Genomic DNA, 55,415 nt, shown 5'->3' with positions numbered 1-55,415 from the left:
AGGAGCTTATGGTAGTCACGCCCCAGGGCGTAGCGGCTGACGTAGCCCAGAGAGGGATTTTTTAGCGTGCGCGCAAAGGCCGCGTTGGCGGGCAGATAGTTCATGCGCACGCTAATGACGCGTAATGTGCCCGGCAAAAGCTCGTGAGGACGGGCGCGCATCATGCCGTGACGCGCCATCCACTCCATTTCGCCGTGATATTGTTTGTCCAGCCACGCCTGCAGTTTAGGCTCGCTGGCGGAAAGGTCGGTATCGGTAATACCCACCTTCTGGAAGCCAAGCTCAGCACCCCATTGTTTAATATTTTGCGCTAACTGATTGAGATCGAGGGGCTGTGACATGACGGACCATACTGTGAAGAAAAACCCCGCAAGTATACCACATTCCATCTGGCATGCGGATGACCTCCGGCGCGCCGAGAAAGAGGCCGCAGACAGCCTCGGCATTACCCTTTTTGAACTGATGCAGCGCGCGGGCGAAGCGGCGTTTAACGTGGTCCGTGCGGCCTATCCGGCTGCCTCACACTGGTTAATTTTGTGCGGGCACGGCAATAACGGCGGTGACGGCTATGTTGTCGCTCGTCTGGCCGTAGCGGCCGGGCTGCGTGTGACATTGCTGGCGCTGGAAAGCGATAGGCCGCTGCCGGAAGAAGCCGCCGCCGCGCGAGAAGCCTGGCTGAACGCGGGCGGGGTTATTCATGCGGCGGATATCGTCTGGCCGGATGATATCGATGTGATTGTGGATGGTCTGCTGGGTACGGGTTTGCGCAGTGCGCCGCGCGAGAACGTTGCCGCGTTGATTAAGCACGCCAACGCGCATATCGCACCGGTGGTGGCGCTAGATATTCCTTCTGGCCTGGTGGCGCAAACCGGCGCGATACCGGGAGTGGCGATCGAGGCCGACCATACCGTGACCTTTATCGCCCTGAAGCCCGGATTACTCACCGGCAAAGCGCGGGACGTGGTGGGAGTATTGCATCACAACGCGCTGGGGCTGGAGAGCTGGCTGGCAGGTCAGGAGACGCATGTTTCACGATGTGATGCTTCACAGCTATCAGGCTGGCTGCCTCCGCGACGCCCAACGTCCCATAAAGGCGATCACGGCAAGCTGGTGATTGTGGGAGGAGATCGCGGCACGGCGGGCGCTATCCGCATGACGGGAGAGGCGGCTCTGCGCAGCGGCGCGGGTCTGGTGCGCGTGCTGACGCGCAGCGAAAACATTCCCCCCATTATTACCGCGCGCCCGGAATTGATGGTACACGAGCTTACCCCGCAGACGCTTGAAGAGAGCCTTGAGTGGGCGGATGTAGTGGTGATTGGCCCCGGGCTGGGACAGCACTCCTGGGGCAAACAGGCGCTGCAAAAGGTTGAGAATTTTCGTAAACCGATGCTGTGGGACGCCGACGCGCTTAACCTTCTGGCAATAAACCCGGATACACGTCACAATCGCATTCTAACCCCGCACCCCGGCGAAGCCGCGCGCCTGCTTAACTGCAGCGTGGCAGAAATTGAAAGCGATCGCTTACTTTCTGCCCAGCGTCTGGTAAAACGTTATGGAGGTGTGGTTGTGTTGAAAGGGGCGGGAACCGTGGTTGCCAGCGAAAATGCACTCGGCATTATTGATGCCGGAAATGCAGGCATGGCGAGCGGCGGCATGGGCGATGTGCTTTCTGGCATTATCGGCGCATTGCTTGGACAGAAACTTCCCCTTTATGATGCAGCCTGCGCGGGCTGTGTGGCGCACGGTGCGGCCGCCGACAGGCTGGCTGCTCGCTATGGAACGCGCGGCATGCTGGCCACCGATCTTTTTGGCACGCTGAGGCGTGTTGTTAACCCGGATGTGATTGACGTAGAAAATGACTAACCGAGCGATTTCTTTACCTGATGAACAAGCCACTTTAGATCTCGGCAAGCGCGTCGCGCAGGCCTGCCAGGGGGCAACCGTCATTTATCTGTATGGTGATTTAGGCGCGGGTAAAACCACGTTCAGCCGGGGTTTCCTGCAGGCGTTAGGCCATAACGGGAACGTTAAAAGCCCGACCTATACGCTGGTAGAGCCGTACACCCTCGAAAATCTCATGGTGTACCACTTCGATTTATACCGTCTTGCGGACCCGGAGGAGCTGGAGTTTATGGGTATCCGCGATTATTTTGCCAACGACGCCATTTGCCTGGTGGAGTGGCCGCAGCAAGGTGCGGGTGTGCTGCCTGACCCGGATGTCGAAATTCACTTAGATTACCAGGCTCAAGGGCGTGAGGCGCGCATCAGTGCGGTTTCCTCATCAGGCAGTTCCTTACTGGCCCGACTGGCCGGTTAAGCGTAGGGATGACGGGATGATACATCGCGTTAAAGGTTGGTTGTTAGCTGCTACGGTGCTGCTGTGCGCGCAGGCCGGCGCGGCAAATCTTTCGGATATTCAGGTTTCGAATGGCGACAGCCAGGCCCGAATTACGTTCAGCTTTATGGGCGATCCTGAGTATGCTTTCTCACAAATCGACAGCCGCAGCGTGGCGCTGGATATCAAACAAACGGGCGTGATACAGGGGCTGCCGCTGCAGTTCAGCGGTAATAACCTGGTAAAAAGCATCCGGTCCGGTACGCCAAAAGATGCGCAGTCGCTGCGGCTGGTTGTTGATCTGACCGAAAAGGGGAAAACCCAGGCGGTGAAACAGCAAAACGGCGCGAATTATACCGTCGTCTTTACCATCAAAGCCGATGTACCGCCGCCTCCACCTCCGCCGCCTGCGCCTGTCGTCGCGAAGCGCGTGGAAGAACCGGTGTATACGCCGCGTCCTTCTGAACCTGCGCGTAATCCGTTTAAGTCGCAGAACGACCGCATCACTGCGGCAACCAGCAGCAACACGGTGACGCGTCCTGCGGCCAGCGCGCGCCGTACGGCGGTCAGCGGTGATAAAGTGATTATCGCCATTGATGCGGGGCACGGCGGGCAAGATCCGGGAGCCATCGGTCCTGGCGGCACGCGGGAGAAAAATGTCACCATCGCCATCGCGCGTAAGCTGCGTTCGCTGCTCAATGACGATCCTATGTTTAAAGGCGTGCTTACCCGCGACGGGGATTACTTTATCTCGGTAATGGGGCGCTCGGACGTGGCGCGTAAGCAGAACGCGAACTTCCTGGTCTCTATTCATGCGGATGCTGCGCCGAACCGTAACGCGACCGGCGCCTCGGTATGGGTGCTTTCCAACCGTCGCGCTAACAGCGAAATGGCAAACTGGCTGGAAGAGCATGAGAAGCAGTCTGAACTCCTGGGCGGCGCGGGCGATGTGCTGGCAAACAGCCAGTCCGATCCGTATCTCAGCCAGGCGGTCCTGGATTTACAGTTCGGTCATTCTCAGCGGGTCGGGTATGATGTCGCCACTAACGTATTGAGCCAGCTGCAAAGTATTGGCGTGCTGCACAAGCGCCGCCCGGAACATGCGAGCCTTGGCGTTCTGCGTTCGCCGGATATTCCGTCCATCCTCGTTGAGACGGGCTTTATCAGCAACACCGGTGAAGAGCGCCTGCTGGGAAGCGACAGCTACCAGCAGCAGATTGCCGAAGCGATTTATAACGGCCTGCGCAAATACTTTGATGCCCATCCGCTACAGTCCGCGCCGCAGGGCGGGGCGGGCCAGACGGCCAGTGCAGCGCTGCCGGGTGAGATGACCGCGACCAACTAAGGAGAATGCATGCCGATTCAGGTTCTACCGCCGCAGCTCGCGAACCAAATCGCCGCCGGTGAGGTGGTGGAACGCCCTGCATCGGTGGTGAAGGAGCTGGTGGAAAACAGCCTCGATGCGGGCGCAACCCGCATTGATATCGATATCGAACGCGGTGGCGCAAAGCTCATTCGCATTCGCGATAATGGCTGTGGCATCAAAAAGGACGAGCTGGCGCTGGCGCTGGCCCGTCACGCTACCAGTAAAATTACCTCTTTGGACGATCTTGAAGCGATTATCAGCCTCGGCTTTCGCGGCGAAGCGCTTGCCAGCATCAGCTCCGTTTCCCGCTTAACCTTGACCTCCCGTACCGCCGAACAGCAGGAAGCCTGGCAGGCCTACGCCGAAGGGCGCGATATGGACGTCACGGTAAAACCGGCGGCGCATCCTGTTGGCACCACGCTCGAAGTGCTGGATCTGTTCTATAACACCCCGGCCCGACGCAAGTTCATGCGGACCGAAAAGACCGAATTCGGACATATCGATGAGGTCATTCGCCGCATTGCGCTGGCGCGATTCGATGTCACCATCAACCTCAGCCATAACGGCAAGGTGATGCGTCAGTACCGTGCGGTTGCAGAAGGTGGGCAGAAGGAGCGCCGGTTAGGCGCTATCTGCGGCACGCCGTTCCTGGAGCAGGCGCTGGCGATTGAGTGGCAGCATGGCGATCTGGCCATGCGCGGCTGGGTTGCTGACCCAAACGCCAACAGCGCAGCGTTTGCCGAGATCCAGTACTGCTACGTAAACGGCCGCATGATGCGCGACCGCCTGATTAATCACGCCATTCGCCAGGCCTGTGAAGACAAGCTCGGCGCCGATCGGCAGCCTGCGTTTGTGCTTTATCTTGAGATCGACCCGCATCAGGTGGACGTAAACGTCCATCCTGCCAAGCATGAGGTGCGGTTCCACCAGTCGCGTCTGGTGCACGATTTTATCTACCAGGGCGTCGTTAGCGTCTTGCAGCAGCAGTCGGCACCTGCGTTGCCGCTGGATAGCGAGGAGCCCGCCGCGCGTGCGCTGCCGGAAAACCGCGTGGCGGCGGGACGCAATCATTTTGCTGAGCCTGCGGTCGCCCGTGAACCGGTCGCTCCGCGCTTTTCAACGGCGGGAAGTGCTCCTCGGCCAACCGGCGCTAACTATCCCAACGCCCAGCCGGGATATCAAAAGCAGCAGGGCGCGTTATACCGCAAGCTGCTCGATACGCCAGCCGTAGAGCGAAAAGAGCACATCGAGGTGTCATCCCCTTCGCTGGAAGGACACAGCCAGAGCTTTGGTCGGGTATTGACCATTATTGCACCGGATATGGCCTTGCTTGAACGTGAGGGTAAACTGATGCTGCTGGCGCTGCCGGTGGCGGAACGCTGGCTCAAGCAGGCGCAGCTCACGCCGGGGCAAAACGCGGCCTGCGCGCAGCCCCTGCTGATCCCGGTTCGCTTGAAAATATCCCCTGAAGAATCAAGGGTATTGCAGCAGGCTGAGGCGCAGCTGGCGAAAATGGGTATCGAAATGATACTGGAAGCGCAGCATGTGACAATTCGCGCAGTGCCTTTACCCTTACGCCAACAAAATTTACAAAACTTGATTCCTGAACTGATAGGCTACCTGGCGCAACAGACATCGTTTGATGCCGCCAATACCGCGCAGTGGATCGCCCGCCATCTGGCAAGCGAACACACGCCGTGGAGTATGGCGCAGGCGATTACCGTGCTGGCAGAGGTGGAACGCATTTGCCCGCATCTGGTGAAAACGCCGCCGGGTGGTTTATTACAACCTGTTGATTTACAAACGGCGATGACCGCCCTGAAACATGATTGACGTAAGCAAGGCGAGCCTGCCTAAGGCAATATTTTTAATGGGCCCAACGGCCTCGGGCAAAACGGCGTTAGCCATTGAGTTACGTAAAGTTTTGCCTGTAGAGTTGATTAGCGTTGATTCTGCCCTCATCTATCGAGGGATGGACATCGGCACGGCGAAGCCAGACGCAGACGAACTGCGCGCGGCACCGCATCGTTTGCTGGATATTCTCGACCCGGCACAGGCCTATTCCGCAGCGGATTTCCGTCGCGATGCCTTAGCCGAAATGGCCGAGATAACGGCGGCGGGACGTATACCGCTGTTGGTTGGCGGAACCATGCTCTACTTTAAGGCGCTGTTGGAGGGATTATCACCTCTGCCATCAGCCGATCCGGAAGTAAGAGCAAAGATTGAGCAGCAGGCGGCAGAGCAGGGATGGGACGTTTTGCACAAGCAACTGGCGGAGATTGACCCGGTTGCCGCAGCACGGATTCATCCAAATGATCCGCAAAGGCTTTCCCGGGCACTGGAAGTTTTTTTCATTTCGGGTAAAACTTTAACGGAACTGACGCAAACGTCAGGAGACGCTCTGCCGTATCAGGTGCATCAGTTCGCCATCGCCCCGGCGAGCCGTGAACTGCTCCATCAACGAATTGAGCAGCGTTTTCATCAGATGTTAGCTTCAGATTTTGAAGCAGAAGTGCGGGCGCTATTTGCCCGTGGAGATTTGCATACGGACATGCCTTCCATTCGTTGTGTGGGATACCGCCAGATGTGGTCGTATCTTGAAGGTGAAATTTCATACGATGAAATGGTTTATCGAGGTGTTTGCGCCACGAGACAGTTAGCGAAGCGCCAGATCACCTGGTTACGCGGTTGGGAGGGGGTTCACTGGTTAGACAGTGAAAAACCGCAACAGGCGTTAAACGAAGTGATTGAGGTTGTTGGTGATATCGCTCACTGAATGTGTACAATTGAGACGTATCGTGCGCAATTTTTCAGAATCGCAAGGTTCTAAGTACAAAACAAGCATATAAGGAAAAGATAGAATGGCTAAGGGGCAATCTTTACAAGATCCGTTCCTGAACGCATTGCGTCGGGAACGTGTTCCAGTTTCTATTTATTTGGTGAATGGTATTAAGCTGCAAGGTCAGATTGAGTCTTTCGATCAGTTCGTGATTCTGTTGAAAAACACGGTCAGTCAGATGGTCTATAAGCACGCTATTTCTACTGTTGTTCCGTCCCGTCCGGTATCTCATCACAGCAATAACGCTGGCGGCGGCACTGGTAGTAACTACCATCATGGCAGCAACGCGCAGGGTTCTTCAACGCCAGCGCAGGACAGCGAAGAAACCGAGTAAGGTTTCTGCTGTTATCCACACGGGGAGCCAGGGGTCCTGCGTTCCCCGCTGATCTTTTTAGAGAGGTTTACGCTTGTTTGACCGTTATGATGCCGGTGAGCAGGCGGTGCTGGTACACATCTATTTTTCGCAAGACAAAGATATGGAAGACCTCCAGGAGTTTGAATCTCTGGTCTCTTCCGCCGGTGTCGAAGCAATGCAGGTGATTACCGGTAGCCGTAAAGCGCCGCACCCAAAGTATTTTGTTGGTGAAGGTAAAGCAGTCGAAATTGCGGATGCCGTAAAAGCAACCGGCGCGTCAGTCGTGTTGTTCGATCATGCGCTGTCTCCAGCCCAGGAACGTAACCTGGAAGCCCTTTGCGAATGCCGTGTTATCGATCGCACGGGATTGATTTTAGATATTTTTGCTCAGCGTGCGCGTACCCATGAAGGGAAGCTGCAGGTTGAGCTGGCGCAGCTGCGCCATCTGGCGACGCGCCTTGTGCGTGGCTGGACCCACCTTGAAAGACAAAAAGGCGGGATTGGTTTGCGCGGTCCGGGTGAAACCCAGCTCGAAACCGACCGTCGTTTATTGCGTGGCCGTATTACCCAGATCCTCTCACGTCTGGAAAGAGTCGAGAAGCAGCGTGAGCAGGGACGTCGGGCGCGAACCAAAGCCGACATCCCGACGGTGTCGCTGGTGGGGTATACCAACGCCGGTAAATCCACCCTGTTTAACCAGATAACCGAGGCCCAGGTGTATGCCGCAGACCAGCTGTTTGCGACCCTGGACCCAACGCTGCGCCGCATTGACGTCGCCGACGTCGGTGAAACGGTGCTCGCGGATACCGTAGGGTTTATTCGCCACCTGCCGCATGACCTGGTGGCAGCGTTTAAGGCAACGCTGCAGGAGACGCGTCAGGCGACCCTGCTGCTGCACGTGATTGATGCTGCAGACGTGCGCGTGCAGGAGAACATCGACGCGGTGAACGTGGTGCTCGAAGAGATCGACGCCCACGAAATCCCAACGCTGTTGGTAATGAACAAAATCGATATGCTGGATGATTTCGAACCGCGTATCGACAGAGATGAAGAGAACAAACCGATTCGGGTCTGGCTTTCTGCTCAGACCGGAATTGGCGTGCCACTGCTTTTCCAGGCTTTGACAGAACGTCTTTCCGGTGAGGTAGCTCAGCACACGCTGCGACTGCCGCCACAGGAAGGCAGGCTGCGCAGCCGGTTTTATCAGCTTCAGGCGATAGAAAAAGAGTGGATGGAGGATGACGGCAGCGTGGGGATGCAGGTGCGTATGCCGATCGTTGACTGGCGTCGCCTCTGTAAACAAGAACCTGCGCTGACGGACTATATCGTCTGATCAGAAAGGGGAAGCCTGAATAATTCGCCCTTGCATAACAAATATGGAGCATATACATGGCGTGGAATCAGCCCGGTAATAACGGACAAGACCGCGACCCGTGGGGAAGCAGCAATAATCAAGGCGGCAACTCTGGGGGAAATGGCAACAAAGGTGGTCGCGAGCAGGGGCCGCCGGATCTGGATGATATCTTCCGCAAGCTGAGCAAAAAGCTTGGTGGCCTTGGCGGAGGTAAAGGTTCTGGCTCGGGTGGCAATTCTACTCAGAGTCCTCGCCCGCCAATGGGTGGCCGCGTAGTGGGCATTGTGGCCGCTGCGGTGGTAATCATCTGGGCAGCCAGCGGGTTCTACACCATTAAAGAAGCAGAACGCGGCGTGGTTACCCGTTTCGGCAAGTTCAGCCATCTGGTTGAGCCGGGCCTGAACTGGAAACCAACCTTCATTGACGACGTTACCGCGGTAAACGTGGAATCCGTGCGTGAACTGGCGGCGTCCGGCGTGATGCTGACCTCGGACGAGAACGTGGTGCGCGTTGAGATGAACGTGCAGTACCGCGTAACCGATCCTGAGCGTTATCTGTTTAGCGTGACCAGCGCTGACGACAGTCTGCGTCAGGCGACCGACAGCGCCCTGCGTGGCGTGATCGGCAAGTACACCATGGACCGTATTCTGACCGAAGGTCGTACCGTTATTCGTAGCGATACCCAGCGCGAGCTGGAAGAGACCATTCGTCCGTACAACATGGGTATCACCCTGCTGGACGTCAACTTCCAGGCTGCGCGTCCGCCGGAAGAGGTGAAAGCGGCGTTTGACGATGCGATTGCTGCACGTGAAAACGAACAGCAGTACATCCGTGAAGCAGAAGCGTACACCAACGAAGTACAGCCACGTGCTAACGGTCAGGCGCAGCGTATTCTGGAAGAAGCGCGCGCGTATAAGACGCAGACCATCCTGGAAGCGCAGGGTGAAGTGGCTCGCTTCGCGAAAATCCTGCCGGAATATAAAGCGGCTCCGGAAATTACCCGTGAGCGTCTCTATATCGAGACCATGGAAAAAGTGCTGAGCCACACTCGCAAAGTGTTGGTTAACGACAGCAAAGGTGGAAACCTGATGGTTCTGCCGCTGGATCAGATGCTGAAAGGCGGTTCTGCACCGGCTGCGAAAGACACCAGCGGGGCGAACAACCTGCTGCGCCTGCCGCCAGCTTCGTCAGGCAGCTCCAGCGCGAACACAACGCCTTCTTCGAACGATGGTGACATTATGGACCAACGCCGTGCTAACGCGCAGCGTAACGACTACCAGCGTCAGGGGGAATAAGGATGCGTAAGTCAGTTATTGCGATCATCATCATCGTACTGGTCGTGCTTTACACCTCGATCTTCGTGGTGAAAGAGGGCGAGCGTGGGATCAAGTTCCAGTTCAGCAGCGTCGTGCGTGATGGCGACAAGCGTCCGGTGATTTACGAGCCGGGCCTGCACTTCAAGGTACCGTTCATTCAGTCAGTGAAAACGCTTGATGCCCGTATCCAGACCATGGATAACCAGGCTGATCGTTTCGTGACCAAAGAGAAGAAAGACCTGATCGTTGATTCCTATATCAAATGGCGCATCAGTGATTTCAGCCGTTACTTCCTGGCAACGGGCGGCGGTGACGTTTCTCAGGCAGAAGTGCTGTTGAAACGTAAATTCTCTGACCGTCTGCGTTCTGAGATCGGTCGTTTGGACGTGAAAGACATCGTTACCGACTCTCGCGGTCGTCTGACGCTGGAAGTGCGCGATGCGCTGAACTCCGGTTCTGCAGGCACCGAAGACGAAGTAGAAACGCCAGCGGCGGATGATGCAATTGCTAAAGCGGCTGAACGCGTTCAGGCTGAAACCAACGGTAAAGTGCCGGTGATCAACCCGAACAGTATGGCCGCGCTGGGTATCGAAGTCGTTGACGTGCGTATCAAGCAAATCAACCTGCCGGCAGAAGTGTCCGAGGCGATCTACAACCGTATGCGCGCCGAGCGTGAAGCGGTAGCCCGTCGTCACCGTTCACAGGGTCAGGAAGAGGCCGAGAAGCTGCGTGCCGCTGCGGACTACGAAGTGACCAAGACGCTTGCAGAGTCTGAACGTCAGGGCCGTATCCTGCGCGGTGAAGGCGATGCCGAAGCGGCGAAGCTGTTTGCGGATGCCTTCAGCCAGGACCCGGACTTCTACGCCTTTATCCGTAGCCTGCGTGCGTACGAGAATAGCTTCCAGAGCAACCAGGATGTGATGGTGCTCAGCCCGGACAGCGATTTCTTCCGTTATATGAAGACGCCAGCCAACGCAACGCGATAAACTCAGGCTCGTTTGAGTATTCAAACCACCGCTCCCAACGGAGCGGTGGTTTTCTTTTATAAGGAATAAAAATGAATTCAACGATCTGGCTCGCGCTGGCCCTGGTTTTGGTGCTGGAAGGACTTGGGCCAATGCTCTATCCGAAAGCCTGGCGTCGAATGATCGCGACGATGAGTCAGCTGCCGGATAATATTTTGCGTCGTTTTGGCGGCGGTCTTGTGGTTGCCGGTATCGTGATCTACTACATGTTGAGGAAAACGATTGGCTGATCAAAAAGTGGTCGGATATGGCATATTTTGGGGTCAAAAAGTGCTGTATATCTGAAAAAGCGATGGTAGAATCCATTTTTAAGCAATCGGTGATTTTGAAAAATGGGTAACAACGTTGTCGTACTGGGCACCCAATGGGGTGACGAAGGTAAAGGGAAGATCGTCGATCTTCTGACTGAACGTGCTAAATATGTTGTGCGCTATCAGGGTGGTCATAACGCAGGCCATACTCTCGTAATCAACGGTGAAAAAACCGTCCTCCATCTTATTCCATCAGGCATTCTTCGTGATAACGTCACCAGCATCATCGGTAACGGCGTAGTGCTGTCTCCTGCTGCGCTGATGAAAGAGATGAAAGGCCTGGAAGACCGTGGTATCCCGGTTCGCGAGCGTCTGCTGCTCTCCGAAGCCTGTCCGCTTATCCTTGACTATCACGTGGCGCTGGACGTAGCGCGTGAAAAAGCGCGCGGCGCGAAAGCTATCGGCACCACCGGCCGTGGCATCGGCCCGGCTTACGAAGATAAAGTTGCACGTCGCGGTCTGCGCGTGGGCGATCTCTTCGACAAAGCGACCTTCGCTGAAAAACTGAAAGAAGTGATGGAATATCACAACTTCCAGCTGGTGAACTTCTACAAAGCTGACGCTGTTGACTACCAGAAAGTGCTGGATGACGTCATGGCGATTGCAGACATTCTGACCGGTATGGTTGTTGATGTGTCCGATCTGCTGGACCAGGCGCGCAAGCGTGGCGATTTCGTCATGTTCGAAGGCGCGCAGGGTACGCTGCTGGACATCGACCACGGTACCTATCCGTACGTAACCTCCTCTAACACCACCGCAGGTGGCGTGGCGACCGGCTCTGGCCTGGGGCCGCGTTATGTGGATTACGTTCTGGGCATCATCAAAGCGTACTCCACTCGCGTGGGTGCAGGTCCATTCCCGACCGAGCTGTTTGATGAAACCGGCGAGTTCCTGTGCAAGCAGGGTAACGAGTTTGGCGCGACCACCGGTCGTCGTCGCCGTACCGGCTGGCTGGATGCGGTTGCGGTGCGTCGTGCAGTGCAGATCAACTCCCTGTCTGGCTTCTGCCTGACCAAGCTGGACGTGCTGGACGGCCTGAAAGAAGTGAAAATCTGCGTTGGCTACCGTATGCCAGATGGCCGCGAAGTGACCACCACTCCGCTGGCTGCTGACGACTGGGAAGGCATTGAGCCAATCTACGAAACCATGCCGGGCTGGTCTGAGACTACCTTCGGTGTGAAAGAACGTAGCGGCTTGCCGCAGGCGGCGCTGGATTACATCAAGCGCATTGAAGAACTGACCGAAGTGCCGATCGATATTATTTCTACCGGCCCGGATCGTACTGAAACGATGATCCTGCGCGACCCGTTCGACGCATAATCTTCGTGACTGCTGGCCTGCGGGGAAACCCGTAGGCCGGATAAGCGTAGCGCCATCCGGCGACCGCTCCTGGATCTCCGCTTTTTCGCCCCGTCTGTCAAATAAATTAGCCGCCAACTATCTGGCTGGTTTATCATCATTAATGAATATCTCTGCGGTTTGACCGCGTTTTCCCTTTTTCCTGAGGTTGATGTGCAGTTAACAAGTTTCACCGATTACGGCCTACGCGCGCTGATTTATATGGCGTCGTTACCCGATGGGAAGATGACCAGTATCTCTGAGGTGACAGAGGTCTACGGTGTGTCCCGTAATCATATGGTCAAAATAATCAATCAACTTAGCCGTGCCGGATACGTTGCTGCCGTCCGTGGGAAGAATGGGGGGATTCGTCTTGGTAAACCGGCACAGAGTATTCGTGTTGGGGATGTGGTACGTGAACTGGAGCCATTGTCTCTGGTGAACTGCAGCAGCGAGTTCTGCCACATCACGCCCGCTTGCCGCCTGAAACAGGCGCTTTCAAAGGCCGTGCAAAGTTTTCTCAAGGAACTGGATAACTACACGCTGGCCGATTTGGTTGAAGAGAATCAACCGCTTTATAAATTATTGCTGGTGGAATGAAGAAAATTTCCACCGGAGCTGACAACGGAGGAACCGACATGTCACATGATCCTTTCCAGGAACGCGAAGCCGAAAAATACGCGAATCCTATCCCCAGCCGCGAGTTCATCATTGAACACTTAACAAAACGCGAAAAACCCGCCAATCGTGAAGAACTTGCCGTTGAATTAAACATTGAAGGTGAAGAGCAAATTGAAGCCCTTCGCCGCCGCCTGCGCGCTATGGAACGCGACGGGCAGCTGGTCTTTACCCGCCGCCAGTGCTATGCGCTGCCAGAACGTCTCGACCTGCTGAAGGGCGTGGTGATTGGCCACCGTGACGGCTTTGGCTTCCTGCGTGTGGAAGGCCGCAAGGACGACCTGTACCTCTCATCCGAACAGATGAAGATGTGCATCCACGGCGATCAGATCCTGGCGCAGCCGCTGGGCGCCGATCGTAAAGGCCGCCGTGAAGCGCGCGTCGTGCGCGTGCTGGTGCCGAAAACCAGCCAGATCGTTGGCCGCTACTTTACCGACGCGGGCGTGGGCTTTGTGGTGCCGGACGACAGTCGTCTGAGCTTCGACATCCTCATCCCACCGGAAGAGGTAATGGGTGCGCGCATGGGCTTTGTGGTGGTGGTTGAACTCACCCAGCGTCCAACCCGTCGTACCAAAGCCGTCGGCAAAATCGTTGAGGTGCTTGGCGATAACATGGGCACCAGCATGGCCGTTGATATGGCGCTGCGCACCCACGAGATCCCTTACGTCTGGCCGAAAGCCGTTGAAGATCAGATCAAAGATCTAAAAGAACAGGTGCCGGAAGAGTCCAAAGTGGGCCGCGTCGATCTGCGCGATCTGCCGCTGGTGACCATTGATGGCGAAGACGCCCGCGACTTCGATGACGCCGTATACTGCGAGAAAAAACGCGGCGGCGGCTGGCGGTTATGGGTGGCGATTGCGGACGTGAGCTATTACGTCCGTCCGAATACGCCGCTGGACAACGAAGCGCGCAGCCGCGGTACGTCGGTCTACTTCCCGTCTCAGGTTGTACCAATGCTGCCGGAAGTGCTCTCTAACGGCCTGTGCTCCCTGAACCCGCAGGTTGACCGTCTCTGCATGGTCTGCGAGATGACCATCTCAACCAAAGGGCGCTTAACCGGCTTTAAGTTCTACGAAGCGGTAATGAGCTCGCACGCGCGTCTGACCTATACCAAGGTCTGGCATATGCTGCAGGGCGACCAGGATCTGCGCGAGCAGTACGCGCCGCTGGTCAAACACATTGAAGAGCTGCATAACCTCTACAAAACGCTGGAACAGGCGCGCGAAGAACGCGGCGGGATCTCGTTTGAGAGCGAAGAGGCGAAGTTCATCTTCAACGCCGAACGCCGCATTGAGCGTATCGAGCAGACCCAGCGTAACGACGCGCACAAGCTGATCGAAGAGTGTATGATCCTGGCGAATATCTCGGCGGCACGTTTCGTTGAGAAAGCCAAAGAGCCTGCGCTGTTCCGTATTCACGATAAGCCGACCACGGAAGCCATTACGTCGTTCCGCTCCGTGCTGGCCGAACTCGGTCTGGAGCTGCCGGGCGGCAACAAGCCTGAGCCGCGCGACTACGCCGAGCTGCTGGAATCCATCGGCGATCGTCCTGATGCAGAAATGCTGCAGACCATGCTGCTGCGCTCCATGAAGCAGGCGATCTACGATCCGGAAAACCGCGGTCACTTCGGCCTGGCGCTGCAGTCCTACGCGCACTTTACGTCGCCGATCCGTCGTTATCCTGACCTTTCTCTGCACCGTGCGATCAAGTATCTGCTGGCGCAGGAGCAGGGTCACAAAGGGAACACCACCGAAACCGGCGGCTACCACTACTCCATGGATGAAGTTCTCCAGCTGGGCCAGCATTGTTCTATGGCGGAACGTCGTGCTGATGAAGCCACCCGCGACGTGGCGGACTGGCTGAAGTGTGACTTTATGCTGGATCAGGTGGGCAACGTCTTTAAAGGCGTGATTGCCAGCGTGACCGGCTTTGGTTTCTTCGTTCGTCTGGACGAGCTGTTTATTGACGGCCTGGTGCACGTCTCCAGCCTGGATAACGACTACTACCGCTTCGACCAGGTCGGTCAGCGCCTGATTGGCGAATCGGGCGGCCAGACCTACCGTCTGGGCGATCGCGTTGAAGTGAAGGTTGAAGCCGTGAACATGGACGACCGTAAAATCGACTTCAGCCTGATCTCCAGCGAGCGCGCGCCGCGTAACGTCGGCAAAACCGAACGTGAGAAAGCGAAAAAGGGCGGTAACGGCAAACCGGGCGGCGGCAAGCGTCGTCAGGCGGGCAAGAAGGTGAACTTCGAGCCGGACAGCGCCTTCCGCGGCGAGAAGAAGCAGAAGCCTAAGGCGGCGAAGAAAGAGGCTCGCTCGGCGAAAAAGCCGTCTGCTAAAACCCAGAAAATAGCCGCCGCGACCAAAGCGAAGCGTGCGGCGAAGAAACAGCAGGCGGAGTAATTTCCCCTCACCCTGACCCTCTCCCCTAAGGGGAGAGGGAATTATTTATTACGAGAACCATCAATGAGTGAAATGATTTACGGCATCCACGCGGTGCAGGCCCTGCTGGAGCGCGCCCCGGAGCGTTTTCAGGAAGTCTTTATTCTGAAAGGGCGCGAAGACAAACGCCTGATGCCGCTGATCCACGCGCTGGAAGCGCAGGGCGTAGTGATCCAGCTGGCGAACCGCCAGTTCCTGGATGAGAAAAGCGAAGGCGCGGTTCACCAGGGCATTATCGCGCGCGTGAAGCCGGGCCGTCAGTACCAGGAAAACGATCTGCCGGATCTGATTGCCGAACTGGATTACCCGTTCTTCCTGATCCTGGACGGCGTTACCGATCCGCACAACCTCGGTGCCTGCCTGCGTAGCGCAGATGCGGCGGGCGTGCATGCGGTGATCGTGCCGAAAGATCGTTCAGCCCAGCTGAACGCGACGGCCAAGAAAGTGGCCTGCGGCGCGGCGGAAAACGTCCCGCTGATCCGCGTGACCAACCTGGCGCGCACCATGCGTTTGCTGCAGGAAGAGAACGTCTGGATCGTGGGTACCGCCGGAGAAGCGGACCATACCCTGTATCAGAGCAAAATGACGGGCCGTCTGGCGCTGGTGATGGGTGCGGAAGGCGAAGGCATGCGTCGTCTGACGCGCGAGCACTGTGACGAGCTGATCAGCATCCCGATGGCGGGCAGCGTGTCGTCCCTGAACGTTTCCGTTGCGACGGGTATCTGCCTGTTTGAAGCGGTGCGTCAGCGAGGAGAATAAACAGCAAGGCCGTCCAAAGGACGGCCTTTAGTGTTTTCTCCCTCTCCCCGTGGGAGAGGGCCGGGGTGAGGGCACCAGACGGTGACAAACTCACTCCTCCAAAGACCGCAAATGGTCATCCTTCCTCAGCGTCATCAGTGCGAAAATACTTACTACCGCCGTCGCCATCACGTAATACGCCGGAATATCCAGGTTGCCCGTCTGCTTAATCAGCCCGGTGATAATCAGCCCAGCACATCCCGAGAAAATCGCGTTCGACAGTGAATAGGCCAGCCCCAGCCCGGTATAGCGCACGCGCGTCGGGAACATCTCAGATAGCATTGCCGGGCCCGGCCCCGCCAGCATCCCGACCAGACCGCCCGCAATCAGCACCACAACAGCCTTCACTGCCAGCGTGCTGGACTCCGCCTGCAGGATTTTCAGCAGCGGCAGGGCGAGGATCAGCAACAGCACGGTGGCGATGATCATTACCGTACGGCGTCCGATCCTGTCGCTTAGGATCCCCGACGGAATAATCGTCAGGGCAAAACCGATATTCGAAATCACCGCGATTAACAGCGCCTGGTTAAAGCCCGTGTGCAGCGCCGACTGCAGATAGGTCGGCATAATCACCAGATAGGTGTACCCCGCCGCAGACCACACCATCACGCGACCAATCCCCATCACGATGGCCCGGAGCGTGGCGGCAGTATCCGCCTGAGCGACAGCCGGTTTATCCTGCTGCTGCACAAAGCTGGGGGTCTCCTCCATGCTGACCCGAAGCCACAGCGCAACGACGCCCATCGGCAGCGCCAGGAAGAACGGAATGCGCCAGCCCCAGTCGTGCAGGGCTTCAGGCGTAAGTAGAGCGGAGAGCAGCGCGACGATGCCTGCGCCCGCCAGCAACCCCAGCGCCACGGTAAAGGACTGCCACGCGCCATAGAGCCCACGCTTGCCGCGCGGGGCGAATTCCGTCATCAATGAGACTGCGCCCCCGTACTCGCCGCCCGCGAAAAGCCCCTGCAGGATGCGCAGCAGCGTCACGATCAGCGGTGCGGCAATGCCGATGCTAGCGTAGACCGGCACAAGGCCGATGGCGGCGGTGGCCAGCGTCATCAGCACCAGTGCGATAATGAGCGTTGGCTTACGGCCTATCCGGTCGCCAATGCGGCCAAACACCACCGCGCCCAGCGGGCGGAAGAAGAAGGCGATGGCAAACGAGGCGTAGGTGAGGATCAGGCTGGTCAGCCCCGTCTCCCCTTCAAGCTGGAAGAAGTTTTTCGCAATGACGGTCGCCAGAAAACCGTAAACCGCGAACTCATACCACTCGATGAAATTACCAATGGAGCCTGCAATTAATGCACGCTTGTGCGCATCCCGTTGCATAACGATCCTCTCGTGAAGGGAGTAAGAATAAATTATTCAACAAAATCGAAGTCACAAAATAGTTTATTCTTATGTTCTGTGAGCTATTTCACGAATGATATCAGTGAGATTGCCAGCATGTGACCCCACTCCCATGCAGCGTAAACGCGGTCTGTCCATACTTAGGTTCATTGCCAACGAAGGAGGGAGACAGCATGCACTGGCAGACGCACACCGTTTTCAATCAACCTGCACCGCTTTCTAACAGCAACCTTTTCCTCTCTGACTGCGCCCTGCGTGATGCAGTTGCCCGCGAAGGGGCCGAGTGGGATATCGAGCTCCTTGCGAGCATTGGGCAGCAGTTAGGCACGGCGGAGTCGCTGGAGCTGGGCAGGCTGGCGAACGTGAATCCGCCGGAGCTGCTGCGGTATGATGCCGCGGGCGAACGGCTGGACGACGTGCGTTTCCATCCGGCATGGCATCTGCTGATGCAGGGGCTCTGTGCGAACCGCGTGCATAATCTGGCGTGGGAAGAGGAGGCGCGTAAAGGATCGTTTGTCGCTCGGGCCGCACGCTTTGTGCTGCATGCGCAGGTTGAAGCCGGCACGCTGTGTCCCGCCACCATGACGTTTGCCGCGACACCGCTGCTGCAGCAGGCGCTCCCGAAAACGTTCCATGACTGGCTTACGCCCCTGCTCAGCGATCGCTACGATCCGCACCTCGCGCCGGGCGCGCAAAAGCGCGGCCTGCTGATCGGTATGGGGATGACGGAAAAGCAGGGCGGCTCGGACGTGCTCAGCAACACCACCAAAGCGGAAAGATGCAGTGACGGCAGCTATCGGCTGGTGGGGCATAAATGGTTTTTCTCCGTGCCGCAAAGCGATGCGCACCTGGTGCTGGCGCAGGCTAAGGGCGGGCTATCCTGCTTTTTTGTGCCGCGCTTTCTGCCTGACGGGCAACGCAATGCCGTGCGGCTGGAGCGCCTGAAGGACAAGCTCGGGAATCGCTCAAACGCCAGCAGCGAGGCGGAGTTTCTCGATGCCTCCGGCTGGCTGCTGGGGGAAGAGGGGGAAGGCGTTCGACAAATCCTCAAGATGGGCGGCCTGACGCGCTTTGACTGCGCGCTGGGCAGCCACGGGCTGATGCGTCGGGCGCTGTCGGTGGCGCTGTACCATGCCCATCAGCGGCAGACCTTCGGCAAAAACCTTATCGATCAGCCGTTAATGCGCGAGGTCTTAAGCCGTATGGCGCTTGTGCTGGAGGGGCAGACGTCGCTGCTGTTCCGCCTGGCGCGCGCGTGGGATAAGCGCGCCGATCCGCTCGAGGCGGCCTGGGCGCGGTTGTTTACCCCGGCGGCAAAATTTAGCGTGTGCAAAGCCGGTATCCCCTTTGTCGCGGAGGCGATGGAGGTTTTGGGCGGTATGGGGTATTGCGAAGAGAGCGAGCTTCCGCGTTTGTACCGTGAGATGCCGGTCAACAGCATCTGGGAGGGCTCCGGCAATATCATGTGCCTGGACGTTCTGCGCGTGCTGGCGAAGCAGCCCGGTATGCTCGACCTGCTTGCCGATGATTTTGCTCAGGTAAAAGGGCAGGACAGGCACTTCGATCGCAGCTGGCGGCAGCTTCAGCAAAAGCTGCGTAAACCCCAGGAGGCGCAGGGCAGGGAGATCGCTCAGCAGCTCTTTTTGCTGGGGGCGGGAAGCCAGATGCTGCGGCACGCGTCGCCGCCCGTAGCGCAGGCGTGGTGCCGCATGATGCTGGATACCCGGGGCGGAACGCTGATGAGCGAGCAGGTCAAAACGGACCTGCTGCTGCGCGCTACCGGCAGAGTCGGTTAGCCTTTGAGCTGGAACAGGCTCACCAGACGGGTGAGGTGCGAACCCTTCTCGCGCAGCGTTTGGGCGGTCTGCTCGCTGCGCGAGACGCGATCGGCGTTGATGTGCGACGCTTCGCCAATGTGCGTCATGGCGAGATTCACCTGACCGATCCCGGCGGATTGCTCGCGGGAAGCGTGGTTGATCTCGGTGACCAGCTGACTGATGTTATCGATATGCACGATGATGGAATCCATCGCCAGCCGCGTCTGCTCGGACAAGGCGTGGCCTTCGCTTACTTTATTCAGCGTGTCGCCAATCAGCTGCTCAATTTCCTTCACCGCGTTAGCGCTGCGCGCCGCCAGGGCGCGAACCTCCTGTGCGACCACGGCGAAGCCTTTGCCATGCTCGCCCGCGCGTGCCGCTTCGACCGCCGCGTTAAGCGCCAGAATATTGGTCTGGAACGCGATGGACTCAATCACGCGGGTAATGTCTTCAATACGTTTCGATGCGTCGCGAATATCATCCATGGTGGTGACCGCGTTGGTCACCGTCTCGCCGCCCTGATGCACCGCACGCGAGGTTTCGCTCACCAGCAGCTGCGTCTGCTCCATATTGGCGGCGTTTTGCTGCACGGTAGCGGCCAGCTGTTCCATGCTGGCTGACGTCTCTTCCACGCTGCTGGCCTGCTTGTTGATCTGTTCGGAAATTTCGCCGGTATCGGCTGCCAGGGCGTTAGTGCCCATGTGGATTTCACCGGCGGCTTCGCGAACCTGCAGGACCATTTTTTGCAGTCCAGCGCCGATGCCGTTGATGGCGTCAATCAGCTGGCCGACCTCATCCTGGCGGGTCACGGGCAGGCTGGAACGCAGATCGCCTGCCGCATACTGGCGGGCCAGTTCGATCACGTTCCGCAGCGGGCGGGTGAGCATCCGGCGAATAATAACGACAAACAGCCCGGCAAAGAGAACTGACAACACCACGCCTGCCAGCAGGAAACGGTCGCGCATCGTGTTAACGCTTGAGAGCAGGACCGATTTATCCACTTCACCCACGATGGTCCAGTTCCAGCCGGGCAGCGGCGTATAGACCATTTTCAGCGTGCGGCCGTCATCGCTTACGCGCTCCAGCGTGCCGGATTTATCGCTCAAAAGCTGCTGCTGCGTCGCGGCATCCCACTTTGGCAACTGCCCCTCTTCGCTGGCGTGGAACAGGTATTGTCCACGCGTTTTACCGTTGCTGCGATCCAGTACAAAGAAGTGCCCGCTCTCGCCCAGATGGCGATTCAGGATTTTCTCGCGCATGACGTTCCAGGAGTGAGTGATATCTACCCCGACGAAGATGATCCCGATGACCTGACCTTCACTGTTTTTTACCGGCTGGTACTGGGTGATGTAGCGTTTGCCAAACAGCAGCGCCAGACCGCGGTAGACCTCGCCTTTGTTCACTGCGGCAAAGGCCGGGCTGGCGGTGTCCAGAACGGTACCCATGGCGCGCTCGCCGTTCTCTTTGCGCAGGGAAGTGGCTACGCGAACAAAATCGTTGCCGCTGCGCACAAACAGGGTAGAGATGGCTCCCGTACGGTTCAGAAAATCGTCAGAAAAGGCATTATTTTCATGTAGCCCGGTATCGCCTCCTTTCAGAAGGGGGACGTTTAACCCGTTAATGGTCTGGGTCTGGCTGTCATTAATATTCAGTGGCTGAGGTATAAAGGTGGTAAACAGCCGGGTGTAGCTCTCGACCTCTTCGCTCAGGCTGGTATCAAACATCTGCACCATATCGACCATGCCGGTGGACTGATTATGCAGGTCTTCTACCGCAAGTTCTTCAAGCTGCTGGCTGGCTTTATGGCTGAGCAGAAAAGTGAAAAGCAGAAATAACGTGGCGACACTCACACCGGTTAGCAGCGATAGCTTAGTGCCCAGACCTGCACGGCGGAAAAAACTGATCATAAATTGCTCATTATTAAAAAGGTATGGCTCTTCAACGGCAAAGAAGAGCTAACATTTATTCAAATAATGTAACAGAATGTTATTCAGCTGTTTTTGTTGGGTTTCTTGAACGATAAAGAGTTTGCAAAAACGTAAAGCCACTAAAAATAAGTGGCTTTTATTGGGAAGGATTATGCATAAAGAATGGCCTGTACCCGCCAGTGATCGACATGGTTATCTTCCTGCATTTGAATGATGCGGTACCAGGAAGCACCCTGCTCATCGGCTTTTAAGGCAACGACACGTTCAACGTCTTGCGGGCTCCCCGTAATATTGTTTACGGAGATGAGGCCAATTTCATTCAGGCCGGTTACGCAATCCGCGCTGGCGAATTCAGCTGACTGCGCGGTTGTGCTCACAAGGCCAGCTGAGAGCAACAGTGTGGTCAAGGCAAGAGTTCGTTTCATCGTCAGCTCCATTTCACATGTCTCCGGTATCCGCCGGGCAATCCTTCGCGAATAAACTCACTTCCATTGGGGCGGGCATGGAGTTTATTGTGGACAGGAAAATGTCTATGGACGCAAAGCAGTGTAAATGTCGTTCAAATGATGACCTTTACTTACGGTACAAAATGGCCTGTGAATACCACTGTCCCGTAATAATGGTTTCGTCGACCATAATGATGACGTAATAATCTGCTTTGGCGGCGATGGCCTGTGCCTTTATAGCGTCTTCCGCATCATCCGGGGAACCGCGAACCAGCGCGGAGACCGTTCCCATTCGCTGTAATCCTTCTGTCTGATTACGACGAATTTCCTGCGGATGATCGGCAATCGGTGGTGCGGGCTGCGGCGTTCCCTGAAGTACGCTACAGCTACTGAGCAGAAGCACCAGCAATAAAGCAGCAAACCTGCGCATAACCATATCTCGTTTCCTGATAGCCTTAGTGTAGTGATCTCTAAATTTAGTTTTGGGGGAATGTTCCCGAAGTGTTATCTGGGGCGTAATTTTCGAATGAAAATAGCATGAAACCGTAACCCAGCTCTCAACATTATGAATCATTAATTCGCACGGGTATGACAATGATTGAACTTGAGATACGCCGCCTCGGCGATCGTGAAATAGTACACGCCTTCCCTTCAGGAAAAGGTGAGAAGGCGTTGCCTGTAGTGGTCTTTTATCATGGATTTACCTCATCAAAGCTGGTCTACAGCTATTTTGCCGTCGCGCTGGCGCAGGCTGGTTTTCGCGTTGTGATGCCTGATGCGCCCGATCACGGTGCGCGGTTTACAGGCGACGAACAGGCCCGTCTTGGGCAGTTCTGGCAAATCCTGCATGGTAGCCTGACCGAATTTGCCGGGCTGCGCGATACGCTTTATCAGGCGGGGCTGGTGGCGGACGATCGTCTGGCGGTGGCCGGGGCCTCAATGGGAGGGATGACCGCGCTTGGGATCATGACGCGCCATCCTGAGGTGAAGTCCGTAGCGTGCCTGATGGGGTCTGGATACTTCACTTCCTTGTCTAAAACGCTCTTTCCACCGCATGAGTCAGCGGAGATTGAAGCCCTGCTGGCGGAATGGGAGGTCGCTCGTGCGCTGCCGCGCGTGGCAGACCGTCCGCTGCTTCTGTGGCACGGCGATGCTGACGATGTTGTCCCCCCTGGCGAAACCTTCCGGTTACAGCAGGCGCTGCAGCATGAAGGGCTGGACGGAAATCTGACCTGCCTGTGGGAAGCGGGGGTTCGACACCGCATTACGCCGACGGCGCTGGATGCGACCGTGGACTTTTTCCTTCAGCACCTTTAAACACGGAGCACGTTGACGCCCTGATCTTCCAGCTTCTGGAGGATCTCCGGGTTGGCATTTTTCCCCGTGATAACCATGCTGATCAGTTCTGCGCGGCTGAACAGCATGCCCGCGCGCTCGCCTACTTTGCTGCTATCGACCAGCACCACCAGCTTGCCCACCACGTTAAGCATGTTCTGTTCTGCCATGGCGGTCAGCATATCAGTTTTATACAGCCCATCAGCGGTGAGACCCTTACCGCTGGTGAACATCCAGTGTCCGGCATAGAGGCTATTTTCACTGTCCTGGGGGCTTAACGTGATGGCCTGGCTCTTATTATATTGACCGCCCATAATCACCACGCTTTCATGCTCCTGGTCGATGAGATAGTTAGCAAGTGGCAAATAGTTAGTAATAATTTGCACTGGCTTCCCACACATCTCCTGGCCCAGCAGAAACGCCGTGGAGCCGCAGTTGATCACCACGCTCTCACCGGGTTTTACCAGCTGCGACGCGGCTCTGGCAATTCGCACTTTTTCATCGTGGTTCTGCGCCTGATGGATGTTCATCGGCGTCCAGCGGGGGCGCTGCTGGCTGATGGCTTCCGCACCGTTGCGGACTTTTTTCAGCTTGCCGCTTTCATCCAGCTTGTTGATATCTCGTCGTGCCGTCGCCGGGGAAATGCCTAAACGATCCATTACTTTCTCGACGGTGACAAACCCTGTTTGCGCCAGGAGTTCCAGTAAAATTTGATGCCGTTGCGCTTCCGTCATGAGCTATTCCGATAAGAATTGATTTGAAAAGATGATATTTGAAATAGCATGAAATTACTAAAAGAAATGTGAAATCGCCAGACACAACGGTCTGGCGATTTGGCTTCACAATCAGAGGAAGGACTTGAACGGCAGGTCAGGCTCAATGGTGAAGCAATCATCGAAACCGCGAGGGTAGTGGTACTCGAGATTGTCTTTGTCCAGTGGCCAGGTGAACTTGCCGCCCACCTGCCAGATGAACGGCTTAAAGCCATACTTGAGACGGTCTTTTTTCATTTCCCACAGGACGCGGATTTCCTGCGGATCGGCCTGGAAGTTTGACCAAATATCGTGGTGGAACGGGATCACCACTTTGGTATTCAGCGCTTCCGCCATGCGCAGCATATCGGCGCTGGTCATTTTGTCGGTGATGCCGCGCGGGTTTTCACCGTAAGAGCCGAGCGCCACGTCGATCTGATGTTCGTTACCGTGTTTCGCGTAGTAGTTAGAGTAGTGGGAGTCGCCGCTGTGATACAGGGAGCCGCCAGGCGTCTTGAACAGGTAGTTCACCGCACGCTCGTCCATACCATCTGGCAGCACGCCTGCCGCTTTCTGATCGGCTGGCAGAGTAATCAGTGCAGTACGGTCAAAGGCATCCAGGGCGTGAATTTCCACGTCTTTGATTTTCACCACGTCGCCCGGTTTCATCACGATGCAACGCTCTTTTGGCACACCCCAGCCGATCCACAAATCCACGCAGGTTTGCGGCCCAATGAACGGAACGTCGTCAGCGCAGTTTTGCATGACCGCGGCAGCGACGTTCACATCAATATGATCGTTGTGATCGTGGGTAGAGAGCACGGCGTCGATCTGACGAATGGCAAAAGGATCGAGGACAAACGGCGTGGTACGCAGGTTTGGCTGGAGCTTTTCCACACCTGCCATACGCTGCATCTGGTGGCCTTTTTTCATCAGCGGGTTGCCGTGGCTCTGTTTGCCGGTACCGCACCAAAAATCGACACAAATATTCGCACCGCCTTCTGATTTCAGCCAGATACCGGTGCAGCCCAGCCACCACATTGCAAACGTGCCAGGAGCAACCTGTTCCTGCTCAATTTCTTCGTTCAGCCAGCTGCCCCATTCCGGGAAGGTGCTCAGAATCCATGATTCACGGGTGATGGTGTTTACTTTACTCATCGTTTGACTCCTGGGTTTAATCAAAAGTAATCATATAGTGATTTGTTGTGATTAACTCTGGCACTCTTTGAATTGCTTTGCAACGGGTAAATTGCGGAATTTTATCTACGCGCTATCACGGAAAATCCGTTTTTATGTTGTTAATATAACCATTATTAAGTATCAACTTTATGAATTATAAGCACTAATTTATTTATCTGAATCGGTAGTGAAAATCATTATTAACTTCGTGGAAATAATTTGCGTGATACGTCACAAATAATCAAATGCAATCTTGTGGTGATTATTTGTGATTACTAGAGTGATGGCACACACCGCGCAGGGATTATCCCTTCGTGTTCTCAATTTCTGGAGAGAGTTATGGAGATCCTCTACAACGTCTTTACCGTGTTCTTTAATCAGGTAATGACTAACGCCCCGCTGCTGCTGGGTATCGTGACGTGCCTGGGCTACATCCTTCTGCGCAAAAGCGTCAGCGTTATTATCAAAGGCACCATCAAAACCATTATCGGTTTCATGCTGCTGCAGGCGGGTTCAGGCATTCTGACCAGCACCTTTAAGCCGGTTGTCGCCAAAATGTCGGAAGTGTATGGCATCAACGGCGCCATCTCAGATACCTACGCATCAATGATGGCCACCATCGACCGAATGGGAGATGCCTACAGCTGGGTGGGATACGCCGTACTGCTGGCGCTGGCGCTGAACATTATCTACGTGCTGCTGCGCCGCATTACCGGCATTCGCACCATCATGCTGACGGGTCATATCATGTTCCAGCAGGCGGGGCTGATTGCGGTTTCTCTTTACATCTTTGGCTACCCAATGTGGACCACGATTATCTGCACCGCGGTGCTGGTTTCGCTCTACTGGGGCATCACCTCCAACATGATGTACAAGCCAACGCAGGAAGTGACCGACGGCTGCGGCTTTTCCATCGGACACCAGCAGCAGTTTGCCTCCTGGATTGCCTATAAAGTCGCGCCGTTCCTGGGCAAAAAAGAAGAGAGCGTTGAAGATCTTAAGCTGCCGGGCTGGCTGAATATCTTCCACGACAACATCGTCTCCACCGCGATTGTGATGACCATCTTCTTTGGCGCCATTCTGCTCTCCTTCGGCATTGACGTAGTGCAGGCGATGGCGGGCAAGACCCACTGGACGGTTTATATCCTGCAGACCGGCTTCTCCTTCGCGGTGGCCATTTTCATCATCACCCAGGGCGTGCGCATGTTCGTCGCCGAACTGTCAGAAGCCTTCAACGGTATTTCCCAACGCCTGATCCCCGGCGCGGTGCTGGCGATTGACTGTGCGGCTATCTATAGCTTTGCGCCAAACGCCGTGGTCTGGGGCTTTATGTGGGGCACCATCGGCCAGCTGATTGCGGTAGGCATTCTCGTGGGCTGCGGCTCCTCAATCCTGATTATTCCTGGCTTTATCCCGATGTTCTTCTCCAACGCCACCATCGGCGTCTTTGCTAACCACTTCGGCGGCTGGCGCGCGGCGCTCAAGATCTGCCTGGTGATGGGCATGGTTGAAATCTTCGGTTGCGTGTGGGCGGTCAAGCTCACCGGCATGAGCGCCTGGATGGGCATGGCGGACTGGTCAATTCTGGCACCGCCGATGATGCAGGGCTTTGCCTCCGTCGGACTGATCTTTATGGCCGTCATTATCCTGATTGCACTGGCTTATATGTTCTTCGCAGGCCGTTCTCTGCGCGCCGAAGAAGATGCAGAAAAACAAACAGCAGAAGTTTCTGCTCATTAAGGAGTTTCGATTATGACCGTACGTATCCTGGCTGTGTGTGGCAATGGGCAAGGCAGCTCCATGATCATGAAGATGAAAGTGGACCAGTTTTTAACCCAGTCAAACATCGACCACACGGTGAACAGCTGCGCGGTGGGTGAATACAAAAGTGAACTGAACGGCGCGGACATCATCATCGCCTCTACCCACATCGCCGGTGAAATCACCGTGACGGGCAACAAATATGTGGTGGGCGTGCGCAACATGCTGTCGCCTGCGGATTTCGGACCAAAACTGCTGGAAGTGATCAAAGAGCACTTCCCACAAGACGTGAAGTAAGGACGAAACATGAAACTACGTGATTCGCTGGCGGAGAATAATTCCATCCTTTTACAGGCTGAGGCCAGCACCTGGCAGGAAGCGGTAAAGCTGAGCGTGGATCTGCTTGTTAAGGCTGACGTTGTTGAGCCGCGTTATTACCAGGCCATCCTCGATGGCGTAGCGCAGCACGGCCCTTACTTTGTCATTGCGCCAGGCCTGGCAATGCCGCATGGCCGGCCGGAAGAGGGCGTCAAAAAAACCGGCTTCGCGCTGGTGACGCTGAAAACGCCGCTGGTGTTTAACCACGAAGATAACGACCCGGTCGATATCCTGATCACCATGGCCGCCGTGGATGCCAACACGCATCAGGAGGTGGGCATCATGCAGATCGTCAATCTGTTTGATGATGAAGCCAATTTCGACCGTTTACGCGCCTGCCGTACCGAGCAGGACGTGCTGGATTTAATCGATCACGCCACTGCGGCGGCAGTCTAAGAGGAATTGAACATGTCATTACCAATGTTGCAAGTTGCGCTGGATAACCAGACGCTGTCCCACGCTTACGAAACCACCCGCCTGATTGCGGAAGAAGTCGACATTATCGAAGTAGGCACCATTTTGTGCGTAGGCGAGGGCGTTCGCGCCGTTCGCGACCTGAAGGCGCTCTATCCGCATAAAATCGTGCTGGCAGATGCGAAGATCGCCGACGCAGGCAAAATCCTTTCCCGCATGTGCTTTGAAGCGAACGCTGACTGGGTCACCGTGATCTGCTGTGCGGATATCAACACCGCCAAAGGTGCGCTGGACGTGGCAAAAGAGTTTAACGGCGACGTGCAGATTGAACTGACCGGCTTCTGGACCTGGGAGCAGGCGCAGGAGTGGCGCGATGCGGGCATTCAGCAGGTGGTGTACCACCGCAGCCGTGATGCGCAGGCCGCTGGCGTGGCGTGGGGTGAAGCGGATATCAGCGCTATCAAACGTCTGGCGGATATGGGCTTTAAAGTCACCGTCACCGGCGGCCTGGCGCTGGAAGATCTGCCGCTGTTCCAGGGCATTCCAATTCACGTCTTTATTGCCGGTCGCAGCATTCGCGATGCCGCGTCTCCGGTGGAAGCCGCGCGTCAGTTCAAACGCTCAATCGCTCAGCTTTGGGGCTAAGGAGCGGGTATGTTGTCTAAACAGGTCCCGCTTGGCATCTATGAAAAGGCACTCCCTGCGGGGGAGTGCTGGCTGGAGCGGTTACGGCTGGCAAAACAGCTGGGCTTCGATTTTGTCGAAATGTCCGTGGATGAAACGGACGAGCGCCTCTCTCGCCTCGACTGGAGCCGCGAGCAGCGTCTGGCGCTGGTGAGCGCCGTTGCCGAAACGGGCGTGCGCGTGCCGTCCATGTGCCTGAGCGCTCACCGCCGTTTTCCGCTCGGCAGCGAAGATGATGCCGTGCGTGCGCAGGGGCTGGAGATCATGCGTAAAGCCATTCGCTTTGCGCAGGATGTCGGTATCCGCGTGATCCAGCTTGCCGGGTATGACGTTTACTATCAGGAAGCCAACGATGAAACGCGCCGTCGTTTCCGTGACGGCCTGAAAGAGAGCGTTGAGATGGCAAGCCGCGCGCAGGTGACGCTGGCGATGGAGATCATGGACTACCCGCTGATGAACTCCATCAGCAAGGCGCTGGGCTACGCGCACTATCTCAATAACCCGTGGTTCCAGCTTTATCCCGATATCGGCAACCTGTCGGCATGGGATAACGATGTACAGATGGAGCTGCAGGCGGGGATTGGGCATATCGTGGCGGTGCACGTCAAAGATACCCGTCCAGGCGTGTTTAAAAACGTACCGTTCGGCACCGGGGTGGTGGATTTCGAACGGTGCTTCGAAACGCTTAAACAGACGGGGTATTGCGGGCCTTACCTGATTGAGATGTGGAGCGAAACGTCAGCCGATCCGGCTGCGGAAGTGGCAAAAGCGCGTGATTGGGTGCGCGAACGCATGACGCGCGCGGGGTTGCTGGAGGCTGAACATGCTTAAGCTTAAACAGCAGGTCTTTGAGGCCAACATGGATCTGCCGCGCTATGGCCTGGTGACGTTCACCTGGGGCAACGTGAGCGCTATCGATCGCGAGCAGGGGCTGGTCGTGATCAAGCCGAGCGGTGTGGCGTATGACACCATGAAAGCTGAAGATATGGTGGTGGTGGATCTCGAAGGGCATGTCGTTGAAGGCAAATGGCGGCCTTCATCAGATACCGCAACCCATCTGGCGCTGTACCGGCGTTATCCGTCCCTTGGCGGCGTGGTGCATACCCACTCCACGCACGCGACGGCCTGGGCGCAGGCGGGGCTGCCCATCCCGGCGCTGGGCACGACCCACGCGGACTACTTCTTTGGCGACATTCCCTGCACGCGGGCGTTAACGCAGGCTGAGGTAGAAGGGGAGTACGAACTCAATACCGGGAAGGTGATCATCGACACGCTGGGTGAGAGTGAGCCGCTGCATACGCCAGGGATTGTGGTGTATCAGCATGGCCCATTCGCCTGGGGGAAAGACGCGCACGATGCCGTGCATAATGCGGTGGTGATGGAAGAGGTGGCAAAAATGGCGTGGATTGCTCGCGGCATTAATCCGCAGCTTTCGGGTATTGATGACTACCTGATGAACAAGCATTTCATGCGCAAGCATGGTCCCAATGCCTACTACGGGCAGAAGTAAATAAGTGCTCTGGGATACCGAAACAGTTGTAACCGGTGGTATTCCGGAGCCATTCACAAAAAAAGCCCCCGGGCAGGGGGCAAGTCAAAGTATGGCTATGTTCTCTTTGTTGGCTTTCCTGGTGCTAGCGTTAAAGCGTTATCGGTAAATATCTGCACTGGCGTGCATATTGCCGTTGCTGCCGGGCTCACGGGTTAACATCACGTGGTAATACGTTGCGCCCTGCGCGTCGGTTTCTTCATTCAGTGCCTGATCTGCTTCACTTTCGGTGGCGAAATTATGATTAATGTAGATTACGCCTAAGCTTTGCACATCATCCATGTTTCTGGCCTGTCGGCCATCTATCTTGATGGCGGCCATTGCGTTTGCGCTGAGCAATAGCGCTGCCATTACGGCAAATGCGATTCTTTTCATGATATGCGCTCCACGACTGCGTTCTGTGTAAGGGGTAATGATTCTCCTTTTGCCTTTGGTTGTGCTCTGATTAAAGTTTAATCGCTTATCGGATGGGGATGAATGACCATTTCTGATGCACTTGTTCAAAAAAACAGCGCTTCAAGATGTGATTAATTTTAAATCACCCACTTAGACCCGCTTCGCGCTTTGTGCGAATTATTTGTGCAATCAGCTTGAGTTTCCTGGGGGGCGCAAGTATTATGACGCGTCAATTTTTCAGCCGACCTTTAACACGTTCCTTGCCTCCCCGGGCCTCGGCTGACCCAGACAGGAGGCTGAATAATCCGTAAGGAGCAATTCGATGCGTCATTACGAAATCGTTTTTATGGTCCATCCTGACCAGAGCGAACAGGTTCCGGGTATGATCGAGCGTTACTCTGCTGCCATCACTGGTGCAGAAGGTACGATCCACCGTCTGGAAGACTGGGGCCGCCGTCAGCTGGCTTACCCGATCAACAAACTGCACAAAGCACACTACGTTCTGATGAACGTTGAAGCGCCGCAGGAAGTGATCGATGAGCTGGAAACTACCTTCCGCTTCAACGATGCCGTTATCCGCAGCATGGTTATGCGTACCAAAAACGCAGTTACCGAAGCATCTCCGATGGTTAAAGCGAAAGACGAGCGCCGTGAGCGTCGCGATGATTTCGCAAACGAAACCGCAGATGATTCTGATGCTGGGGATTCTGAAGAGTAATTTCTGATGACCAACCGTCTGGTGTTGTCAGGCACAGTGTGCAGGACCCCCCTTCGAAAGGTCAGTCCATCAGGAATTCCGCATTGCCAGTTCGTGCTTGAGCATCGTTCTGTGCAAGAGGAAGCCGGGTTTCACCGGCAGGCGTGGTGCCAAATGCCCGTTATTATTAGCGGACACGAAAACCAGGCCATTACTCACAGTATAACGGTCGGTAGCGCAGTAATCGTTCAGGGGTTCATTTCTTGCCATAAGGCAAAGAACGGCCTGAGCAAAATGGTTCTGCATGCCGAGCAGATTGATTTGATAGATTCTGGAGACTAGCCATATGGCACGTTATTTCCGTCGTCGCAAGTTCTGCCGTTTCACCGCGGAAGGCGTTCAAGAGATCGACTATAAAGATATCGCAACGCTGAAAAACTACATCACCGAAAGCGGTAAGATTGTCCCAAGCCGTATCACCGGTACTCGTGCAAAATACCAGCGTCAGCTGGCTCGCGCTATCAAACGCGCTCGCTACCTGTCCCTGCTGCCGTACACTGATCGTCATCAGTAATCGGGCACGGTCCATTAATACGACTTTAAGAGGATAAGGTAATGCAAGTTATTCTGCTTGATAAAGTAGCAAACCTGGGCAGCCTGGGTGATCAGGTTAACGTTAAAGCGGGTTACGCACGTAACTTCCTGGTACCACAGGGTAAAGCTGTTCCAGCTACCAAGAAAAACGTTGAGTTTTTCGAAGCACGTCGCGCTGAACTGGAAGCCAAACTGGCTGACGTTCTGGCGGCTGCTAACGCTCGCGCTGAAGCAATCAACGCACTGGGCACCGTTACCATCGCGTCTAAATCAGGCGACGAAGGTAAACTGTTCGGTTCCATCGGTACCCGCGATATCGCTGATGCAGTAACTGCAGCAGGCGTTAAAGTGGCTAAGAGCGAAGTTCGCATGCCGAACGGCGTTCTGCGTACCACTGGTGAGCACGAAGTTGACTTCCAGGTTCACAGCGAAGTGTTCGCTAAACTGGTTGTTAACGTAGTAGCTGAGTAATTTTTTACTCTGCTCACGTCGAAGCGCCGGCCTTGTGCCGGCGTTTTGCTTTTTAAGCGACCCGACAGGCGCTTTTGATCTTGTATGGTAGCTATTCCTGACGCATTCTCTGATAATAATTGAAACGCAATTTTATTTATGAGATTTGCTATGGATACCCCTCTACCCACGCCCGTTTTTGCCCGTCGTAATGTGGCCTATGCCTGCGCCACGCTCTGCTGTCTGCTTTGGGGTAGCTCCTACCCGGCCATTAAAAGCGGTTATGAACTCTTCCAGATAGCGACCGATGATATTCCGTCGAAGGTTGTGTTTGCCGGATACCGTTTCCTGTTTGCCGGTGCTTTACTGCTGCTGTTTGCCTTAGCGCAGCGCAAGCCCATCGCCAGGCTGACGCCGACGCAGTTTGGCCAGCTGACGATCCTGGGGCTGACGCAAACGTCGATCCAGTACACCTTCTTTTATATCGGGCTGGCGTATACAACCGGCGTCAATGGGTCGATTATGAACGCCACCGGAACCTTCTTCAGCGTGCTGCTGGCGCACTTTATCTACCACAACGACAAGCTGAGCTATAACAAAACGCTGGGCTGTATTCTCGGCTTTGCCGGGGTCATGCTGGTGAACTTCCACAGCGGGTTGAGCGAATTCCACTTTGTCTGGAACGGTGACGGATTCGTGGTGCTGGCGGCTTTTATTCTCTCTGCCGCGACGCTGTATGGAAAACGTATCTCGCAGACCGTTGACCCCACGGTCATGACCGGCTGGCAGCTGGCGATCGGTGGTCTGGTTTTGGTCGTTGGCGGCTATGCGACAGGCGGAACGCTGGAAGTGCACAGCGTGAAGGCCGTTGCCGTGCTGGGGTATCTGACGCTGCTTTCATCCGTGGCGTTTGCGCTGTGGAGCGTGCTTCTGAAAGTAAACCGCGTCAGTATGATTGCGCCGTTTAACTTCGTTGTACCGGTGGCGGGCACGGTCCTGTCCGCCATTTTTCTCGGGGAAAACATTCTGGATATCAAATACGCGATTGCGCTGGTGCTGGTCTGTTCGGGGATCTGGTGGGTGAATAAGCGGAGTGCCTGAAAACAGTGTGCCGGGTGGCGGCTACGCCTTACCCGGCCTACAGAACTAGCGTGCGCGAATAAAACTGCCGTCGGTCTGACGGGTAAACAGCACCTGCTGTCCATTTCCGGTATCGATCGTCAGCCCGGTCACCACGCCGCTGGCGTTCTGCCGGATCTGCACCATCTGACCATTCTGCAGGTTGCTCAGCGGTTTGCCTGCGCCTTCAACCTGCGCCATGGCGTAGACGTCTGTCGCAGGAAGGTTGTGATCGCGAAACAGTTGCGCCAGCGTTTTGCCAGGCTCCACGCGATATGAGCGCCACTGCTGCTCGATGCCGGTCGGCTGTTGAGGCTGCTCCTGAACCTGCTCCTGGGGCTGATCTTCCTGAACGGGTTCGGGTTCAACCGGGGCGACCTGGCCCGGATCGTTAGATGGCGTCACCAGCTGCGTCTGCATGGGCTGCGCGTCCGGCTGAGGCCGCGTTTGCGACTGGATATCCAGCTGTGCATTGCGGGTTACGGGAGCGTTGTCGACGTCATCACCGCCGGAGGGCAGCAGGAAGCCAACGATCACCAGCAGTGCGCCAATGATAATCCCCCTGCGATGCAGAGGAGGCAGCGGGTCCATGAGGCGAAAGTTATCCGGCGCATGCCAGATTTTCGCCAGGGTAGGTTTCAGTTCAAATCGCCCGGGCATGGCTCTCCTCCTGCTCCGCGTCTTTTATATCCTGTGCTCGAAGTATAGTTCGCTAACTGCCTGAACGGCGTAGCAAACCCGACATCCGTGACATTAGTTCGGGATTAATCCTGGTTCTCTCTATTGTTTCCGTTTCGCCGCGGTTTGTCACCTTAACTTAAGACAAAGTTTTACCCATAGGGGCATGGCTGATATGCTGCCCGCTACTTTAAATGTGATGGAAGGAAAACCCATGACCACCCCGACTTTTGACACTATCGAAGCGCAGGCAAGCTACGGCATCGGCTTGCAGGTAGGACAGCAGCTGAGCGAATCCGGCCTGGAAGGTCTGTTACCGGAAGCGCTGGTGGCGGGTATCGCTGACGCGCTGGAAGGCAATCATCCGGCCGTACCGGTAGACGTTGTGCACCGTGCGCTGCGCGAAATCCACGAACGTGCTGACGCCGTGCGTCGCGCGCGCTTCGAAGAGATGGCAGCAGAAGGCGTGAAATATCTCGAAGAGAACCGCGAGCGCGAAGGCGTGAACAGCACCGAATCCGGCCTGCAGTTCCGCGTGATCAACCAGGGCGACGGCGCAATCCCGGCGCGTACCGACCACGTTCGCGTGCACTACACCGGTAAGCTGATCGACGGCACCGTGTTCGACAGCTCCGTTGCGCGCGGCGAACCGGCTGAATTCCCGGTTAACGGCGTGATCGCAGGCTGGATCGAAGCGCTGACCCTGATGCCGGTCGGTTCCAAGTGGGAACTGACCATTCCTCAGAACCTGGCCTACGGTGAACGCGGCGCTGGCGCGTCCATCCCGCCGTTCAGCACCCTGGTGTTTGAAGTCGAGCTGCTGGAAATCCTGTAATCGACTTTTATTTCCTCTCTCCGCCCGGGGAGAGGAAAATAGTGATAAAACCCATAGTTACGACGGAATCAACATTTTATCTTGCAAACGAAACTGTTGCGTGTATTTTTGTGAGCTGTTTCGCGCTGTATGAGTGATATGACACTCACTTTCAACATATTATTAACATAATATCTAATTCATAGTATTCATCCCGCCGATTCTTACCTAATATCGATTAGCCCTTACAGGGGTACCGTCATTTTTTGACGTATCTAAAGGCCAGAAGAGCCTTAACAACACAGACAGGCATAAACAGGAAAATATCACATGGTAGATCAGGTCAAAGTCGCCGCCGCGGAAGAGGCGTCGTCTGAACAGTCGCTGCGGCGAAATCTCACAAACCGTCATATACAGCTTATCGCTATCGGGGGTGCCATCGGTACCGGGCTGTTTATGGGGTCGGGCAAAACCATCAGCCTTGCCGGGCCGTCGATCATCTTCGTTTATATGATCATCGGTTTTATGCTCTTCTTCGTGATGCGCGCAATGGGTGAATTGCTGCTCTCGAACCTCGAATACAAATCCTTCAGCGACTTTGCTTCCGATCTGCTCGGCCCCTGGGCGGGCTATTTCACCGGCTGGACCTACTGGTTCTGCTGGGTCGTGACCGGTATGGCGGACGTTGTCGCCATAACCGCGTATGCACAGTTTTGGTTCCCCGGCCTGTCGGACTGGGTGGCTTCGCTGGCGGTCATCATCCTGCTGCTGAGCCTGAACCTCGCCACCGTTAAGATGTTCGGTGAGATGGAGTTCTGGTTCGCGATGATCAAAATCGTGGCGATTGTGGGGCTGATTGTCGTCGGCCTGGTGATGGTGCTGACGCACTTCCAGTCGCCAACCGGCGTTCAGGCGTCGTTTACCCATCTGTGGAATGACGGCGGCTGGTTCCCGAAAGGCATCAGCGGCTTCTTTGCGGGCTTCCAGATTGCGGTATTTGCGTTTGTGGGTATTGAGCTGGTGGGCACCACTGCGGCAGAAACCAAAGATCCGGAGAAATCCCTGCCGCGCGCAATCAACTCTATTCCGGTGCGTATCATCATGTTCTACGTGTTTGCGCTGATCATTATTATGTCGGTAACCCCGTGGAGCTCTGTCGTACCAACCAAGAGCCCGTTCGTTGAGCTGTTCGTGCTGGTGGGCCTGCCTGCCGCCGCGAGTCTGATCAACTTCGTGGTGCTGACCTCTGCGGCCTCCTCGGCGAATAGCGGCGTGTTCTCAACCAGCCGTATGCTGTTTGGTCTGGCGCAGGAAGGCGTGGCCCCGAGCGCGTTCGCGAAGCTCTCTAAGCGCGCGGTACCGGCGAAAGGGCTGACCTTCTCCTGCATCTGCCTGCTGGGCGGCGTGGTGATGCTCTACGTGAACCCAAGCGTGATCGGTGCGTTCACCATGATCACCACGGTGTCAGCGATCCTGTTCATGTTCGTCTGGACCATCATCCTGTGCTCGTACCTGGTGTACCGCAAACAGCGTCCACACCTGCATGAAAAATCGATCTACAAGATGCCGCTGGGTAAGCTGATGTGCTGGGTGTGTATGGCGTTCTTCGTCTTCGTACTGGTGCTGCTGACGCTGGAAGAGGATACCCGTCAGGCGCTGATCGTCACGCCGCTGTGGTTCATCGCGCTGGGGCTTGGCTGGCTGTTTATCGGTAAGAAACGTATGGCGGGCATGCGGTAGTACGTTCGAAAGGTATGTAGGCCCGGTAAGCGCTAGCGCCACCGGGCTTTCTTTTATTCCCCGGCCAATGCCCGCGGGAACAGCACGTTGTTCTCAAGACTGATGTGTTCCATCAGGTCGTCGATCATCTCGTTAATGCCGTTGTACATCGCTTTCCAGGTGGTGCACGCTTCTGGCGGCGGCGTGACGTTGTTGGTGGTGTGCTTGATCACTTCCAGCAGTTCGCCGGCGTCATCATGTTCGCTTTCCATTACGCTGATCGGCCCCATCGCCTGGCTGCCCATGCCCTGTTTGATCATCGGGAAGAGGATCTGCTCTTCTTTCATCATGTGGCTGGAAAGCTCTTCGTGCAGCATGGACAGATACTTCGCCAGACCGCGCGGTACGGAAGGTTTGTCGGCGTGAACGCGCTCAACTTTCGTTGCCTGCAGGATCAGCTCCGGCAGCTGCTCGCGGTGACGGTCGTGGTAACGCACGATGATATGGTCGATGATCTCCGCAAGCGGCGCGGTGCGCCAGTCCTTGTCGATGGGCTGCTCGGCCAGCTGCGCCAGCTCTGCTTCAATTACCTCGACATCCAGCTCTTTGCGCGAGGCCGCACGCGCCAGCGTTTGCTTACCGCCGCAGCAGTAATCCATATCGTATTTACGGAACAGCGCAGAAGCGCGAGGGATGGAGAGCGCCAGCTCGCCCAGGGGTTGGTCGCGGAAGGCCATAGCAGTTACCTCATCATCAATAATATAAGATGCATTTTATATGCATCTTTAAGGCGATGCTATAACCCTTTAGTGGCAAGGTTAAAATGCGATGCCGATCACAAAAAAATGTCTCGTTTAACTTACTGAATGGATTTAGAAAATGGCTTTCGAAAGTTTTTAAAGGTGTAGAAACAGTAAACAACGCGCCGTGCCTGCCGATAGATACACGTCAGACAATACCTGCATATAAAAAAGGCAACGCATGTTTAAACGTATAAAAGTCATAACCCTTCTGATTTCGGTGCTGCTTGTGCTCGGCATCATGCAGCTGATCTCTGCCGGCATTTTCATTAATGCGCTGAATAACGATAAAGATAACTTCACCGTTTCTCAGCTCTCCAGCCAGAACGTGGCGGAATTTACCGATGCCTGGATCAGCCTGAACCAGGCGCGCGTGACGCTGAACCGCGGCATGCTGCGCCTGCAAAGCAGCATGGCGTCGCAGATTAACGGCGGTCAGCTGAACGAGCTGGTTAACACCGCGAAAAACCTGCTGGCCGATGCCCAGGCGCACTACGATAAATACTACGCGCTGCCGGAAACGCCGGGTCTGGATGAAAAACTGGCCGATCGGCTGGAGGAGCAGTACCGCATCTATTCCGCCACGCTGACTCAAATGAACGTTCTGCTGGGCCAGGGCAACCTGGAAGATATGTTCAAACAGAATGCCGAGCAGAAGCAGACGGCGATGCAGAAAGTCTATCGCGAGTGGCGCGAGGCGCAGGCCGCGCTTAGCGATAAAGGTATCCAGGATAACGAAAGCGACTATAAGCGCATCCTGTGGATCCTCTCTGCCGTCATGATCCTCGTCATCGCGGTGATTATCTCCAGCTGGATTGCGATGCGCCGGGTGCTGCTGCTGCCTCTGGAGGACGTCATCAACCATATCCGCGCCATTGCCGCAGGGGATTTGACCCAGCCGATTCAGGCCCAGGGTAAAAACGAAATGGCGATCCTGGCGCGCAACGTTCAGGAGATGCAAACGTCGCTGGCGAACACGGTGGGCGTGGTGCGTGAAGGCGCAGATACCATCTACACCGGCGCGGGTGAAATCTCAGCCGGCAGCAACGATCTCTCTTCCCGTACCGAGCAGCAGGCCGCGTCTCTGGAAGAAACGGCAGCCAGCATGGAGCAGCTGACCGCCACCGTGAAGCAGAACGCCGACAACGCGCGTCAGGCATCTCGTCTGGCGCTGGATGCCTCCTCGACCGCGAAGAAGGGCGGTAACGTGGTGGAAGGCGTGGTGCGTACCATGGACGAGATCGCCACCAGCTCCAGCAAAATCGCGCAAATTACCAACGTGATCGACGGCATTGCCTTCCAGACCAACATTCTGGCGCTAAACGCGGCGGTGGAAGCGGCGCGCGCGGGCGAACAGGGCCGCGGCTTTGCGGTCGTTGCGGGCGAAGTGCGTACCCTTGCCCAGCGCAGCGCCCAGGCGGCGAAAGAGATTAAGGCGCTGATTGATGATTCCGGCGAGCGCGTAAATGCGGGCTCTCAGCTGGTGAACGAAGCGGGCGCGACGATGGCGGAGATCGTCAATGCGGTGACCCGCGTGACCGACATCATGGGTGAAATCGCCTCTGCCTCTGACGAGCAGAGCCGCGGTATCGATCAGGTCGGTCAGGCGGTGGCCGAGATGGACCGCGTCACCCAGCAGAACGCCTCGCTGGTGGAAGAGTCTGCGGCGGCCGCAGCGGCGCTGGAAGATCAGGCTGCGCGCCTGAACGAAGCGGTAGCGGTGTTCAAAATAACCCGCAATCAGGCGGCGAAAGCCGCGCCGGTGAAGAGCTATGTGCCAAAAGCGCAGCCGGTAGCGACCGCGTCTGAAGCGAACTGGGAAACGTTTTAAGGGCTTGCCCGGTGGCGGCTACGCCTTACCGGGCCTACGGTTTAGTAGGCCCTGCAAGCGCAGCGCCGCTGGGCAATGTTCACATCTCCGACGCCGGAACAACCCTCGGTTTTTCCGGCTTCGCTCTCACCGCAATCACCACCCCAACGACCAGCAGCGCGATCCCACAGGCCGTTAACAGCGGCGGCACGCTCTGGCGCATCAGGAAGGTATACAGCAGCCCGGCCAGGGTTTCGAAGACGATCAGCGGCCCTAAGATTACCGTCGGCAGCTTCTGGCTGGCAATGTTCCAGCACAGCGCGCCAACCCACGAGCACAGCACCGCAATGGCCACCATCAAGCCTACAAACAGCCACGGGCGCGGCCCAAAGGGCAGAGCAAATTCCGGCTGCTGATGGCCTAACCAAACGCTCGCCCCAACGTATCCCACAAGTGACACCGGCAGCGTCACCAGCGCCTGCGCCGTCGCCCACATCATCGGATGTTTGTCCGGATTCTCCCGCAGCCAGCGCGCGTTGCGCAGGGCATACCACGCCCAGCAGACCACGGAGATAAACGCCAGCATGATGCCGGAGCCGTAACGCCACAGGTCGAAATCATCCAGCCCGTGGCGCAGCTCGGCAATATTCACGCATACCAGCCCTACGGCGATGCACCCCAGGGCGGGCATCATCTTCGACCACGCCAGCTTGCCGTCCCGATGGCTGTAGAGCAGATTGGCGAAAACGGGGATCACCACCGGCAGCGTGCCGATGATCATGGTGGAAACCGGCGCGCCGGTGCGCTGAATCGCGCTTGCCAGGCAGACGTAATAGATGAGATTGCCCATCATGGTCAGGGCCAGTGCAGTAGCCCAGTCCTTGCGGCTTAGCTGGCGCAAGCGCGCCCGCCCCAGCCAGGCCAGAGGAAGGGCAATCAGCCCCAGCGCCAGATAACGCCCCGTGGACTGCAGTATCGCCGGGTACTCCGGCACTATCAGAGGGCCGACAAAGATCAGCCCCCACATCAGACCTGCAAGCAGGGCATACAACACGCCGCTAATCATTTTTCCATCCACATTGATTTACTCTGCACTCAGTCTAGGAAGGTAAAACGCGCGCGTATTGTATGAGGTTGCGCATTAGCGCCGCGCGACCTGCTTCTGGTAACGCACGGGCGTAATGCCGTAGCGGCGGGTAAAGGCGCGGGTTAAATGCGACTGATCGGTCAGACCGGTTGCGGCAGCCACCTCGGCGGCGGGCATGCCGTGGGTGAGGAAGGCTTTGGCGCGCCACAGGCGGATCGCCATCAGCATTTGATGCGGCGTCACGTGGAAATGCGCCTTGAACTGGCGCTGGAAATGGTACGGGCTGAGCGAGACGACGTTTGCCAGCTCGTCCAGCGTCAGGGCGCGCATGTAGTTATCGTGCAGATACTCGCGCACGCGTTCAAACCGGTGCGCGCCTTCCTGAATCACCGGCGCGTGATGGGCGAACGGCTGGAAGGTATCAATCAGGTCCAGCAGCAGGCCTTTCTGCGCCAGCGGGTCGTTCGTATGCCACAGGCCGTAAATTAGCTGGCCGATTTGCTGCGAGCGCAGCGGGTCGTAGCGGGTGACGTCGCTAAACCACCAGTGGCGCAGGCCGGTGACCTCTTCCAGCAGGTCGGGTTCGATATAGACCATCCGGTAGCGCCAGCCGTCAACGGTTGCGGATTCCCCGGTGTGGATCTCGTCCGGGTTCATGGTGACAACGGATTTCTCGGGGGCGAGGTGCTGGGTACCGCGATAACGGAAGCGTTCTGCGCCGGTCTCAATGGTGCCGATGCCGAAGGCTTCGTGGGTGTGAGGCTCAAAGGCGTAGTCAGAGATATGTGCGTGATAAAGTTCCAGGCCCGGCAGCTGCGCCAGATGGCGAAAGCGCGCGCTATCTCTCTCATCAATGAACTGTTCCGGTACGCCTTGCACGGTGAACCTCCTCGTGGGTCATCGCTTCATTATCAGAGATGACCCGAGGGGATGCCACAAAAAATAACCAATCCGTAACAATTACAGGATGGCTTTGACGCTCTCCGCCAGCGGCGTGGTTGGGCGACCGATCAGTTTGCTCAGCGTGCGGCTGTCGTCGAACAGGCCGCCTTTGGATGCGCCGGTGTCGGAATCCGCCAGCATATCCGCCAGCCCGGCAGGCAGGCCAACGCCCTTCAGCGCGGCGGCAAAATCGGCCTCGCTCAGGTTCTGATACGCCACCGGCTTACCGCTCTGCTTGCTCAGCTCCGCTGCCAGCTCGCTCAGCGTCCACGCGCTGTCGCCCGCCAGTTCATACACTTTACCTGCGTGACCTTCCTCAGAAACCACTTTGGCCGCCGCCGCCGCGTAATCCGCACGGGTCGCTGAGGCAATTTTGCCTTCGCCAGCGGCCCCGATAAACACGCCGTGCTCCAGCGCAGGCGGCGCGCTCGCCAGATAGTTTTCGGTATACCAGCCGTTGCGCAGCAGGGCGTAAGGCACGCCGGATTCTGCCAGCGCTTTCTCGGTTTGGACGTGTTCAACGTGCAGACCGAGCGGGGATTTGTCCGCATGCAGCAGGCTGGTGTAGGCGATAAACTTCACGCCTGCCGCTTTGGCGGCGTTAATGACGTTCTGGTGCTGCGCGGCGCGCTGGCCCACTTCGCTGGAGGAGATCAGCAGCAGTTTATCCACGCCGTTCAGCGCGGAAGTGAACGCGGCCTGGTCGGTGTAATCCGCCTGACGAACCACAATACCCTGCTGGCTCAAGGCTTCAGCTTTTGCTGGGTTACGCACAATGGCGACAATCTGGTTTGCCGGAACGGTTTTCAGCAGTTCTTCAATAACGTATTGGCCTAGCTGGCCGGTAGCGCCGGTAATCGCGATCATGATGAATCTCCTTCGTGTTTGTCTGGTGTTGTGGCACATTATCACCATAACTAACTTTTAGTAAGTACGTACAAAAAGGTAAGTATGAAAATGACGACGCCGACCCTCAGCGAGCAAATGCGCGACGGCAATCTGTTCGCGGAACAGTGTCCTTCGAGAGACGTGTTAAAGCACGTGACCAGCCGCTGGGGCGTGCTGATCCTGGTGGCGTTACAGCAGGGCACGCATCGCTTCAGCGACCTGCGGCGCAAGATGGGCGGCGTGAGTGAAAAAATGCTCGCTCAGTCTTTACAGGCGCTGGAGCAGGATGGGTTTATCGATCGCGTGTCGTATCCGGTTGTGCCGCCGCACGTAGAGTATAGCCTGACGCCGCTGGGCGTTGAGGTGAGCGAGAAGGTCGCCGCGCTGGCGGACTGGATTGAGGTGAACACGCCGAAGGTGATGGCGAACCGGGACGATCGTGCGGCGTAAAAGCCGGGTATGTGCGGCCTGATGCCCTCACCCTGACCCTCTCCCACAGGGAGAGGGAACAAACACCAAAAACGGCAACGTGCGTTGCCGTTTTGCTTTTACCTGCTCAAATCCACCTGATAAATCGCGAACCCGATATCATCCGTTGCGACCTGTTTCATCGGGTACTGCGCCTTGTCCTTAATGAACGCGGCGGCTTTATCGGACGGTGAAGTTTCAAAGCGGATATCCAGCTTCGTCTCGCTGTGGATTGGCGCCAGACGCCAGTTGTTGTCCACCGCCGGGTGAATTTCGCCTGCCTTTTTCGATTCCGCACTGATCCACGCCGCCAGCACCGAGCGGTTCTCGTCCGGCGAGGCAAATGCAATGTGGCTATCGCCCGTTCCGGCAAACTTGCCGCCGTAGGCGCGGTAGTTGTTCGTCACCACCAGGAAGGTGGCATTCGGATCGATCGCCTTGCCGTTGAAGGTCAGGTTTTTAATGCGCTCCGCCTGCGGATTAATCGCCTGGCACTCGCCGTCATATTTTGCGGGCTGCGTGACGTCAATCTGATAGTTCACGCCGTCGATCACGTCGAAGTTATAGGTGCGGAACCCGTCCCAGTTAATCAGCGACTGCGGTTTGCTGCTGTTCGGGTCGATCTGGTTAAACTGCCCGGCGGAGCACTCCAGCCACTCCTTCACCTCTTTCCCCGTCGCTTTGACGACGACCAGCGTATTCGGATAAAGATAGAGATCGGCGGCGTTACGGAAGGTCAATTGGCCTTTTTCGACCTCAACGTAGCTTGCCGGATCGTTCTTGCGTCCGCCCACCTTGAACGGCGCAGCGGCAGACAGTACCGGCAGTTTTGCCAGGTCCGGATCGCCCTGAATAAAGTGTTCGGCGTAGGCTTTCTGCGCCATGTTGACCACCTGCACGGTCGGGTCATCCTGCACCAGCGCCAGGAAGCTGTGCATGTTGTCGGCTGACTTGCCGATAGGCTTGCTGACAAAGGCGCGCGTGGCGTCGTGGTCATGCTTTAGCACGTCGACCAGCTTTTTATCTTCACCGGCCAGCGACTTTTTCGCCGCCGCGTCGTAGATCGGGCGCGCTTCCGCCTTCGACCGGGTGACCTTCCAGCTGCCGCCGTCGTTATTCAGCACCAGATCTACCACGCCAAGATGGTCGCCCCACATGCCCGGCATCACCGACGGCACGCCGTTGAGCGTCCCTTTCTCGATGTCTGCACCTTTAATGCTGGCGAAATCTTTGCCCGGGAAGACCGCGTGGGCGTGGCCGAACAGGATCGCGTCTACGCCCGGCACTTCGCTCAGGTAGTAGACCGAATTCTCGGCCATCACCTGATACGGATCGGCAGACAGGCCCGAGTGGGCGACGACGACCACCAGATCGGCCCCTTTCGCACGCATCTCCGGCACGAATTTGCGCGCGGTTTCGGTGATGTCGTTGACGGTCACTTTCCCGTCAAGGTTGGCTTTATCCCACGTCATGATCTGCGGCGGCACAAAACCGATATAGCCAATCTTCAGCGTTTGCTTGTTACCGTCGCTGTCGACAACCTCGGTCTCTTTAATCAGGTAAGGGGTAAACAGCGGCTTTTTGGTCTTAACGTCGATGATATTGGCGTTAACGTACGGGAATTTTGCGCCCGCGAGCGCGTCATGGAGGTAGGTCAGGCCGTAGTTAAACTCGTGGTTGCCCAGGTTACCGACGGTATAATCCAGGGTATTCATCGCCTTATACACCGGGTGGATCTCGCCTTTTTTCAGCCCCTTCGCCGCCATGTAGTCGCCCAGCGGGCTGCCCTGAATCAAATCGCCATTATCGACCAGCACGCTATTTTTCACTTCGCCGCGCGCGGCGTTAATCAAACTTGCCGTACGTACCAGTCCGAATTTTTCGGTAGGTGTATCTTTGTAGTAATCGAAGTCCATCATGTTGCTGTGCAGGTCGGTGGTTTCCAGAATACGAAGATCCACCGTCGCCGCCTGAACGCTTGCCGCAATCAGCGTCGCCAGGAGCGTTGCGCTAAACTTAATCATCTGAGGAGTCCTTTTTTCGATCCAAGCCACAAAAGAATATGTATCTATAGTTTGTTGCTTACAGAAGTGTGAATCCTGCCAGAAAAAAGGGCATTGAAACCGGAATTGCTTCACAGATAGCGGAATTGTTCACATTACGATATAAATAAAACAACGAGTTATGCCCACTGCGTTAACGAAGAGGTGGAGAATGTTAGATAAGATTTGTCAGCTCGCACGAGATGCGGGTGATGCCATTATGGAAGTGTACGACGGCACAAAGCCGATGGACGTCGTCAGTAAAGCCGACGACTCTCCGGTCACGGCGGCCGATATCGCAGCGCACGGTGTGATCCTGAAAGGGCTGCAGGCGCTAACGCCGGACATCCCGGTTCTCTCTGAAGAGGCACCGCAGGGCTGGGACGAGCGCCAGCACTGGCAGCGCTACTGGCTGGTTGACCCGCTGGACGGCACCAAAGAGTTCATCAAGCGCAACGGCGAGTTCACCGTCAATATCGCCCTGATTGAAAAGGGGAAAGCGATCCTCGGCGTGGTTTACGCCCCGGTGATGAAGGTGATGTATAGCGCGGCCGAAGGTAAAGCCTGGAAGGAAGAGTGCGGCGTGCGCAAGCAGATTCAGGTCCGCGATGCGCGTCCACCGCTGGTGGTCATCAGCCGTTCCCACAGCGACAGCGAGCTGGAGGAGTATTTGCAACAGCTGGGCGAGCACCAGACGACGTCGATAGGCTCATCCCTCAAGTTCTGCCTGGTGGCGGAAGGGCAGGCGCAGCTTTACCCGCGCTTCGGGCCGACTAACGTCTGGGATACTGCGGCAGGCCATGCGGTGGCCGCCGCCGCAGGCGCACATGTGCATGACTGGCAGGGCAAGCCGCTGGACTATACCCCGCGCGAGTCATTCCTTAACCCCGGCTTCCGCGTCTCGCTTTACTGATCCAGCAGCTTGTGCAGCAGGGCAACCACCTGCTGCACCTCATCCTGGGTCAATGCGCCGTCTTTCGCCCACTGCACGCGGCCCTCTTTATCCAGCACGACGATTGCCGAACTCTCTTCTTCCAGCTGCCAGGCTTTGCGCGTCACGCCGTTGCTGTCGACGATGAACTGCGACCACGGATAGAGCTTTTTATTGCTCTCCAGGCTTGAGCGAACGAACATGCCGGAGCCGGGGATCGCATCGTCGGTGTTAACAATCGTGGTGGTCTGGTAGCGGTCATGCGGGAATTTTCCGGTCTTGATCGCTTCTACCAGGGTTGCGTTCTTCTCTTTTGCAGATGTACGGCCCGCAATATGTTGTACAACTCTCACTTTCCCAGCGAGCTGCGCGCTATTCCAGGGTTTGTAGCTAAACTTATCATTGTCGAGAATCAATTCTCCCCGGTCAGCAATGCCGACTGGCGGTACGCGTTGTCCTTTTTCAATATTATGAGCGCAAGCCCACAGGGGCAGCAGCAGACAGGCTGCTGCAAGGATGTTACGTAGGGTCATGGTGTTTCCTTATTGTTAGCAGGTGATCCGACCACTTGGTCATACGCTTTTAATCATAAGTGCGATCAATGGGGTTTTCCCGCAAGCGCAATGCCAGTTTGTGGGGGGACGCACATATCCATGAAAAAACGACGGCTTATACTGCCCTGAGTCACGGTTTGCAAAGATTATTCTGAATAATTGTAATCAAACGGTAAATAAACTTATGCACACTGGGTAACAACGTAGTTCTGGTCTATAGTCATGGGGCATCAAAATTTGCGCTCAGGACAGTCGGGCCGATTGTGGCACCGCAAGAGCGTATGATTCGCAGGAGATACAAGAATGAAAATTTTCCAACGCTACAACCCGCTTCAGGTGGCGAAGTACGTGAAGATCCTGTTCCGTGGACGGTTGTATATCAAGGATGTTGGCGCTTTTGAGTTCGATAAGGGCAAAATCCTTATCCCAAAAGTGAAGGACAAACAGCACCTGTCTGTGATGTCCGAAGTCAACCGTCAGGTTATGCGTCTGCAGACTGAGATGGCTTAACCAACGTGCTATGCAGTAGTTAAAAAGACGGCTCCCAATGGGAGCCGTTGATGTATCTGGGCCTTTACGCCGACACCTTGTCTTCCGCGTCCGGCAGCCTCGGCACCAGCACGGTCGGTTTGCTATCGATACGCGTCACCAGCAGCTGGTCGATGCGGTAGTTATCGATATCCACCACCTCAAACTTGAATCCTGAGAACTTCACCGAGTCGGTGCGCTTCGGGATTTTACGCAGCATAAACATCATAAAGCCGCCGATAGTTTCGTAGTTGCCGGACTGCGGGAATTCGTCGATGTCCAGCACGCGCATCACGTCTTCAATCGGCGTACCGCCGTCGATCAGCCACGAGTTCTCGTCACGCTGAACAATCTGCTCTTCCATGCCCTGGCCGACGAGATCGCCCATCAGCGTGGTCATCACGTCGTTCAGGGTGATGATGCCCACCACCAGCGCGTATTCGTTCATGATGACGGCGAAGTCTTCACCGGCGGTTTTGAAGCTTTCCAGCGCTTCTGAGAGCGTCAGGGTGTCCGGCACGATCAGCGTATTGCGGATCTGCACGCCGCTGTTCAGCGCCAGGCTCTGGTTTGCCAGCACGCGGTTCAGCAGGTCTTTCGAGTCGACGTAGCCGATGATGTGGTCGATATCTTCATTACAGACCAGGAACTTAGAGTGCGGATGCTCGGCAACCTTGTTCTTCAGGCTCTGCTCGTCTTCGTGCAGATCGAACCAAATCACGTTTTCACGGCCGGTCATGGATGACGGAACGGTACGGGATTCCAGTTCAAAGACGTTCTCAATCAGCTCGTGCTCCTGCTTACGCAGCACCCCGGCAAGCGCGCCGGCTTCCACCACCGCATAAATATCGTCGGAAGTGATGTCATCCTTGCGCACCATCGGCAGCTTGAAGATGCGGAAAATCATATTCGCCAGGCCGTTGAAGAACCAGACCAGCGGGCGGAACACATACAGGCAGAAGCGCATCGGGTTGATGATACGCAAAGCCACGGCTTCTGGCGCAATCATACCGATGCGTTTCGGGGTCAGGTCTGCGAAGAGAATGAACAGGCCAGTCACCAGGGTGAAGGAGAGGATAAAGCTCAGCTGTTCGGCAAGCTCTACGGACATGTACTTCACAAAGAGGCTATAGAACGCCGGAGAAAATGCTGCATCGCCCACGATACCGCCGAGAATGGCGACCGCGTTCAGGCCAATCTGAACCACGGTGAAGAACATGCCGGGGTTTTCCTGCATCTTCAGGATGCGTGATGCGTTGATGTTGCCTTCATCGGCAAGCAGCTTCAGTTTGATTTTACGGGACGCGGCCAGCGAAATCTCCGATATCGAGAAAAATGCGCTGACGGCAATAAGGCAAAGTATTACTAAAATACTGTTTAACATAGTTTATCCGGCTTATCGCCAGATCCTCAGAAGGGGAGTTGATACCATTTGTGTGGATACACATTGAACGTCGGCTCGTAGCGTTGAGCCGATTATTTCAGCGGTAGTATAGCGTAAAGACGTGTAAATCTGCCAGAGGTCACATTTTTGGCAGTAAAGGCAGGCCGGGCGGCATGATACCGCCCGGCGTTGAAGGTTATTTTACCGTGGAGAGATCGACCTTGCCGACCGCCCGGCGCGTAGCGTCGCCGCCCCACACCTGGTCGTATTCATAGCCCGTCAGCTGCTTGATGACCACGCGCGTGTCATCGTCGCAGTCTCGATAGTCGCCGCCCAGCTTGCGGCGGGCAATCTCTTTGAGCAGCACCTTGTGCGTTTCTCGCGTCAGCCTGAACTTATACGTCGCGAAGAAGCTCACCGCGAGCAGCGCCGCCGTTGCAAAAATCATCAGCCCGATGATGGCGCCCAGCGCGCTTTCGGGCTGTGCGCCGCTGCCCTTCACGAAGCCGGATTCCTGCAGCACCAGGCCGATAATCATGATGGCAATCGCGACGGTGCTTTTGCGGGTCAGCACCATTACGCCCGCAAAAATCCCTTCACGGCGCTGCTGCGTGACCATCTCATCGATATCCGGGATAAAGCTGTAGATATTCCACGGGATGTAATACAGGCCGGAACGCGCCGCGCCGAGCAGAATAAAGACCGCCGAGAACAGCAGCGTCGGCACCTGCGTTTTGGTGAGGTAGACCGTAAACAGGAACCCCAGCACCAGGAAGATACAGCCGTAGGCGAGGCGCAGGGCCGCCGATGGCGTCATGTTGAGCCGGTTCAACAGCAGCATAAATCCGTACGTACCCGGCACCGATGCGAACGCCGCGATGCTCAGCCAGCCGGATACGGCAGCCGCGTCCTGGCTCAGGCAATACACCACGTAATAGGTAAAGACGGAGCCGAATACATCCATCGCGGTAAAGGAGAAGATATAAATCAAAATATGCAGGCGAAACGCCCGAATGCGGAAGGATGAAAACAGATCCAGTACCAGATATTTAAGGTGATTGCCTATCCCGCTGCTGCGATGATTATCGACCTTAAAGTCAGATTCCTGATGAACGTCTTTCGCTTCCCACGTGGTATACCAGGTAATAAATACCGCAATACAAAAGACGCAGGAAAATATCAGGCCCGTCAGGGTGTAGGTAAACGGATTATCTTTTCCGGTGAACTGCATAATGACGCCGGGAACGGAAACGGCAAGAAAACCGCCCAGCTGCGAGCAAATCATGCGCACCCCGGAGAGGCGGCTACGCTCTTCGTAGCGGTTGGTCATTTCCGCCGCCAGGGTTTCCCACGGAACTAACACCATTGCCGACAGCAGTTCGATAGAGAGATAGGTGCCCAGGTAATACCAGTATCCCATATCCGTCATCCACAGCAGGGCGTAAAGGAACATGAGCGGGGAGCTGAGTAATAAAAAGAAGCGCCGACGGCCAAATTTCCGCCCAAGCCAGGTATCCCCGAAATTGTCGGTGATATAGCCCATTATCGGGCTTAATAACGCATCAATCACGCGGGCAATGGCAAAAATAGACCCCGCTTCGACAACGGAAAGCCCGCAATAGGTGGTGTAAAAAAAGAGCAGCCAGGTGCCGATAATGGCGAAAGCGCCTCCGCCAAACAGATCGGTTATGCCGTAGCCAAGCGCCACGCCATAACCAACTCTACGTTCAGTTGGTTTGACCATAATAATATCCAGTGTAGGGTAATGATTAACCTGTCTTTCAGGTCGTATTTTTATTAACTGCTGGAATTCAAATTACGTTCTAATTATTGATATCTATCCACTGTCTTATTTGAGATGACCGATATATAGCCTCCACAAGCGTGAGTGATTTTCCGGCTTCACGGATATCGGTGTAATCCGTGTTCCCGGGGTTATTGATGGCATGATAAAAGCGGCGGATCGCCTGCTGGTGTCCCAGCCCCCAGTAGCTTTTGGCCGAGCCGTCGGGGGCGGCGTCGCTTTCCAGCTTAAAACGTTCGCCAGGGGTAACACGCCAGAGCGTATTGTCGTTAAGCAGCAGCGAGCCGTGCTCGCAGTGGATCTCCAGTAAAAGCGGAGAGTCGGTGGTGTAGCAGTTGCTGGCATAAAAGATCCCGCGCGCGCCGTTAGCAAAGTGCAGCGTCGCCATCGCGCTGTCTTCTCCCTCGGTGACGTCGGCCAGCTCGCCGCTGTCGACCACGCCCTTCAGCCGCGTGACGCCACCGGCGAACCACTGCATCAGGTCTAGCGTGTGGATCGCCTGGTTGATCAGCAGGCTGCCGCCCTCCGTTGCCAGCCGTCCGCGCCAGGCGCTGTCGGTGTAGTAAGCGCCTGAACGTGACCACGTCAGCACCGCCCTGATGCTCAACATCTTGCCCAGCCCGCCGTTGCGTAATTCGTGCAGGATCCGCAGGCTGGTTGGGTTGAGCCGGTTTTGATAGCAGACGCCAAGCAATCCCGAAGCACCTTCAACAGCACGGGTGATATCAATGATGTCGCTCCCGTTCATGCCCACCGGCTTTTCGCAAAACACATTCTTTCCGGCGGCAAGCGCCGCCAGGATCATGTTTTTGTGCTCGAAGTGGGGCGTGCAGATGTGCACCACGTCGATGCTGTCATCCAGCAGCATTTCCCGGTAATCCTGATAAAAGCGGCACTGATAGTTCATCGCCAGCTTCAGTCCTTTGACGCTGTCGGTGTCGACCAGCGCGCGCAGCGTGACGTTGGGGATCTGGCGCAGGGCATTCACATGACAGCCGTGGATAGCCCCGCCGCCGATAATCGCCGTGTTCAGGATGGTCATCTTCGCCTCCCGTCAGTCAGCCGCGTTCGCGAGCATCTGCGCCTTCACGCACAGCTCCGCCGCCTTAAAGGCGTGCGCCTGCGTCATGGCGTTTTCGGTGCGGTGCAGGCAGTCGAGGATCAGCTCGCCAAAGAACGGGAACCCGACCTGTCCGGCCACCGGATAGCGGAACTCGCCCTCTTTGTTGACGAGGTAAACCACGTCCTGCTCGCCGCGGGTGAGGTCGACGTATTTGCGGATTTCGATATACCCCTCGGTGCCGAGCAGCGTCAGGCGGCCATCGCCCCAGGTAGAGAGCCCGTCCGGCGTGAACCAGTCGCAGCGGAAATAGCCGCTGGCACCGTTTTCGCCCTTAATCATTGCGTCGCCGAAATCTTCAAATGCCGGATACTGCGGATGGTTGAAATTGCGTGCCTGGCCGGCGACCACGGTGGCGTTGCTGTTCCCGGTGTAAAACAGAAATTGCTCAATCTGGTGGCTGCCGATATCGCACAGAATGCCGCCGAAGTAGCGACGATCGTAGAACCAGTCCGGGCGGCCCGTTCCTTCCCGGTGCGGGCCGGTGCCCAGGGTTTGGACTACGCGACCAATCGCGCCCTGCTGCACCAGCTGTCCGGCAAAGACCGCGCTCTCCACGTGCAGGCGTTCGCTGTAGTAGACCGCGTATTTCTTCCCGGTTTTCTCGACCATCGCCCTGGCATCGGCCAGCTGTTCTAGCGTGGTGAGCGGCGCTTTGTCGGTAAAGTAGTCTTTGCCTGCGGCCATCGCTTTCAGCCCCAGCGCGCAGCGCTCGGAGGGGATAGCGGCCCCTGCGACCAGACGCACCTCATCGTCGTTGAGTATCACCTCCAGCGACTTCGCCACGTTTGCCTGCGGGTACTGCTGGATAAATTTATCCACTTTCGCCGGGTCGGGATCGTAAACCCACTTGAGCGTCGCGCCCGCTTCAATCAGGCCGTTACTCATGCCGTAGATATGGCCGTGGTCGAGCGCGGCGGCGGCAAAGACAAACTCTCCCTCGCGCACAACGGGCTGTGGTTTGCCGACCGGCGCGTAGTTCATTCCGTCATTCTTGTTCATGGTTAAATTCCTCGATCCAGATCTTTGCCCAAAGGGATAGCGCCCACTTCGCTGAAGTTGGCGACGCTTGCGGATTTCTCATAAAAACGGGGGGCGAGGGCGTTGGTCCCGCCGGTACGGTAAAACGGATCGTCACGGCCAATTGGCAGGGTGACAACGCTGCGGGTGATGGATGACTTGTAAATCGCGGTAATCAGCTCCAGCGAGCGCTTGCCCTGCACGCCGTCCACCAGCGGGGCCGCGTCGCGCTCAATGCTCTGGAGCAGGTCGTCGATCTGGCCCGTGTGCAGCGTCCATGCGAGCTTCGGCGTCTCATGGAAGACGGCGTTGAGCTGCGCTTCTCGCGTCAGGTCGTTCGTTTCCTGCGGAAAGCCGTTATCGGCGCTGACGCTGGCAAACGCCTGCCACGGCGCGGAAATACGCGCTTTGTCGCCCTGAATAATGATTTTCTGATCTTCGCCGTGATGGACAACCGAGGCGGTCAACTGCGTGAGCGCGCCGCTGGGGTATTTGAAAATCGCGGCGCTGAGATCCTCTACTTCGGCGTTGTCGTGCGCCACGTTGGTCATCATCGCCACCACCTCGGACGGAAAGCCCAGCATCCACTGAATAGCGTCGATATGGTGCACCGCGTGGTTCAGCGTGCAGCCGCCGCCCTCTTTTTCCCAGGTGCCGCGCCACCACAGATCGTAATAGCAGTGTCCGCGCCACCAGAAGGAGTCGACCTGCGCGTGGCAGATCTTGCCCGCGAGGCCGGAGTCCAGCGCCGCCTTTAAGCGCCAGAAGGCATCGGTAAAGCGGTTTTGCGCGATGATGGCGAGCGTTTTGCCGCTGGCTTTTTGTGCGGCAATCATCGCGTCGCACTCCTCAAGCGACGCGGCCATCGGTTTTTCGCACAGCACGTGGCAACCGGCGCGAAGTGCGTCGATGCTGATTTCTGCATGTACGTAGGGCGGCGTGCAGACATCGACAATATCGAGGCTGCGTTCTGATTCCAGCATCAGCTGGTGGCTTGCATAAACACGCGCCTCCGTCAGGCCGTAGCGTGCCTTTTTCTCTTCGGCCTTTTCGGGGTAGATATCCACCAGCGCGACAATCCGGCAGCGCTGGCCGAACTGCAAATAGCCCTGAATGTGGTTATGCGAGATATTCCCTGTTCCCACGATAGCGACGTTTAACATCAATTATTCTCCCGGGTTACCAGCTGCCCGAGGCGTCCAGCGTGACGCTGGTGGCCTCTTTGTCTACTGAGGTGTTAATGCGCTGCTGGAGCAGGCGCAGATACTGTTTCTCGTTGAGCGGCAGTTCGACCCAGTCGTCCGTCCAGGTGGAAAGGTGCATGGCGTTGGAAAGCGTTAAGCCGCGAATGCCTTCCAGACCGGGCGCGATCAGCGGCTCGCCGCGCAGGATGGCGGCACAGAAGTTGGCGGTGATGACGTAGTGCTCGCTGCATTCCGGCGCGACGGGAAGGGTGACTTCCCAGCATTCCGGCTCGCCGAAACCGTTTTGCCAGCGGGCGTTAAACGCCGTTTCGGATTCACGCAGCCGCCAGTAGCGCAGCTTCCCTTCTTCCACGACCACCTTGCCGCGATCGCCCACGATCTCCAGGCGGTTGGTCCCCGGCGTTTCGGCGACGGTGGTGATAAACACGCCGGTGGCCCCGTTGGCATATTCGGCGTAGGCGGTGACCTCGTCTTCCACTTCGATATCGCGATGCTTACCGAACTGGCAAAACGCGCGCAGGCGTACCGGCATACCCACCAGCCACTGCCAGAGATCGAGCTGGTGCGGGTCCTGGTTGAGCAGCACGCCGCCGCCTTCGCCCTTCCAGGTGGCGCGCCAGCCGCCGGAGTTGTAATAGCTCTGCGAGCGATACCAGTTGGTGATGATCCAGTTTGAACGGCGGATTTCACCCAGCTCGCCGCTGTCGATCAGTTCTTTAACCTTCTGATAGAGCGGGTTAGGGCGCTGGTTGTACATGATGCCGAACACCACGTCGCACTCGTGCGCGCAGGCATTCATCTCCTGCACCTGCGCCGTATACACGCCCGCCGGTTTCTCGCACAGGGTATGAATGCCGTTGCGCATGGCCAGCATCGACAGGCGCGGGTGCTCGTAGTGCGGGGTCGCGACGATGACCGCGTCGATAAGCCCGCACTGGAGCATCTCCTGCGCGTCGCTGAACAGCGGGATGGCGCCCACCAGCTGGCGAATGGCCGGATGTTTTTCCGGAGCATGATCGCAAACCGCAGTCAGGCAGGCGTCGCTGACGGTACCTGCCAGCAAATAGCGCGCGTGGACCGTACCGATATTACCTATACCAATAATGCCAAAACGTACCTTCTCCATGTCACACCTTAATTTCAGTCGAAAAGAGTGATGACCGGAAAATAAGAAAGGCGGACCGTAGCGACAATGTGTTTTTGTGAGAATACTCGCAAGGTCAATAAGTAAACTCTAACGTTTCTGAAATTTGGTTTTAAAATCAAAGCGCTGTTTCTGCAAATATTTGCAAAAACTGATTGGGAGCGAGGTCACACTATGGCTGGCAGGTTAAAAATGGAGGAGATCGCGTCCCTGACGGGGTACTCGGTCAGTACGGTTTCCAGAGTGCTCAGCGGCAAGTCTTACACCAGCGATAAGGCGCGCGACGCGATTGTCCGCACCGCGCGCGAGCTCGGCGTGCTTGAGTCGATGGCGAGCGGGCGGCTGCTGATTAACGGTATCGCTGTTTTTGCCCCGGAAAGAACCTTTCAGGGGCGCGGCGATATTTTTTATCTGGAAGTGACTAAAGGGATCGCCGAAGCCAGCGCGCCGCACAATGTGTGGGTCAGTTATTGCGGGCTGGAAGAACAACACGCCGATGTAAAATTATTTCTCGAAAAGGCCAGCCATAAAAATATTAACGCGATAATTATCATTGGCACGGATGATTCCACCATTTTTAAACTGGCCAGTACGCTTAATAAACCCTGCGTATTAATTAATTCCGTCGACAGGGATCGGGTGCTGGATTCCGTTTCGCCGGATCACCGCGCGATTGGCTTTACCACCATGCAATATCTTTTCGAGCAGGGGCACCGGCGGGTGCTCACGCTGACCTGCCTGCGCCGTGATACGCTCTATGCCAGACTCGACGGCATCAAAGAGGCGTATCGTCATTTCCACGTCGCCTTTGACCCGCAGCGCGATTTACTGGTGACGGAGTGGTTTACGGCAGAAGAGGCCGAGCGGGCGCTGGATGAGTGGCTGATGCGCCATGACCGTTCACAATGGCCAGAGGTGATTTTCCCCAACAGCACCAGCATGACGGAAGGCGTGCTTCGGGCATTGCAGCGGCACGGGCTGCGCGTCCCGGAGGATATCTCGCTTATCACGACCGATTTTGCGTGGAATCTGGAGCACCGCCTGGAAAAACCGGTGACGGGCGTAACCGTGCCCTGCCGGGATCTGGGTATTGAGGCCGTTCAACTGCTGCAAACGCGGCTCAATCGACCCCAGGCTCCGGTCTATAACCTGCTGCTGCAGGGGAAAGTGATGGATTATGGTTCGGTGAGTAATGCCACGCGCCACGCGGCTCGCGTGGCGCTAGACCAGTAATCAGGCCAGCTGTGGCGGCAGACACACGCCGATGCCCCCGATGCCGCAGTAGCCGTACGGGTTTTTGTGCAGGTACTGCTGGTGATCGTCTTCGGCATAGTAAAACGGCTTCGCGGTGGCGATTTCCGTTGTTACCTCACGCGTATCGCCGGCGTCACGCATGGCCTTCTGGAATCGCTCCAGGCTGGCGCGCGCTGCGCTGTCCTGCTCAGGCGTGAGCGGATAGATTGCAGAGCGAT

Annotated in this window: 56 protein-coding genes (2 of these 56 cut by a window edge); 34 read left to right on the top strand and 22 right to left on the bottom strand. The window is 56.5% G+C overall.

Going from position 1 to position 55,415, the window contains the following annotated elements; all coding sequences use genetic code 11:
- Positions 1-341, bottom strand: partial view of a tRNA epoxyqueuosine(34) reductase QueG gene (gene queG, locus E0L20_RS12450; protein WP_131634204.1) — the 5' end (the start) only. 799 nt of this gene lie to the left of the window's left edge; 341 of the gene's 1,140 nt are visible here — the first part of the coding sequence; its start codon is at positions 339-341; the stop codon falls past the left edge of the window.
- Here queG and nnr point away from each other — a divergent pair.
- The 14 genes from nnr (at position 340) to rlmB (ending at position 16,120) form a co-directional block, all read left to right on the top strand.
- On the top strand, positions 340-1,863 hold the full coding sequence (gene nnr, locus E0L20_RS12445; protein ID WP_131634203.1) for a bifunctional ADP-dependent NAD(P)H-hydrate dehydratase/NAD(P)H-hydrate epimerase: 1,524 nt from the start codon (positions 340-342) through the stop codon (positions 1,861-1,863). The genes queG and nnr overlap by 2 nt on opposite strands.
- Positions 1,856-2,317, top strand: coding sequence for a tRNA (adenosine(37)-N6)-threonylcarbamoyltransferase complex ATPase subunit type 1 TsaE (tsaE, locus tag E0L20_RS12440; RefSeq protein ID WP_131634202.1), 462 nt, complete (start codon positions 1,856-1,858; stop codon positions 2,315-2,317). Before nnr ends, tsaE begins: the two co-directional genes overlap by 8 nt.
- Positions 2,318-2,333: 16 nt before the next feature.
- Complete coding sequence (gene amiB, locus E0L20_RS12435; RefSeq protein ID WP_131634201.1) at positions 2,334-3,680, top strand: N-acetylmuramoyl-L-alanine amidase AmiB; 1,347 nt, start codon at positions 2,334-2,336, stop codon at positions 3,678-3,680.
- Positions 3,681-3,689: 9 nt separating this feature from the next.
- Positions 3,690-5,534, top strand: coding sequence for a DNA mismatch repair endonuclease MutL (gene mutL / locus E0L20_RS12430; RefSeq protein WP_131634200.1), 1,845 nt, complete (start codon positions 3,690-3,692; stop codon positions 5,532-5,534).
- Entirely contained in the window at positions 5,527-6,477 is a 951-nt protein-coding gene (gene miaA, locus E0L20_RS12425) for a tRNA (adenosine(37)-N6)-dimethylallyltransferase MiaA (RefSeq protein WP_131634199.1), read from the top strand. Before mutL ends, miaA begins: the two co-directional genes overlap by 8 nt.
- Positions 6,478-6,562: 85 nt before the next feature.
- Positions 6,563-6,874, top strand: coding sequence for an RNA chaperone Hfq (gene hfq, locus E0L20_RS12420; protein WP_003855990.1), 312 nt, complete (start codon positions 6,563-6,565; stop codon positions 6,872-6,874).
- A gap of 73 nt (positions 6,875-6,947) precedes the next feature.
- Positions 6,948-8,228, top strand: a complete 1,281-nt coding sequence (hflX, locus tag E0L20_RS12415) for a ribosome rescue GTPase HflX (protein ID WP_131634198.1) — start codon at positions 6,948-6,950, stop codon at positions 8,226-8,228.
- A gap of 56 nt (positions 8,229-8,284) precedes the next feature.
- Complete coding sequence (gene hflK / locus E0L20_RS12410) at positions 8,285-9,544, top strand: FtsH protease activity modulator HflK (RefSeq protein WP_131634197.1); 1,260 nt, start codon at positions 8,285-8,287, stop codon at positions 9,542-9,544.
- Between the two features lie 2 nt (positions 9,545-9,546).
- Positions 9,547-10,551 carry a protease modulator HflC gene (gene hflC / locus E0L20_RS12405; RefSeq protein WP_131634196.1) on the top strand — a complete coding sequence of 335 codons (1,005 nt, stop codon included), beginning with the start codon at positions 9,547-9,549 and terminating at the stop codon, positions 10,549-10,551.
- A gap of 71 nt (positions 10,552-10,622) precedes the next feature.
- The gene (locus E0L20_RS12400; RefSeq protein ID WP_131634195.1) at positions 10,623-10,820 is read left to right on the top strand and encodes a DUF2065 domain-containing protein; all 198 of its coding nucleotides are present in this window, start codon (positions 10,623-10,625) and stop codon (positions 10,818-10,820) included.
- A 102-nt stretch (positions 10,821-10,922) separates the two neighbouring features.
- Complete coding sequence (locus E0L20_RS12395) at positions 10,923-12,221, top strand: adenylosuccinate synthase (RefSeq protein WP_024907332.1); 1,299 nt, start codon at positions 10,923-10,925, stop codon at positions 12,219-12,221.
- A gap of 192 nt (positions 12,222-12,413) precedes the next feature.
- Complete coding sequence (gene nsrR / locus E0L20_RS12390; RefSeq protein ID WP_014068620.1) at positions 12,414-12,839, top strand: nitric oxide-sensing transcriptional repressor NsrR; 426 nt, start codon at positions 12,414-12,416, stop codon at positions 12,837-12,839.
- A 38-nt stretch (positions 12,840-12,877) separates the two neighbouring features.
- A complete protein-coding gene (gene rnr / locus E0L20_RS12385) occupies positions 12,878-15,322 on the top strand; it encodes a ribonuclease R (RefSeq protein WP_131634194.1) in 2,445 nt (814 codons plus the stop codon).
- Positions 15,323-15,385: 63 nt separating this feature from the next.
- A complete protein-coding gene (gene rlmB / locus E0L20_RS12380; protein WP_131634193.1) occupies positions 15,386-16,120 on the top strand; it encodes a 23S rRNA (guanosine(2251)-2'-O)-methyltransferase RlmB in 735 nt (244 codons plus the stop codon).
- A 90-nt stretch (positions 16,121-16,210) separates the two neighbouring features.
- On the opposite strand, the gene E0L20_RS12375 is transcribed toward rlmB, so the two are convergent.
- A complete protein-coding gene (locus E0L20_RS12375; RefSeq protein WP_131634192.1) occupies positions 16,211-17,485 on the bottom strand; it encodes an MFS transporter in 1,275 nt (424 codons plus the stop codon).
- A gap of 194 nt (positions 17,486-17,679) precedes the next feature.
- Between E0L20_RS12375 and E0L20_RS12370 the strand changes: the two genes are divergently transcribed.
- Entirely contained in the window at positions 17,680-19,302 is a 1,623-nt protein-coding gene (locus E0L20_RS12370) for an isovaleryl-CoA dehydrogenase (RefSeq protein ID WP_131634191.1), read from the top strand.
- Here the strand turns inward: E0L20_RS12370 and E0L20_RS12365 are convergent.
- From E0L20_RS12365 to bsmA, 3 genes are all read right to left on the bottom strand, one after another.
- Entirely contained in the window at positions 19,299-21,230 is a 1,932-nt protein-coding gene (locus E0L20_RS12365; RefSeq protein WP_131634190.1) for a methyl-accepting chemotaxis protein, read from the bottom strand. The two genes, E0L20_RS12370 and E0L20_RS12365, sit on opposite strands and share 4 nt — an antisense overlap.
- Before the next feature lie 170 nt (positions 21,231-21,400).
- The gene (yjfN, locus tag E0L20_RS12360; protein ID WP_165500712.1) at positions 21,401-21,676 is read right to left on the bottom strand and encodes a DUF1471 family protease activator YjfN; all 276 of its coding nucleotides are present in this window, start codon (positions 21,674-21,676) and stop codon (positions 21,401-21,403) included.
- 148 nt (positions 21,677-21,824) lie between these two features.
- Entirely contained in the window at positions 21,825-22,133 is a 309-nt protein-coding gene (gene bsmA / locus E0L20_RS12355; RefSeq protein ID WP_131634188.1) for a biofilm peroxide resistance protein BsmA, read from the bottom strand.
- A gap of 158 nt (positions 22,134-22,291) precedes the next feature.
- Here bsmA and yjfP point away from each other — a divergent pair, with 158 nt between their 5' ends.
- Complete coding sequence (gene yjfP / locus E0L20_RS12350) at positions 22,292-23,014, top strand: esterase (RefSeq protein WP_131634187.1); 723 nt, start codon at positions 22,292-22,294, stop codon at positions 23,012-23,014.
- On the opposite strand, the gene ulaR is transcribed toward yjfP, so the two are convergent.
- Together ulaR and ulaG are read right to left on the bottom strand one after the other, a co-directional pair.
- Positions 23,011-23,766, bottom strand: a complete 756-nt coding sequence (gene ulaR / locus E0L20_RS12345) for an HTH-type transcriptional regulator UlaR (RefSeq protein WP_131634186.1) — start codon at positions 23,764-23,766, stop codon at positions 23,011-23,013. The genes yjfP and ulaR overlap by 4 nt on opposite strands.
- 111 nt (positions 23,767-23,877) lie before the next feature.
- Positions 23,878-24,942 carry an L-ascorbate 6-phosphate lactonase gene (gene ulaG / locus E0L20_RS12340; RefSeq protein WP_131634185.1) on the bottom strand — a complete coding sequence of 355 codons (1,065 nt, stop codon included), beginning with the start codon at positions 24,940-24,942 and terminating at the stop codon, positions 23,878-23,880.
- A 360-nt stretch (positions 24,943-25,302) separates the two neighbouring features.
- On the opposite strand from ulaG, the gene ulaA reads away from it, so the two are divergent.
- The 6 genes from ulaA to E0L20_RS12310 are packed head-to-tail and all read left to right on the top strand — an operon-like array spanning position 25,303 to position 29,710.
- Entirely contained in the window at positions 25,303-26,703 is a 1,401-nt protein-coding gene (gene ulaA / locus E0L20_RS12335; RefSeq protein ID WP_131634184.1) for a PTS ascorbate transporter subunit IIC, read from the top strand.
- Between the two features lie 12 nt (positions 26,704-26,715).
- The gene (ulaB, locus tag E0L20_RS12330) at positions 26,716-27,021 is read left to right on the top strand and encodes a PTS ascorbate transporter subunit IIB (RefSeq protein WP_000218355.1); all 306 of its coding nucleotides are present in this window, start codon (positions 26,716-26,718) and stop codon (positions 27,019-27,021) included.
- Positions 27,022-27,030: 9 nt separating this feature from the next.
- Complete coding sequence (gene ulaC, locus E0L20_RS12325; RefSeq protein ID WP_032643822.1) at positions 27,031-27,498, top strand: PTS ascorbate transporter subunit IIA; 468 nt, start codon at positions 27,031-27,033, stop codon at positions 27,496-27,498.
- 12 nt (positions 27,499-27,510) lie between these two features.
- Positions 27,511-28,161, top strand: a complete 651-nt coding sequence (ulaD, locus tag E0L20_RS12320; protein WP_023334265.1) for a 3-keto-L-gulonate-6-phosphate decarboxylase UlaD — start codon at positions 27,511-27,513, stop codon at positions 28,159-28,161.
- 9 nt (positions 28,162-28,170) lie between these two features.
- Positions 28,171-29,031 (top strand): L-ribulose-5-phosphate 3-epimerase, encoded by an 861-nt coding sequence (locus E0L20_RS12315; RefSeq protein WP_131634183.1) that lies wholly within the window; start codon positions 28,171-28,173, stop codon positions 29,029-29,031.
- Complete coding sequence (locus tag E0L20_RS12310; RefSeq protein ID WP_131634182.1) at positions 29,024-29,710, top strand: L-ribulose-5-phosphate 4-epimerase; 687 nt, start codon at positions 29,024-29,026, stop codon at positions 29,708-29,710. The genes E0L20_RS12315 and E0L20_RS12310 overlap by 8 nt, the downstream gene beginning before the upstream one ends.
- 138 nt (positions 29,711-29,848) lie before the next feature.
- Here E0L20_RS12310 and yjfY read toward each other — a convergent pair whose 3' ends face one another.
- The gene (gene yjfY, locus E0L20_RS12305; RefSeq protein WP_131634181.1) at positions 29,849-30,124 is read right to left on the bottom strand and encodes a DUF1471 family protein YjfY; all 276 of its coding nucleotides are present in this window, start codon (positions 30,122-30,124) and stop codon (positions 29,849-29,851) included.
- A gap of 343 nt (positions 30,125-30,467) precedes the next feature.
- Here yjfY and rpsF point away from each other — a divergent pair, with 343 nt between their 5' ends.
- The 5 genes from rpsF (at position 30,468) to E0L20_RS12280 (ending at position 32,987) form a co-directional block, all read left to right on the top strand.
- On the top strand, positions 30,468-30,863 hold the full coding sequence (gene rpsF / locus E0L20_RS12300; protein ID WP_014068637.1) for a 30S ribosomal protein S6: 396 nt from the start codon (positions 30,468-30,470) through the stop codon (positions 30,861-30,863).
- A 6-nt stretch (positions 30,864-30,869) separates the two neighbouring features.
- A complete protein-coding gene (gene priB, locus E0L20_RS12295) occupies positions 30,870-31,184 on the top strand; it encodes a primosomal replication protein N (RefSeq protein ID WP_014068638.1) in 315 nt (104 codons plus the stop codon).
- Positions 31,185-31,188: 4 nt separating this feature from the next.
- Entirely contained in the window at positions 31,189-31,416 is a 228-nt protein-coding gene (gene rpsR, locus E0L20_RS12290) for a 30S ribosomal protein S18 (RefSeq protein ID WP_000135199.1), read from the top strand.
- A 41-nt stretch (positions 31,417-31,457) separates the two neighbouring features.
- A complete protein-coding gene (gene rplI, locus E0L20_RS12285) occupies positions 31,458-31,907 on the top strand; it encodes a 50S ribosomal protein L9 (protein WP_131634180.1) in 450 nt (149 codons plus the stop codon).
- 150 nt (positions 31,908-32,057) lie between these two features.
- On the top strand, positions 32,058-32,987 hold the full coding sequence (locus E0L20_RS12280) for a DMT family transporter (protein WP_131634179.1): 930 nt from the start codon (positions 32,058-32,060) through the stop codon (positions 32,985-32,987).
- Positions 32,988-33,032: 45 nt separating this feature from the next.
- On the opposite strand, the gene E0L20_RS12275 is transcribed toward E0L20_RS12280, so the two are convergent.
- Complete coding sequence (locus E0L20_RS12275; protein ID WP_131634178.1) at positions 33,033-33,665, bottom strand: OapA family protein; 633 nt, start codon at positions 33,663-33,665, stop codon at positions 33,033-33,035.
- A 232-nt stretch (positions 33,666-33,897) separates the two neighbouring features.
- On the opposite strand from E0L20_RS12275, the gene bamJ reads away from it, so the two are divergent.
- Positions 33,898-34,518 carry a BamJ family beta-barrel-assembly machinery protein gene (gene bamJ / locus E0L20_RS12270; protein WP_172411118.1) on the top strand — a complete coding sequence of 207 codons (621 nt, stop codon included), beginning with the start codon at positions 33,898-33,900 and terminating at the stop codon, positions 34,516-34,518.
- Positions 34,519-34,827: 309 nt separating this feature from the next.
- Positions 34,828-36,237 (top strand): D-serine/D-alanine/glycine transporter, encoded by a 1,410-nt coding sequence (gene cycA / locus E0L20_RS12265; RefSeq protein ID WP_131634177.1) that lies wholly within the window; start codon positions 34,828-34,830, stop codon positions 36,235-36,237.
- 53 nt (positions 36,238-36,290) lie between these two features.
- Here the strand turns inward: cycA and ytfE are convergent, their stop codons facing one another.
- Positions 36,291-36,953 carry an iron-sulfur cluster repair protein YtfE gene (ytfE, locus tag E0L20_RS12260; protein WP_131634176.1) on the bottom strand — a complete coding sequence of 221 codons (663 nt, stop codon included), beginning with the start codon at positions 36,951-36,953 and terminating at the stop codon, positions 36,291-36,293.
- A gap of 244 nt (positions 36,954-37,197) precedes the next feature.
- On the opposite strand from ytfE, the gene E0L20_RS12255 reads away from it, so the two are divergent.
- A complete protein-coding gene (locus tag E0L20_RS12255; protein WP_131634175.1) occupies positions 37,198-38,847 on the top strand; it encodes a methyl-accepting chemotaxis protein in 1,650 nt (549 codons plus the stop codon).
- Positions 38,848-38,926: 79 nt separating this feature from the next.
- Here the strand turns inward: E0L20_RS12255 and E0L20_RS12250 are convergent, their stop codons facing one another.
- From E0L20_RS12250 to E0L20_RS12240, 3 genes are all read right to left on the bottom strand, one after another.
- A complete protein-coding gene (locus E0L20_RS12250; RefSeq protein WP_131634237.1) occupies positions 38,927-39,892 on the bottom strand; it encodes a DMT family transporter in 966 nt (321 codons plus the stop codon).
- A gap of 75 nt (positions 39,893-39,967) precedes the next feature.
- A complete protein-coding gene (locus tag E0L20_RS12245) occupies positions 39,968-40,792 on the bottom strand; it encodes an AraC family transcriptional regulator (RefSeq protein ID WP_131634174.1) in 825 nt (274 codons plus the stop codon).
- A gap of 81 nt (positions 40,793-40,873) precedes the next feature.
- On the bottom strand, positions 40,874-41,722 hold the full coding sequence (locus E0L20_RS12240) for an SDR family oxidoreductase (RefSeq protein WP_131634173.1): 849 nt from the start codon (positions 41,720-41,722) through the stop codon (positions 40,874-40,876).
- An 84-nt stretch (positions 41,723-41,806) separates the two neighbouring features.
- Between E0L20_RS12240 and E0L20_RS12235 the strand changes: the two genes are divergently transcribed.
- Positions 41,807-42,193 carry a winged helix-turn-helix transcriptional regulator gene (locus E0L20_RS12235; RefSeq protein WP_131634172.1) on the top strand — a complete coding sequence of 129 codons (387 nt, stop codon included), beginning with the start codon at positions 41,807-41,809 and terminating at the stop codon, positions 42,191-42,193.
- A gap of 98 nt (positions 42,194-42,291) precedes the next feature.
- Here E0L20_RS12235 and E0L20_RS12230 read toward each other — a convergent pair whose 3' ends face one another.
- Positions 42,292-44,235 carry a bifunctional 2',3'-cyclic-nucleotide 2'-phosphodiesterase/3'-nucleotidase gene (locus tag E0L20_RS12230; protein WP_131634171.1) on the bottom strand — a complete coding sequence of 648 codons (1,944 nt, stop codon included), beginning with the start codon at positions 44,233-44,235 and terminating at the stop codon, positions 42,292-42,294.
- Positions 44,236-44,425: 190 nt separating this feature from the next.
- On the opposite strand from E0L20_RS12230, the gene cysQ reads away from it, so the two are divergent.
- Positions 44,426-45,166, top strand: coding sequence for a 3'(2'),5'-bisphosphate nucleotidase CysQ (gene cysQ / locus E0L20_RS12225; RefSeq protein ID WP_131634170.1), 741 nt, complete (start codon positions 44,426-44,428; stop codon positions 45,164-45,166).
- Here the strand turns inward: cysQ and E0L20_RS12220 are convergent.
- Positions 45,160-45,717, bottom strand: a complete 558-nt coding sequence (locus tag E0L20_RS12220; RefSeq protein ID WP_131634169.1) for a YtfJ family protein — start codon at positions 45,715-45,717, stop codon at positions 45,160-45,162. The genes cysQ and E0L20_RS12220 overlap by 7 nt on opposite strands.
- Positions 45,718-46,041: 324 nt before the next feature.
- On the opposite strand from E0L20_RS12220, the gene E0L20_RS12215 reads away from it, so the two are divergent.
- Positions 46,042-46,248: a DUF1107 domain-containing protein gene (locus E0L20_RS12215; protein ID WP_003856054.1), complete on the top strand. Its 207-nt coding sequence runs from the start codon at positions 46,042-46,044 to the stop codon at positions 46,246-46,248.
- Between the two features lie 64 nt (positions 46,249-46,312).
- Here the strand turns inward: E0L20_RS12215 and paeA are convergent, their stop codons facing one another.
- From paeA to E0L20_RS12185, 6 genes are all read right to left on the bottom strand, one after another.
- On the bottom strand, positions 46,313-47,650 hold the full coding sequence (paeA, locus tag E0L20_RS12210; RefSeq protein WP_131634168.1) for a polyamine export protein PaeA: 1,338 nt from the start codon (positions 47,648-47,650) through the stop codon (positions 46,313-46,315).
- A 196-nt stretch (positions 47,651-47,846) separates the two neighbouring features.
- Positions 47,847-49,394, bottom strand: a complete 1,548-nt coding sequence (locus tag E0L20_RS12205) for an MFS transporter (RefSeq protein ID WP_131634167.1) — start codon at positions 49,392-49,394, stop codon at positions 47,847-47,849.
- Positions 49,395-49,473: 79 nt separating this feature from the next.
- Positions 49,474-50,496, bottom strand: a complete 1,023-nt coding sequence (locus tag E0L20_RS12200) for a Gfo/Idh/MocA family protein (protein ID WP_131634166.1) — start codon at positions 50,494-50,496, stop codon at positions 49,474-49,476.
- Between the two features lie 12 nt (positions 50,497-50,508).
- Positions 50,509-51,576, bottom strand: coding sequence for a Gfo/Idh/MocA family protein (locus tag E0L20_RS12195; RefSeq protein ID WP_131634165.1), 1,068 nt, complete (start codon positions 51,574-51,576; stop codon positions 50,509-50,511).
- A 2-nt stretch (positions 51,577-51,578) separates the two neighbouring features.
- On the bottom strand, positions 51,579-52,757 hold the full coding sequence (locus E0L20_RS12190) for a Gfo/Idh/MocA family protein (protein ID WP_131634164.1): 1,179 nt from the start codon (positions 52,755-52,757) through the stop codon (positions 51,579-51,581).
- A 16-nt stretch (positions 52,758-52,773) separates the two neighbouring features.
- Positions 52,774-53,925 carry a Gfo/Idh/MocA family protein gene (locus E0L20_RS12185; RefSeq protein ID WP_131634163.1) on the bottom strand — a complete coding sequence of 384 codons (1,152 nt, stop codon included), beginning with the start codon at positions 53,923-53,925 and terminating at the stop codon, positions 52,774-52,776.
- A gap of 192 nt (positions 53,926-54,117) precedes the next feature.
- Between E0L20_RS12185 and E0L20_RS12180 the strand changes: the two genes are divergently transcribed.
- Positions 54,118-55,176, top strand: coding sequence for a LacI family DNA-binding transcriptional regulator (locus tag E0L20_RS12180; RefSeq protein WP_131634162.1), 1,059 nt, complete (start codon positions 54,118-54,120; stop codon positions 55,174-55,176).
- Here the strand turns inward: E0L20_RS12180 and msrA are convergent, their stop codons facing one another.
- On the bottom strand, positions 55,177-55,415 hold the 3' end of the coding sequence (gene msrA / locus E0L20_RS12175; RefSeq protein ID WP_131634161.1) for a peptide-methionine (S)-S-oxide reductase MsrA. Its footprint extends 403 nt past the window's final position; only the last 239 of its 642 coding nucleotides appear in the window; its start codon lies beyond the right edge, outside the window — the gene reads right to left on this strand; the stop codon is at positions 55,177-55,179. It abuts the gene before it with no gap.

Origin of the sequence: Enterobacter wuhouensis, assembly GCF_004331265.1 — a bacterium.
GTDB classification, from domain to species: Bacteria; Pseudomonadota; Gammaproteobacteria; order Enterobacterales; family Enterobacteriaceae; genus Enterobacter; species Enterobacter wuhouensis.
This window is presented reverse-complemented; position numbering and strand designations above follow the sequence as displayed.

What these genes read in the sequence shown, in the direction of transcription:
- E0L20_RS12195 (WP_131634165.1), bottom strand. Translation starts at nt 51,576, where the DNA reads ATGAACAAGAATGACGGAATGAACTACGCGCCGGTCGGCAAACCACAG.
- E0L20_RS12240 (WP_131634173.1), bottom strand. Translation starts at nt 41,722, where the DNA reads ATGATCGCGATTACCGGCGCTACCGGCCAGCTAGGCCAATACGTTATT.
- rlmB (WP_131634193.1), top strand. Translation starts at nt 15,386, where the DNA reads ATGAGTGAAATGATTTACGGCATCCACGCGGTGCAGGCCCTGCTGGAG.
- yjfN (WP_165500712.1), bottom strand. Translation starts at nt 21,676, where the DNA reads ATGAAACGAACTCTTGCCTTGACCACACTGTTGCTCTCAGCTGGCCTT.
- tsaE (WP_131634202.1), top strand. Translation starts at nt 1,856, where the DNA reads ATGACTAACCGAGCGATTTCTTTACCTGATGAACAAGCCACTTTAGAT.
- hfq (WP_003855990.1), top strand. Translation starts at nt 6,563, where the DNA reads ATGGCTAAGGGGCAATCTTTACAAGATCCGTTCCTGAACGCATTGCGT.
- yjfY (WP_131634181.1), bottom strand. Translation starts at nt 30,124, where the DNA reads ATGAAAAGAATCGCATTTGCCGTAATGGCAGCGCTATTGCTCAGCGCA.
- bsmA (WP_131634188.1), bottom strand. Translation starts at nt 22,133, where the DNA reads ATGGTTATGCGCAGGTTTGCTGCTTTATTGCTGGTGCTTCTGCTCAGT.
- yjfP (WP_131634187.1), top strand. Translation starts at nt 22,292, where the DNA reads ATGATTGAACTTGAGATACGCCGCCTCGGCGATCGTGAAATAGTACAC.
- priB (WP_014068638.1), top strand. Translation starts at nt 30,870, where the DNA reads ATGACCAACCGTCTGGTGTTGTCAGGCACAGTGTGCAGGACCCCCCTT.
- nnr (WP_131634203.1), top strand. Translation starts at nt 340, where the DNA reads ATGACGGACCATACTGTGAAGAAAAACCCCGCAAGTATACCACATTCC.
- E0L20_RS12315 (WP_131634183.1), top strand. Translation starts at nt 28,171, where the DNA reads ATGTTGTCTAAACAGGTCCCGCTTGGCATCTATGAAAAGGCACTCCCT.
- E0L20_RS12235 (WP_131634172.1), top strand. Translation starts at nt 41,807, where the DNA reads ATGAAAATGACGACGCCGACCCTCAGCGAGCAAATGCGCGACGGCAAT.
- E0L20_RS12185 (WP_131634163.1), bottom strand. Translation starts at nt 53,925, where the DNA reads ATGGAGAAGGTACGTTTTGGCATTATTGGTATAGGTAATATCGGTACG.
- paeA (WP_131634168.1), bottom strand. Translation starts at nt 47,650, where the DNA reads ATGTTAAACAGTATTTTAGTAATACTTTGCCTTATTGCCGTCAGCGCA.
- ulaR (WP_131634186.1), bottom strand. Translation starts at nt 23,766, where the DNA reads ATGACGGAAGCGCAACGGCATCAAATTTTACTGGAACTCCTGGCGCAA.
- rplI (WP_131634180.1), top strand. Translation starts at nt 31,458, where the DNA reads ATGCAAGTTATTCTGCTTGATAAAGTAGCAAACCTGGGCAGCCTGGGT.
- E0L20_RS12395 (WP_024907332.1), top strand. Translation starts at nt 10,923, where the DNA reads ATGGGTAACAACGTTGTCGTACTGGGCACCCAATGGGGTGACGAAGGT.
- ytfE (WP_131634176.1), bottom strand. Translation starts at nt 36,953, where the DNA reads ATGGCCTTCCGCGACCAACCCCTGGGCGAGCTGGCGCTCTCCATCCCT.
- E0L20_RS12370 (WP_131634191.1), top strand. Translation starts at nt 17,680, where the DNA reads ATGCACTGGCAGACGCACACCGTTTTCAATCAACCTGCACCGCTTTCT.
- cysQ (WP_131634170.1), top strand. Translation starts at nt 44,426, where the DNA reads ATGTTAGATAAGATTTGTCAGCTCGCACGAGATGCGGGTGATGCCATT.
- E0L20_RS12400 (WP_131634195.1), top strand. Translation starts at nt 10,623, where the DNA reads ATGAATTCAACGATCTGGCTCGCGCTGGCCCTGGTTTTGGTGCTGGAA.
- E0L20_RS12310 (WP_131634182.1), top strand. Translation starts at nt 29,024, where the DNA reads ATGCTTAAGCTTAAACAGCAGGTCTTTGAGGCCAACATGGATCTGCCG.
- E0L20_RS12275 (WP_131634178.1), bottom strand. Translation starts at nt 33,665, where the DNA reads ATGCCCGGGCGATTTGAACTGAAACCTACCCTGGCGAAAATCTGGCAT.
- ulaB (WP_000218355.1), top strand. Translation starts at nt 26,716, where the DNA reads ATGACCGTACGTATCCTGGCTGTGTGTGGCAATGGGCAAGGCAGCTCC.
- E0L20_RS12190 (WP_131634164.1), bottom strand. Translation starts at nt 52,757, where the DNA reads ATGTTAAACGTCGCTATCGTGGGAACAGGGAATATCTCGCATAACCAC.
- bamJ (WP_172411118.1), top strand. Translation starts at nt 33,898, where the DNA reads ATGACCACCCCGACTTTTGACACTATCGAAGCGCAGGCAAGCTACGGC.
- ulaC (WP_032643822.1), top strand. Translation starts at nt 27,031, where the DNA reads ATGAAACTACGTGATTCGCTGGCGGAGAATAATTCCATCCTTTTACAG.
- ulaG (WP_131634185.1), bottom strand. Translation starts at nt 24,942, where the DNA reads ATGAGTAAAGTAAACACCATCACCCGTGAATCATGGATTCTGAGCACC.
- E0L20_RS12200 (WP_131634166.1), bottom strand. Translation starts at nt 50,496, where the DNA reads ATGACCATCCTGAACACGGCGATTATCGGCGGCGGGGCTATCCACGGC.
- ulaD (WP_023334265.1), top strand. Translation starts at nt 27,511, where the DNA reads ATGTCATTACCAATGTTGCAAGTTGCGCTGGATAACCAGACGCTGTCC.
- miaA (WP_131634199.1), top strand. Translation starts at nt 5,527, where the DNA reads ATGATTGACGTAAGCAAGGCGAGCCTGCCTAAGGCAATATTTTTAATG.
- rpsF (WP_014068637.1), top strand. Translation starts at nt 30,468, where the DNA reads ATGCGTCATTACGAAATCGTTTTTATGGTCCATCCTGACCAGAGCGAA.
- E0L20_RS12280 (WP_131634179.1), top strand. Translation starts at nt 32,058, where the DNA reads ATGGATACCCCTCTACCCACGCCCGTTTTTGCCCGTCGTAATGTGGCC.
- rnr (WP_131634194.1), top strand. Translation starts at nt 12,878, where the DNA reads ATGTCACATGATCCTTTCCAGGAACGCGAAGCCGAAAAATACGCGAAT.
- E0L20_RS12180 (WP_131634162.1), top strand. Translation starts at nt 54,118, where the DNA reads ATGGCTGGCAGGTTAAAAATGGAGGAGATCGCGTCCCTGACGGGGTAC.
- E0L20_RS12220 (WP_131634169.1), bottom strand. Translation starts at nt 45,717, where the DNA reads ATGACCCTACGTAACATCCTTGCAGCAGCCTGTCTGCTGCTGCCCCTG.
- E0L20_RS12230 (WP_131634171.1), bottom strand. Translation starts at nt 44,235, where the DNA reads ATGATTAAGTTTAGCGCAACGCTCCTGGCGACGCTGATTGCGGCAAGC.
- E0L20_RS12365 (WP_131634190.1), bottom strand. Translation starts at nt 21,230, where the DNA reads ATGATCAGTTTTTTCCGCCGTGCAGGTCTGGGCACTAAGCTATCGCTG.
- rpsR (WP_000135199.1), top strand. Translation starts at nt 31,189, where the DNA reads ATGGCACGTTATTTCCGTCGTCGCAAGTTCTGCCGTTTCACCGCGGAA.
- E0L20_RS12375 (WP_131634192.1), bottom strand. Translation starts at nt 17,485, where the DNA reads ATGCAACGGGATGCGCACAAGCGTGCATTAATTGCAGGCTCCATTGGT.
- E0L20_RS12205 (WP_131634167.1), bottom strand. Translation starts at nt 49,394, where the DNA reads ATGGTCAAACCAACTGAACGTAGAGTTGGTTATGGCGTGGCGCTTGGC.
- hflC (WP_131634196.1), top strand. Translation starts at nt 9,547, where the DNA reads ATGCGTAAGTCAGTTATTGCGATCATCATCATCGTACTGGTCGTGCTT.
- mutL (WP_131634200.1), top strand. Translation starts at nt 3,690, where the DNA reads ATGCCGATTCAGGTTCTACCGCCGCAGCTCGCGAACCAAATCGCCGCC.
- E0L20_RS12250 (WP_131634237.1), bottom strand. Translation starts at nt 39,892, where the DNA reads ATGATTAGCGGCGTGTTGTATGCCCTGCTTGCAGGTCTGATGTGGGGG.
- ulaA (WP_131634184.1), top strand. Translation starts at nt 25,303, where the DNA reads ATGGAGATCCTCTACAACGTCTTTACCGTGTTCTTTAATCAGGTAATG.
- hflK (WP_131634197.1), top strand. Translation starts at nt 8,285, where the DNA reads ATGGCGTGGAATCAGCCCGGTAATAACGGACAAGACCGCGACCCGTGG.
- amiB (WP_131634201.1), top strand. Translation starts at nt 2,334, where the DNA reads ATGATACATCGCGTTAAAGGTTGGTTGTTAGCTGCTACGGTGCTGCTG.
- cycA (WP_131634177.1), top strand. Translation starts at nt 34,828, where the DNA reads ATGGTAGATCAGGTCAAAGTCGCCGCCGCGGAAGAGGCGTCGTCTGAA.
- E0L20_RS12215 (WP_003856054.1), top strand. Translation starts at nt 46,042, where the DNA reads ATGAAAATTTTCCAACGCTACAACCCGCTTCAGGTGGCGAAGTACGTG.
- E0L20_RS12255 (WP_131634175.1), top strand. Translation starts at nt 37,198, where the DNA reads ATGTTTAAACGTATAAAAGTCATAACCCTTCTGATTTCGGTGCTGCTT.